The organism is Spirillospora sp. NPDC052269, assembly GCF_040679435.1.
Lineage (GTDB): Bacteria > Actinomycetota > Actinomycetes > Streptosporangiales > Streptosporangiaceae > Spirillospora.
The window spans coordinates 113,397-167,812 of sequence record NZ_JBFAUU010000001.1 but is presented as its reverse complement, the minus strand read 5'-3'; the positions used below and the strand labels follow the sequence as shown (position 1 = coordinate 167,812).

The window sequence follows — 54,416 nt, the reverse complement described above, 5'->3', positions numbered from 1 at the left end:
ACTTCCTCGCCGCCGACCACCCCGACCGCACCCGCGCCCAGGTCCGGGCCCGCATCTCCGAAATCCTCCTCAGCCCGTCTCCTGATTCCCCCGCCCAGTGACCATGGATCGTCAACGGTGGCGCCGGGGCCTGGCGCCGCCGTTGACGCACGTCAGGCGTTAGTCGAGGTCGTCCCACGTCCAGGGCTCCGCCGGACGGCCGTCCGGCTCCCGCCCGTGTCTGTAGCGGTGTTCCTGCCCCGTCTCTTCGAGGTACTCGGGGAAAAGGCCGAGCGCGGGAAGCTTCTCCACCGCCTTCGCCGCCCGGTCCTCCTCCCCGATCACGCGGAGGGCTTTCAGGATGCCGTCGGGGTCATGGACGAGGCCCTCAGCGTCGAATCGCGCCAGAAACGCCTCCACGTGTCGCGTCGCGCCGAGCTTGTGGAGGACCTCCAACAACGGTCCCGTCAACGTCGGCGCATGCCGGACGATGTCCCTTCCCAAGAGCGCTTCGAGCTGCTGTTCCACAAGGTGCCCGAGTTCGGCGTGCGAACGCAGGTCCACCAGAGCGAGCAGCAGATTCTCGACGGACGATTCGAGCACCACGTTCCGGGCCGGATCCCGGCGAAGCAGGGTCGCCGCCTCGTCGGCCTTTCCCAGCCGGACGAGTGCCTTCAGGACGTCGGCGATATCGTCCCCGATGACGAGCGGGATGTCCGCGATGCCAGCCCGGAGCAGCAGGCGATGGACGTGCTCGAGGCCCTCGGAGGTGGACCCGATGTACTGGGTCTCCAGCAGTCCCGCGATGTCGCTCAGAGACGAGTCCGGGAACCAGTCCCGGTCGTCCAGGAAGCGGATGACCTCGGGGACCAGTTCGTCGAACCGCCCCTCCAGGCTCTGAATCAGTCGAGTCGCGTCCCACAGACCGGTGACCGTTTCACCGATCGCTCGCCGGAGCAGGGCTGCCAGCTCGTCCTCGGACGTCAGCAATTTGGCCTCGACAAGCGTGTCAACGATCATCGACGCAGGAACGTCCACGAAGGAGATCTTGTCCAGAATCCGTTGGAGAAGCACGTCCGCCTGTTCCCGGGCTCCCACACGCCTCAGTGCGGCGACGAGCATCGTGATCTCATACGGGTCTACGTCTTCGACCGCCATGTCCTGAAGATGACGAGACAGCAGGACTCCCAGGTGGGCATCGTCTGCGAGCTCGTACAACATGCGTACCAACACTTCCAAGGCCCCCGGATTGGCCAAGTCCAGATGTCGCGCGGGCTCACGTTCCAAGAAAAGTGTGCTGGGAGCCGGCACAGGTGGGTTCTGCCACTTCCCCTCGTTCAGGGGGAGGAACGTCAGCGCCCACAGAACCGCGAAGGGATCGCCGAGCGGCAACTCCGTTGCCAGCTGTCGTGCGCCTTCTTCCGATACTCGGACGTCCAGGGCCTTGAGGAAGGCGAAGGTCCCGATCGGTTCACCTGTGAGAACGGCGTCCTTGAACAGCTGAACGCCATGCCGCATCAATCCACGCAGACAGGCCTCGTCGGACAGGGGCGCCCTCTGCTCTGCCGGAAGGTGCCGGCAGGCGTCCCAGAAGGACGGGGGCGGGACGTCCAAAGCTCGGCGCTTCTCGCCAGCCTGCCGAAGGTAGTCAGCGAGCTTGTACGTGAGCGGCTCGTCGGCTGAGCGGCCTCGCGCCGGACGTGTTTTCACGCGCGTGAGGATTCCCGGGATGCCGTGGCAGGGCTCGCCCACATAGGCGAGGGTCTGCTCCAGCCAGTCGTCCGGGGCCAGTTCCCATTCGGCGTCGCTGAGGTATCCGGGCGCGGCCTCGGCCAGGAAGGCGAGCGGCAGGTGAGGGCCTGCCCCGAGGCGCAGCGCGTCCATCGCGGCGTGGATGACGGCGCGCGTGGGTGGTGCCGCGTGTTCGTACCGTTCGAGGAGCACCGGGACGCCCGCGAGGTACTGGGAGACTCGTCCCTCTTCGGCATCCGTGGACGCTGCCTCCAGACGCGGGTCGTACCGGTTGAGGAGGAGCCTCTCCAGGCCGTCCATCTCGTCGCCCGTGAAGGCAGGGGGAACGGGAAAGCCGTTGCCCTCCAGCAAGTGACGCGCCTGGTCGTGGAGGTCCTTGCCGGACGCTGGGCGGGTCATGAGCGCGGCCCATTCGTTCGGCCAGAGCGTTCCGAGGACCAGCAGAGGCGCGCGGTCCGGGTCGGCGAGCAGCGATCGCAGACCGGCGGCGACGCGTTCGCCGTGGGCAGGGTCGGAGAGGTAGTGCTGCGCCTCGTTCAGCCAGATGACGGTGTGCGGGACGACCTGCTCGAGCCCGTCCAGCAACGCCTCGGGACGGGACGGATCGATCGGATGCCACAGCCGCCAGGGCTCGGGGCGTTCGCGCAGCACGTTCAGCGCTTCCCAGCAAGACCGCGTCTTACCTGTGGACGACTCGCCCACCAGGATGGCGATGCGGCTGGCTCCCTCCGAAGCCGCGGTGACTTCCGTGAGGAGCCGTTTGTCGTGCTCGCGCGGAACGTAGGGCGGCAGAACGGGAAGCCCGCCTGACTCGGACTTCGCCTCGATCGCGTGATGCACTTCGAGGCGGAGCGCGTTCTCAAGGTCGGCGAGTTCCGTGAGCGGGCGTCCCGGAACCGCCTTCCCGGGCCCGCTTCGCATGCCGATGTCGCCGTTCATGACGCCGATCTGGAAAACGTTGCCGCTGGTTCCGTCGTACCGGTTCGTCACTCGCCCATCATGGCTCGCATGGACCGTGAGCGCCTCCGCGAAACCTTCACCGAGGACGCCGAGCTCTATGACAGGGCGCGTCCGGCATATCCGGCCGTGCTGTTCGATGAACTTCCGCTGCGTCCGGGTTGCCGCGTCCTGGAGATCGGATGTGGGACGGGCCAGGCGACGCGGGCCCTCGCCGAACGCGGCTGCTCGGTCGTCGCCGTCGAACTCGGCGCCGACCTCGCCGCCGTCGCCCGCCGCAACCTGAGCACGTTTCCGCAGGTGGACGTGGTCAACGCGGCGTTCGAGGAGTGGCCCCTCCCGGACGACCCGTTCGACCTCGTCCTGGCCGCGACGTCCTTCCACTGGCTCGACCCGTCCGTCCGCGCCGCGAAGGCCGCAGCCGCGCTTCACCCCCGCGGCTCCCTGGCCGTGATCACCACGCACCACGTCGAGGGCGGCACGTCGGCCTTCTTCGCCGAAGTCCAGGAGTGCTACGAACGCTTCGACCCGAACACCACTCCCGGACTGCGCCTGACCTCCGCCGACGACATACCGCAGACCGACCATGGCCTCGATGAGTACTTCTCAACTCCTGCCGTCCATCGGCACACCGCCGACATCACGTACGGGGCGTCCGAATACCTGGATGTGCTGGTGACCTACTCCGGCCACCGCACGCTCGAGCCGTCCGCCCGCCGCGGCCTCCTCGCCTGCATCGAGCGACTCATCGAAGATCGGCACTCTGGGCGCGTCACCAAGCGTTATCTCTACGAGCTTCAGGTGGCCCGCAAACGTTAGGACGCGCGATGTATCCCCCCATCGAACCGCACACCCACGGCATGCTGGCGGTCGGCGACGGCCAGGAGCTGTACTGGGAGGAGTGCGGCAATCCGGACGGCAAGCCGGCGCTGTTCGTCCACGGCGGGCCGGGTGGCGGCGTGCTGCCGTCCATGCGCCGCTGGTTCGATCCCGACGCGTACCGGATCATCCTGTTCGACCAGCGCGGATGCGGTAAAAGCCGTCCGCACGCGAGTGACGTCCAGGTCGACCTCACCACCAACACCACCGCGCACCTGATCGCCGACATGGAGCTGCTGCGCGAGCACCTCGGGGTCGAGCGGTGGCTGCTGTTCGGCGGGTCCTGGGGCACCACGCTCTCGCTCGCTTACGCCCAGCGGCACCCGGATTCGGTCAGCGAAATGGTGCTGCGCGGCGTGTGGCTGCCGGACGTGGAGGCCGACACCGGGTGGGCGACCGGCCCGCACGGCGCGGCCCGCCTCTTCCCTGAGGACTACGCACGCCTCCGCGACTTCATCCCGCACGCCGAACGCGACGACCTCACGTCCGCGTATGGGCGTCGTCTCAACGACCCTGATCCGTCTGTGCACGTCGCGGCCGCCCGCGCGTGGGGCGCGTGGGAGATCGCCGCGAACACCCTCCTGCCCGTCCCGCCACCCGACCTGGACGACGCAACGCTCATCGCGTTCAGCCGCATCCTGCAGTCCTACTTCAGCCAGCAGTGCTTCCTGGGGAAGGACGAGCTGCTTGAGGGCGTCGACAAGATCCGCCACATCCCGGCCGTCATCGTGAACGGCCGCTACGACATGAAGACCCCGCCGGACGGCGCGTTCGCCCTGCATCGCGCCTGGCCAGAGGCCGAGTACCACGTCGTCGAGGACGCCGGTCACGGCGGATCCGAGCCCGGCACCGCGCAGCTGCTCGTCCGCGCCACCGACCGCTTCCGGAAGTGAAGACTCGGGTGTGCCGTCCGGCGCCGGACGGCACACCCGCCGCCTGCCCGATGTGACTCGATACCACCCGTCCGAGCAGCTCGTGGGAACCTTTCGGCAACGGAACTCTTCACTCGCAACATGCACCTCTGTAAGCTTTCGCGCGTACTCCGCCCCGTTGTCAGCAATGCGGCCAGGGATAGCGATGCACAGCCGGTCGGTACGTTCGTCCCCCGCGGGAACCGGTCCTGCCGTCCGTAGGCACGCCGGACGGGCAGCACTCGCGGCGCTTCTGGTTCTGACATGCGCCTCCGCATGCGGCGGATCCCACTCCAAGGGCGGCTTCGACCCGAACGGCCGCTTCGACAACGCGAACAGCGGCTCGTCGCCAGGCCTCCCGCCGTCCCCCAGCGGCCCGGGCCTGCCGAGCACGATGACGCCCAAGCAGGTGGACGAGGCCGTCGTCCAGGCGTACCGCCACTTCCAGCAGACCTACCAGCAGGTCTACACGAACAACGACCCGGCTCCGCTCACTCAGGTCGCCGCCGACCCCCTCCTCGCCAAGGTCACCAACGACGTCGAGGCCACCAAGGCCAAGGGTGAGATCTGGCGCTTCGTCAACGTCTCCAACCCCCGCGTCTACGCCCGCTCCAAGGACGGCGCGAAGGTCTTCGTCATCGACTGCATGCGCACCCTCGCCGGCTACCGCTTCTCCGCCAAAACCGGCAAGCGCCTGGGTGGACGAACCGGCAGCGCGTACGTCTACAGGACGGGCCTCAAATACGTCGATGGCGCCTGGAAGGTCTACGACAGCGTCCAGGACAAACAATGCTGACCCCCGCACGCCGCACCGCGCCGCCCCCGCCGGGCGTTGGGCAGGGAAGGAACCCCCATGTCAGGACCAACCAGACCGGCCCTCCGCACAGCAGGCCTGTGCGCCGCCGCACTGACAGCCGCACTCCTCGTGCCCGCCCAGGCACAAGCCGATCCCTGTAGCTCGGGAAGCGGCGGCGGCTTCGGCTGCAACAACAACTCCCCCGGCAGCGGTGGTGGCGGCGGAGGTGGCGGCGGCGGCACTGGTGGCGGTGGTGGTGGAGGAGGCGGGGGCACGGGTGACATCCCGGTCGCTCCAGGCACCAACGGAAACCTGGGTCCCGGAGCAGGCAACGGCGGTGGAGGCGGAACTCCGCCCCCGGCCCACATCAACACCACGACCCTCGCCCAACAGGCGGCGGCGGGAGCGCAACTCCCGGTACCTGTCGTCCACACATCCCCCTCGGGCAAGACCTACGTCCGTGTCAAGACGGCCTTCTGGGTGGACGGCTTCGTCACCGTCCAGACGGCCCCGGTGACGGTTCCGGGACAGACCGTTCAGGCGACCGCGACTCCAGCCCAGGTCACCTGGCAGCTCGGAGACCCAACCGACCCTCAGATGGTCTGCAACGATGCTGGCAGCAACACCGGTACGACGTGCAGCCACACCTACCAGCGCGCCTCAACCGGTGACGGCGGCAACGGCGCCTACCAGATCACCGCAACCATCAGTTGGAACATCCGCTGGACGTGTGTGGGTGCCGACTGCGACCAGCCCGGGGGAGTCCTCCCGGCCATGACCATGACGTCGGTTCAGAATCCGCTGGTCGTGGCCGAGATCCAGACCGGCAGCCGCCAATGACCGGAGCAAGGGGCTTCGGGCGCCGCAGCGCAGCAACGGCCGTCGGCATGACAGTGGTCACGGCGCTCGCGCTGACTGGATGCGGTGGCTCCGGCAAGAAGAAGGCGGAACCAACTCCGTCTGCGCCGAGCACGACGCCCTCGAGCCCTCCCCCGGTCTATTCCGCGGACCAGGTCAAAGCCGCCCTTCTCGCTCCAGCTGACATCAAGAAGGGCATCCACGAGATCAAGGTGGTACTGGACCCGCTCAAGTTCGACAAGGTGCCCATCTGCTCATTGACCGGCTTCAAGATGCCGGGGTCACCGCAGCTGACGACGCGCCAGTTCATCAATGACACCCTTGGGGCCGATCAGTTCCAGTACGCCCAGCTGATCGCACGCTACGACGATGCTGCCAGTGCGAACTCGGCGTACTCCGCCCTGAGCGGCGCGGCCGGCAAGTGCCCAAAGCGCCACCACGTCCCGCCGAAGAAGGTGACCGAGAACTTCACCATCTTCTCCCACAACGACACCTGGAAGGTCACCGACAGCGCCGTCCAGTCCTGGGCTCACCTGCAGGGAACCGAGCAGCAGGTGTACCCGCCGGATGCCACGAAGTTCAACGTGTACAACGTCTTCTACGACTATGCGTCGCGCGGCAATGTCGTCATAGCAACCATGTACGCACAACGCACCGCACCGAAGGCTTCCGCCGCACCCATCGCCCAGCAGGCTTCCACGGTGATCCAAAAGCAGCTCGGCAAGTTCGGATGAGCCGGAGCCCGTGGCGGCTTCCGGGTTTCACCGAGCTGAAGGAGCTGGGCTCGGGGACGCAGGGACGCGTCGTCCTCGCTCGCCATGACGGGGACGGCAAGCCGGTCGCGATCAAGTACCTCGCACCGGATCAGCAGGTCGATCCACGCTTACAGGCGATGTTCCGGCAGGAAGCGACGCTCCTACAGCGGGTGGTGAATCCGCACGTCGCCAGGATGCTCGGCTATGTCGAGGGTCCGGACGGGTCGGCGATCCTCATGGAGGCGGTGTCCGGCCGATCTCTGCGGGCGGTGCTCGACCAACACAAGGGGCCCCTCGCTCCCGAAGTCGCCTTGCTCACGCTCAAGGGTTCGTTGCTCGGGCTCGCCGCCGCACACGCCGTGGGTGTCGTCCACCGTGACTACAAGCCCGGGAACGTCCTGGTTCAGGACGATGGGGTGAGCAAGCTCATCGACTTCGGAGTGGCCGTCCTGACAGGCCAAGGCGGAACCGCCGGGACACCGGCATACATGGCCCCCGAGCAGTGGAACGGGCAGCCCACATCCTCAGCCACCGACATCTATGCCGCCACGTGCGTCTTCGTCGAGTGCGCGTCCGGCCGCAAGCCCTTCCAGGCCGAGACTCTGGACGACCTGCGAGCGCTCCATCTACTCCAGGCACCCAGGCTGGATGGGATTCCCGAGCCACTTCATCCGCTGGTCATGCACGGACTGGCCAAGGATCCAGTACAGCGCTTGTGGGACGCCAACACGTTCGTCAGTGAGCTTGAAGCGCTGGCGGTCGGCGCCTATGGCCACGACTGGGAGCGCCGCGGGCTCATCGCTCTTGGCTCAGTCGCTGGGCTCGTCACCGCAGCCGTGCCCGCAGCGCTCTTGGGCGGGGTGTTCATGGCATCCGGGAGCACCTCAGCTGCTGCCGCCACCGGCGCGTTGTCGACTGGAGTCGCCGGGGCAGGAGCGTCCGCAGCCGGAGGCTCCGCGCAGGCGGGCGCCGCTTCGCAGGCCGCAGCGAAGTTTGGTGCCACCAGCACGAAGGGCGTCCTCTCGAAGGTCGGCGGCGCGAAGGGAGCGGCGACGATCTGCGTGGCCGGGGCTGCGGCCACAGCCGCCACCGTCCTCCTCTGGCCGTCCGGCCCGAAGGTGGGCGGGAAGGCGAGCGGCTCCTTCGTCCTCTCGTTCACCAAGCCCGGAGTCCTGCTCGGCCAGCCGAACATGCCCGCATCCGACACGCCGCTCATGCGCTTCCAGATCACGGTGACTCCCGCTCGGGCTCGTCCTGGTACTCAGGTCACCGTCGTCACCAGGTTCAACGCGAGGTCCCCTTTCGGCGGCACCTATTCTGCGGGCGGGCAGCGGCGATGCTACGGCGAGAAGAACCACCCCGCCGGACTCATCAAGACCTACAACTTCGGGATCGGCCAGGACGACGGGATCAAGGTCGGGAAGAACGAGGGCACCACAGCGCTCTTCCCCATTCCGCCCAACCGGCCTGGGACGATCCCAACGGGGATCGGCCAGGTCATCAAGACGGTGCACCAGGTGAGTGACAACCACCAGCCCTATGTTCAGAGCGAGTGCGCCTACCTCAGCACGTTCGTGATGACGGACACGTTCATCCTGCCGTCCTCGAAGGTGGTGAAGCCGGGCGAGTATCTGCTGTCCCAGAGCAACAGCCCGCGCATCACCCGAACTTCGCGCGACAAGGTGGACATCCCTCCGTCCTCCGCCGGCGCGACGGCGAGCGGGACTCTCCCCATCTTCACCGTGCTCAAGGGATAGCGAGCCCTGGGACACCCTCAGACAATCTCATAACGGGGCATAGGGGACGAAATTCACGATTACGCGGTCGGCTGGGGCACGCTGACTCTGATCAACGCCGGACTCGCTCAGGCGAAGGGCCGCAGCGGACTCAACTGGTGGATCCTGTCGCTGTTCCTGGGGCCGGTCGCAACCTTCCTGATCGTCGTCTTGGACCGCCTGCCAGCGAAGGAAGCGCGCTGAGAGAAGCTTGTCCGCGGCCCCATCTACGAACATGGCGCGGGTGACTGATTGGGCTTGGCGCTGGATAGCAGCCCGCTCCGCGTTCCCAGGGCCAGGCCGAGCAGCTCCCGCCCTCCCGAGACCGACGATCTCCCCACGCGTTCACACGTCCGGACGCCCTGCCGACGAAGACCGGCATGCCGCCCCGCGAGACCCCGTCCACGCGCCACGCGTCGGCACCTCCCGCCGAGCAAGGCCGACGACCGGACGCGAGAGGCAGCCTGCCCGGTCTGACCGTGTTCAAGGGGCGCCGCATCTGAAGGTCACCCGCTGAGCGGCTGCATTCGCACAGCTCAGAGGCGCACTCCCGACCGTCCGCACGTGCCTCAGAAAATTCTGTTCGCACATCTGTCACACACCCGGCGCGGGCTCCGTCAGTGGGACGAAAGCACCGAGCGAACAGGAGCACGCCATGTCCACTACTTACACCGTCGCCACCGTCCTGACCGCCGCCTGGGTCGGGTTCTCCGCCTTCTCCCTGCTGCGCCGCGCCGACTTCGTCACCCAGCCCCTCATCGAGTACGGCGTCCCCCGCACCTACTGGACGGCCCTCGGCACCGCCAAGGCCATCGGCTCCCTCGGTCTCCTTGCCGGACTCGCCGTCCCCGCGATCGGCATCGCCGCCGCCATCGGCCTGGCCCTCTACTTCCTCGGAGCCATCGCCACCGTCCTCCGAGCCCGCTCCTACAAGACCCTCCCCTTCCCCGTCCTCTACCTCGCCCCCGTCATCGCCACCCTCACCATCAGCGCCACCGTGTGACCACGGCGTGACGACCTACCCAGACCCGTCATCCGCCCAGGCAGCGCGGCCCGGTCACATTGCCTGACCTCCGAAGACGCCATTTAGACGACCGCCAAGGGCCTCGGTGGCACCGAGCCGTCCTGACAAAACTCCCTTCGGCGGTCACGACGGCCACCCGATCACTCGCGTCCCCCGCCGAACAACTCCTGTTGCAAGCCGTTGCAGGTCAGGGGGTTGGCCCCGTGGTGAGGCGTTACAGCGAGGCTGACTAGATACCTTTCACCCGATGTGGCTGCTGTTGACTCGATTCGCAGAGTTAGGCAAGATCGCACGTCGAGTCCCCGCGCTTTCCTTGTTCGCTCCGCTCCCCCCGGAGGAGTCGATGGCCCACGACGGCCCCAACACCAACACACAAGACAGCTGGAGAGGACTCGCCAGCAGCGGCGACAACATCGTCCACCAAGACCTGCGGCCGCTGGCCCACAAGCTCGAGGGCTACCTGGAATCGATGGTGGACTCAGCGACCGCCTACCTGACCACGGCCGGATCGGTCCCGGCGTCCGCATACGGCCAATGGGACGCCGCCGCCGGACTGGCGGGCACTGTGGACACCACACACCGCGGTATCACGGCGCAGCATGTTGCGTTCGTCAACGCTCTGCGCGACATGGTTCACCGGCTGCACGTCACGATGAACGTCTACGACGAACACGAGCAGATCATCGACGCGAAGATCAAGCGGCTCAATCAGCTCCTCCACGCCGCCCCCCAGCCGAGTCACGCGCCGAGTCCGCTGTCCAAGCCGCACAAGGCCGCCGGCCCTTCCTGGTAACCCCGGAGTCTCCGTCATGAGCAACGTCAGCACCGTGACCCTCAAAGGCTCCGCGCCCGCAGGTTCGCCGGGGTCCTACACGTCGAAAGAGCAGATCACCGCACTACTGAAGGGCACCGATCCTGCTGCCGTCAGCCGCGCCGGACAGTCCTTCATCAGCTTCGCCAGCACCTACGAGCAGATGGTGGCGAACCTCAAGTCGTTCTCCAACGAACTGGCAGACGCCTGGACGGGCCCGGCCTCCAACGCAGCCCAGGCGCGGCTGTTGGAGATGCACGAATCGGCGATGCAGATCTTCCAGCAGTCCGACAGCGCTGGCCGCGCCGTCCAGGCCCACGGTGACAGCTACCTGACCTGGTACCACTCCAGCATGCCCACCCCCCAAACCACCCAAGAAGCTCAGCAGTGGATGCAGGGCGCCAACGGCCGCATCAGCCAGACCTGGCAGGCCATGCCCGACGACCTCACCACCAAGCTCCCCCGACCAGCGCGAGAGGGTTGGGGAAGCACAGGCGGCGGCCCCTCCGGTGCGGGTGGCGGAGCGGGGGGTGGAGCGGGTGGAGCTGGCGGGCCGGGCTCGGGACATGGTCCGGCCGGCGGCGGATCGGGTTCGGGGCACCAGCCCCAGCCGTCCTCCACCAGCGGTGACCACTCGCACCACAAACTCGGCAGCTGGCGGCAAGATGGCCCTGGCCACGGGCCCGGGGATACCTCTCCTAAGGTCCCGGCCGGGGGTGGGCAGAACACCTCTCCGTTCGCCGATGGCACTCATCGAACGGATCTCTCCACCTTCGATCCTTCAAGTGGCGGCCCCGGGGGCGGCTTGGGGCCGGGGGCAGGGTCTGGTGGCGGTGGCGGTGGCGGTGGCCCGTTCGGATCCCTTCCCTTCGGTGGGGGCGGTGGATCACCGTCCGCAGGTGGAATTCCCGGGTCGCCGGGGATTGGAATCGTGCCGGGTGGCGGTCCTGGGATGATCCCTGGAAGCGGGGGTGCGTCGGGAGCCGGTGCACGATCGGGGACCACTGGTGCGGGTGCTGCCGGACGCTCCGGTGCATCGGGATTGGCTGGTGTACCCGGACATGGCAGTAGCGGTGAGAAGGACCGTGAACGTAACCGGGGTGCCTGGCTGGCCGAGGAGCGCAGCCTGTGGGACGGGGACGTGGAATGGGTTCCGGGGGTCATCGGTGAGGCTCCCCGGCAAGCTGAAGAGGCCAAGGAGCCCGAGCAACAGAATGCCGCTGAGCCTGACGACCAGAGCACGGCCGATCTGCTGCGCACCGCACTGGCCCGGATCGCTGAGCTCGAGCTTCGGAACGCCGGGCAGCCGTCCGACCGCCCCTCGGATACATAGTGGAGGCCCTCAAGACGCGCTTGTGGACGCGACGGTTCGGCGCTGCGACGCTGGCCGTCGCGTTCACCTGCTCAACGGCACTTCCTGCCAGAGCCGCCACGCCGTCGCCGCGCTCTGACGAATGGTGGTTTCGGACCTGGTCGGTTCAGGACAAGGTCTGGCCACTCACGCGTGGCGCCGGGGTCACGGTCGCGCTGATCGATACTGGAGTCAACGCCAAACTTCCGGAGCTCGCGGGTGCGGTTCTGTCTGGGACCGGCACCGATAGTGAGGCCACTGATGGTCGCGTCGACACCGACGAACCCGGGCACGGCACGGCCATGGCCGCGCAGATCGTGGGCCAGGGAGGCGGCACCACCGGATACGTGGGCCTGGCTCCGGAGGCCAAGATCCTCCCCATCCAGGCCGGAACGAGCGGCGCCATCGCCGACGGCATCAAGATCGCGGTCGACCGCGGAGCGAAGATCGTCAACATCTCCCTCGGCGACACTTCCGACATGTACAAACCTGTCCACTGCGCGCCTGAGTATGCCCATGCCATCGGCTACGCACTCCAACACGATGTGATCATCGTGGCTTCTGCGGGCAATTCCGGGGACGAGGCGAACCTGCCCGAAGCCCCTGCCTCCTGCCCCGGTGTACTCGCCGTTGGGGCGCTCACCAAGCAGCTTCGTCCCTGGAAGAAGACCCAGCGGCAGAACTACGTCACCATCGCCGCCCCCGGTGCGGGCCAGGGCTTGGTGGTCAAGAACGGAACGTACTACCGAGGCAACTCCGGTACGAGTTCCGCTGCCGCGCTCACCTCGGCGGCCATCGCCCTGATCCGCTCCAAGAACCCGGCCATGCCGGCCCGCACCGTGGTCCAACGGATCTTCGCCACTGCACGCTCCATCGGCGCCTCTGGATGGAACAATCGCACCGGATTCGGTTTGATCGATATTGCTGCGGCCATGGATCCAGCGAGCCACCCCGTACCGGCAACAGCAAGCAATCCGTTGTACGACGCGTTCAGCCGGTGGCAGGGATCGATATCCCCAACCCCGAGCACCGCACCGGCAATCCCGAACGCTGCGGCATCCCCAAGACAACCTAAATCGAATAGCCATTCTTTCCCCTCCCCCACTCTCCTGGCGCTCGGAGGGGCTGGCCTTCTGATATTCGGCGCAGGCGCTGCTGTCACTTTGATGCTCGTTAGACGACGAAGCACCAAATACCAAAGCCCGATCCCGTAGGCAGCAGACAACTTGAAGATGCACTCAAGAGCATCGGGGTGGTCCGCCAGCTGAACCATCGAAAGACTCTTAGCGCAAGCAGCGACCCCAAGATGACCTGCCACGGGCACGAATTCCATCAAATTCTCATGCAGGTGTCGAGCATCGAGAGGAACCGAGTTGGCCGATCAACCCAGTCGCGTGAGTGGACTCCTTAACGCGAACACCCCCTTCGCCCCCATGGACGAAAGGGAAATAGCCGACCGGATAGCCGGGGACATTCCATCTCCTCAAAGTCCCCCACCCCCGGAGCCCGCAGACGAGGAAGCGGCCCCGGCCTACGTCTACGTCCCAACCAGCGATAAGCAGGGCTCCTCGCCTGATGAGGTCCGGGCAGAGATCAGGGAAGGGGCCGATGGGGCACCGACCCTTGCCGTTTACACAAGCGAGCTCCTACTGGACGAAGCTCTAGGGAACGCGCAGCCGCGGGCACAACTGGCGATCATTGATGTTCTGCTTCAAATCTCCGATTCCGGGATTTCAGTTGCCCTGAACCCCCAACTAAGAAGCTCTTCCCAGGCCACAACAGGCGGTACTCATTGAGTAATGGCTATGAAGTAATTGCGAACGATCTCGAGGATGCCGGCAATCGATGCCACAATGCCTCCGAGGACTACAAGGGCAGTATGCCGAACGCTGGCTTCAGCGGCCCCGACTGCGGCGAAGAGAAATTGACCAAGATGCTCGGTGTTTTCCTCAAGGCAACTGGTCAGATGCACTTGATTCTCGCACAAGCACTCGCTCAGCATGGAAGGAAACTCGACGACGCCGCGAATACCTATTCAGAGGCGGATAATAAAACAGAAGCCAGCCTCCGCATACTTCTGGGCCAGATACGCATGTCTCCTGATGCTCCCGGAGACAACGGATCCTCACCTTCCTAGCCCTGCGGGAAACTAGGCGATTCCATGACTAATAATTCCGATGGAAGTCTTCCACTCACCAGACTGGTCGATGTCCAAGTCCCGGCCCGAAAAACTGTCCCATCCTGCAAATATAGATTTATCAGCGGCGACTACCCCGGCATGGCAAACCTTGCCGGGCAACTCTTCGATTTTGCAAGCAAGAGCAACACAGAAGTGAAGAGCGTTGCGTTTGCCCTCGAAAGGCTGGTCGGAGAGGCCGGCCATTGGCGAGGACGAGCCGCAGGAAATTTCCGCTACAGCTTTGGCGCCGACGTCATTCTCATGAATGGCTTGGCGCATGTCGCAGCAGGTATCGCGCAGCTCATGGATCAGCTTGCTGCAGATCTCGCAACTTTGGAACTCCAAGTCGAAGAGCGCATCTCGGTTCTCATAGGATTGGGCTATGTTCAGTTCTCGAAGACCAGTCTAGGGGATGACGGCCTGCGAATTTTTGCACAACACCTGAAGAATGCGGATTCTACCGTGCTCACCGAGCTCGGAATCAGAGAAGGCGCCGCCGATGCACGCGCCACAGGCGCCTTCCTTGAGGGCATCCCTGACATCGCGGAAAAACTTCGCAAGACTGCGCTCGCAGAAGTTACGGGTGCCACTCAGAAATTGATGGGTTCACTGAACCTCTACACCGACTCGAGCGGCAAGCTTCTCAGCCTAGAACCACACCTACTCCGCGATCCTAAGGATCCAAAAACTGGCGTGAGGGACCCAAATGGCCAGATGGGCCTCGACCAAAAGGGAAACGATGCAATAAAGAAAGCGTTTGACGACCTGAATGAGAGTTCGGGAATCAATCAGAATGACATCAAAGAGGCGTATAAGCATCTCCAGAAATTGGGCGGGGATGCTGATACGATCGGCGACCTGATGGGAGAATACAAACAATTCCATACGGCAGGTGGAGCTGGACGCTTGAAGACACTGACCAAAACTATTAATACCGTAGGCCCCATCTTGGGCGACATCGCCACGATCGTCAGGTATCTACCGAAATGATTGTGAAATGGAGTCAACTATTTCCTCATACTGCAAGCGACGTTGCCGCAAAGTCTTCACATCTGGGAAAGTTGCAGTATTTGGCGCACTGATCGGCAGCTCTCTGATCGCCGGATGCACAGGATCGAAAGACAGCCACGCGCCTATTCCGTCGTCCGCAAGCCTTTATCCTCGACTTAACGCGGAACTTCCTCTCGCCAAAGGCGCGACTCTACAAGACCCGCATAGTCCGACGCTGATTCGTGCGGTGGCCGCCGGCCGCCTCACAAGAGATCCAACCCCTGCATCCGGTCAGACTCCGCAGCAAATGAACATCGTCTATGCAGTCCTTGAGATCTCGGCTACCCAGCCCGACTTTCACGCACGGCCGGAACCAGCTGTGTATTTTTCAGCACCTGAGTGCGGGCCTGCCGCCAATGGGTGTGCCGGCGATTTTGGTGCAGCCGAGAGGTTCGCGACAAGAGGCGAAATTCAACGAGATCCTGCGATGCTTTGGAGTGCTCCAGAGAGAGATTCATACTTTCCAAACCCTAGAGATACCTACGTCACGGTACGGATGGTTTCGATTTCGCCAGATGTGCCATTGGCGCATATCCGACTTTGCAGCCAAGAGAACGAGAAGAAGTGCATCGGCCTGGCTGGCTTGCCATCAGTGTTCACTGAATCTCATTCATGACTCTCCGGAATGTTGCAAGGACTCCCCAAGCATCCGTGCTTGACTGAGGGCTATCCAGGCCATTGGATGCTGTCAGTCGGAGCTGTACCAGAGGAGGATGCCGGGGCCGTCTGGTGTGAGGACTGGAATCCACGCCTCGTCGGCTTCGCGGATTCGGTCGACGTCCAGTTTCAGGAGGTGTGGTTCTTCGGACTGGCCGTCGCAGGCCCAGTACGTGATGTCCTCGTCGAGGTCGCGCAGTTTCGCGCGTTCCTGCTCGTCGGGCCAAATGTAGTTCCAGGTGCCGGCCCCGCGGAAGTGTCCCTCGAACAGGGCGCGGAGACCGTCACAGACCGTGACCCGGAGGGTGCAAACTGACCAGGCTTGAGAACGCGTCCACTCCGCGGAAAGCATCGCGAGGTGTTAGGCCCCTGACCGCCATGCTAGGCACTGTGGTCGGCATTGTGCTCCTTGGCGTCATCACCTTGGTGATCTTTCGATCAGTCACCTCTGATGATAAGAAAGATAGCACCGCTGCAAATCTGCCTAGCATCTGCGGCCGGATAAGCGATGCTGAACTCAATCGCCTGATCGGCCCCCACGGTCCTGCACTGCAAAATAGCACGCCAAGCACCAGTCGCTGCGAGTGGCGCCCGTCTCCCAATGACGAGATCACCTTCCTTTCCATCGAAGTACAGCACCCCGGCGACGTCAAAGCCCAAGATGGACCAAGGCGGGCAACGGAACGCTACGATTCACTTCTCGGAGGCTGGCATCCGGAAACAGCACAAGAATTGCCTGGAGTCGGTAACCGGGCTTCGCTGACGAGCAGCAATTCGAAGCGAAACCCCGGTGCGCGCATCGTTGCGACCAAGGGCGAGTATGTCGCCTTGGTCTGGTATCAGAAGAAGGGCGCTACACCCGAACCACCGACCTCCACTGTTCAACGCATCACCGAGACACTCCTCGCGGGGCTCCCGTAATCCACCCCTCCGTCACCGGGAGCGACCGATGACCCAACGTCCCATTCGTGTCGACCTGAGCCAGATGGGCCGGACCGTGGAAGCGTTCGAGGCCGTCCGCAAGGAGTTCGTCAACTGCTTGAGCACCCTGGACGACGACCTCAAGACCCACCTTGACCAGTGGGAGGGCGACGCACGCACCGCTTACAACACGGCACATCATGAGTGGACGGACGCCGCCGCCGATATGGCCGACCAGATCGCCTTCCTCCGCCACTGGCTCACCGTCGGACACCGCAACTACAGCGGTGCTCTCGACGCCACCGTCAAGACCTGGCAGATCGACTGACAGCGCCGCCCCTGCCGGCGCTCTCCTTCCCAAGGCGCGCAGAGAGGCTGACCGTCACTTGGGACCAAGAGTTAGCCGGAGTCGGGTATTTGGGTGCCGTTGCCCAGGACGCTCTGATCGAGTGGGTCTCACGTCCAGCCAAACGAGTCGGTCGGAATTACGCCAACGCACGACACTGAGGCTGTCCGGCTTGAGAATTTCACACCTCGTCGGATTCGTGGATCCGGTCGGTGTCCACTTCGGGGCGGTCGGGTTCTTTTGGCTCTCCGCCGCAGGCCCGGCACGTAATGCCTTCGATGATGTCGTGCAGCATTTAACATTCCTTTCGATGTCCGCGAAGAGCCATCCGCATCGTTCAGGAACCAAGTGATTGGACATCTCTGTGAGAAAAGGGTATTCCGCAGCTCGCTTCGCGGCGCTCTTCTGCATGCTGCCGTTCACACTTGCCGCCTGCTCTGGCGGTTCAGGAAGCCCCAATAGGCCAGACCTTAAAGCAGGTGAATCCACTTCGGCCAGCCCCTCTCCTCAGCAACTCGCGATGCCCTCAGCATGCAAACTCGCACTTTATCCTGACAAAACACTACTGAGGGGCGGTGTACTGAAGGTGCGATCCCAGACTTCCAGCGACACACATGCCGAATGCAGCGCCGCCACTGCTTTGCACAGCAGTAGGGCGTCTTTTGTGGAGGTGACAATCTATGCGGGATCCGGCCCGGGGGACTCAACAGGGGCGGAGCTTGTCCGCTCCGAAATCAACGAGGGGAAATGCCAGGTGCTCAGCGACGTTCGCGACATAGGCTGCATCTCGATTACGGACGGATCGGCGCAAATACAGGTTGTGCGGAGCAATATTCAAGTTGGCATCGGCTTTCGACTGGCCGCCCTTCTGGATCAGCGTCGGATTCTCGCCTATGCCGACATGTACGCAGCCACGGTTTCGGAAAGCATCCACGCTTGATCGTCCCTTGGCCTTGCGAAGAGCGCGGATGCCGCGAAAAGGTAGCGGACGACAAGGAAGCGTATCCCTCCCATCGACCGATGGGAGGGATATCCTCAGCACACTCGCCAGCTTTCAGGCACCCCAGCGGTCGGAGGAGTTTGTGAATCCACACTTCACGGTCGAGGAAGATTGGAAAGTCCTTCGCATGCACGATGCTCCAGTGTCTGAGATGGAACTTTCCGAGACCTTCTTCCTGCGGCTGGTCAATGGCTTGATTCTCACGTCGAGCAAGCCTCCCGGACTAAGGGCGAGCATAAACTGGCGCGCCCCCGTGACATCGTTCACCGAGATTCCGCGAGAGGAACTCGATGGACTGATCGGAGCAAGGCCGCTATCCTGGGTCGTTTTCAACGATGGAGACCATCGAATTTCGTTCTCGAATCGATGGATCGTCGTCCTCGAACCAGAAGAGGGTGACGACTGGAAGATTGATCTCCCCGACGGCTCGTCGATCCGTTTTCCCTAGTGAAATTTTACCTTACGGGCCACTTTCGACATAACTTGGATCCTCTCGTGAGGAAAGTTGCCGACGCAATTTCCGCGCGCTGCCAGACTCGCCAGATTCGCCGTCGTGTGCTCCTTCCCACCACCACAGATCAGCCCTGCCGCTGATCAGTCGGAGTTGTACCAGAGGAGGGTGCCGGGGCCGTCTGGTGTGAGGACTGGGATCCAGGCCTCGTCGGCTTCGCGGATTCGGTCGGCGTCCACTTTCAGGAGGTATGGCTCCTCAGACTGGCCGTCACAGGCCCAGTACGTGATGTCCTCGACGAGGTCGTGCAGTTTCGCGCGTTCCTGCTCGTCGGGCCAGGTGAAGTTCCAGGTGCCTGCACCGCGGAAGTGTCCCTCGGAACAGGGTGCGGAGACCGTCCAGGGCGTCAGGGGCGTGGAGAGGAACGAGGAAGCCCTTGATCTGGCCTTGACGGCAGGCGGTGCCACCGTATTGCTGCCGGTAGCAGACGCCTGTCGGGGCTTCCACTACAACGAAAAGCCATCCGCCAGGGGAACCCTCGGGGTCGAGGAAGACGTAGCGGCGTGGGGGCATGGTCGACGACTTCCTTGGGTGAGCTCGGACGATCCGGAGGTCAGACGCTCTTCGTCCGGCGGATGAGGGCTTGCCAGTCGGCAGCAGTCAGAGAGAGGCGAGGGCCGTCGGGGTCCTTGCTGTCGCGGAGGCCGACCGCTTGGTGAGGCAGGGCCGCGGCTTCGACGCAGTCCTCGCCTTGGGCGGTGCTGTGAGAACTCTTGCGCCAGAGGACGGCAGCGGGCTCTTTCGGGAGGTCGTTACGCATTGGCAGGCTCCCTGTTCCGAGGTGACGTCAGCGCTGAGATACCCGCCGCCCATCGTCTTCGACAAGGTGGGCGCGGAAGATGCGCCATGCTTCGGGGCTGAATGTCAGGCTCGGACCGTCTGGATCCGTGCTGTCGCGCACCCGCGTTCCGTGGCCGTCGGCGCCGGCCACTTCGACGCAGTTGCCGCCGTTACCGCTGTGGGAACTTCTCCGCCATGTTGCACGGTCGTCCAGCGTGGACATCAGCGCCCGCCTTTCAACTCGTTGCGCGCTCTGTCTCGCCGCGCCGGATGCGACTAACGAGTTGGGCCCAGGCGTCGGGACTCACACCGATCACCGGCCCGTTGGGGTCTTTCGAGTCGCGGACGAACCCGGCACCGTCCACGCCTGCGACTTCGATGCAGTCCCCTCCTCCAGGGCCACCGTCACCGGAGTGTCTGCTCTTGCGCCACACAGTGGTTGTGGGCTGTCTCGGGAGGTCATCACGCATGATCATGTCCTTCCTGAGTTCGGTCCGGCCGTTCAAGGGGGGTCGCGTTCAGGCTGACAGCACCTTGGCATGGAAGACTCGCCATGCGCTGGGGCTGAATGTCAGCTCCGGCCCGTCCGGGTCCTTGCTGTCGCGGACCTGCGTTCCGTGGGTGACGGATCCTCTGACCTCGACGCAGGCCTCCTGGCCTGCGCTGTGAGTCGACTTGCGCCACGACCTCGTGGAGTGATCCTTCATGGATCTACCTCGTTTCGTCTCGCGCATCCTTGGGCACGAGACGTCGCAGTTGGACGAGCCTCGCGTCAGATGCTCTTCGCCCGGCGGGCGAGGGCACGCCAGTCGGCTGCGGTCAAGGAGAGGCGGGGTCCCTTAGGGTCCTTGCTGTCGCGGAGGCCGATCGCCTGGCGAGGCAGGGCCGCGATCTCGACGCACTCCTCCCCCTGGGCGGTGCTGTGAGAGCTCTTCCGCCACTGGACATCAGCGAAGGGTTCCTGGTCAACCATCCGGTGCCTCATTTCGTCACGAGCGTCCTTGGTTCATGAAACGTCGTATCGGGACGAGCCTCGTCTCAGATGCTCTTCGTCCGGAGGATGAGGGTTCGCCAGTCGGTGATGGTCAGGGAGAGGTGGGCGCCGTCGGGGTCCTTGCTGTCGCGAAGCCCGACCGCTTGCAAAGACAAAGCCGCGACCTCTACGCAGTCCTCCCCGTGGGCGGTGCTGTGAGAGCTCTTGCGCCACGGATCCTTGGAGTGATCCGTCATGGATCTACCTCGTTTCGTCTCGCGCAATCCTTGGGCGCGAGACGTCGCAGTTGGACGAGCCTCGCGTCAGATGCTCTTCGCCCGGCGGGCGAGGGCACGCCAGTCGGCTGCGGTCAGGGACAGGCGCGGGCCCTCGGGATCCTTGCTGTCGCGGATCTGCGCTCCGTGACCGGCGAGGCCAGCCACCTCGACGCAGTTGCCTCCGTTACCACTGTGGGAACTCCTCCGCCACGTGGAACAGACGTCTAGCGTGGACATCAGCGACTCCTTTCAGTGCGCACTACGTTCTACATTGTCTGCGATGGACGCTATGAAGGCCACTGACTCAGCTGGCGGAAGCGCTTTGGCAGTCACGTGCCCGAACATCAGGGTGTAGTGACGTACCTCTTCGGGGTCCTCCAGGACCAAACCACTGCAGGACTGCTCAAGGTAAACGAGGTCCGGGTCGCTGGGCTCAGGGAACCCCAACAAGCAGAACGGTCCCTCCAGCGCCGCGTGAGCCCCTGCCGCAAACGGAATCACCCGGATGTCGACGTTCGGGAGTTCACTCACCTCGGCCAGATGCCGGAGCTGGGCCAGCATCGTCACGACACCGCCTGCCAGACGGCGCAGTACAGCCTCGTCGAGTACCGCGAGGAGCTGGATGGGGCTGTCGGGTCTCGTGAGCAATTCCTGCCTGGACATCCGGACCTGAACCTTCTCGTCCACCTCGGCTGGGAGGGTGCTCATCGCGGTCTCCTCGGTGACCGCCTTGGCGTACTCCGTAGTTTGCAGCAAGCCAGGCACCAGCTGTGACTCATAGGTGCGGATAACCGAGGCGGCAGCCTCCAGTCCGATGTAGGAGTCGAATCCGGGCTTGAGCGATCTACGGTGGCGGTGCCACCAGCCGCGCTTGCGCGCATCCTTGGCCATCTCCACCAGCTCTCGCCGGGTGGCCTCGTCCCTGACACCGTAGGCGTCCAGAAGCATCAGCACGTCACCAGGCCTGGGGGTGCTCAGTCCCTTCTCCCAGCGAAAGATCGACGTGTCGGAGGCTCCGATTAGCTCGGCCGCCTGGTCACGACTCATCCCGCGCTCGTCACGCATCCGTCGGAGTTCTGACATGAGGCGTCGCTGGCGTGCGGTGGGGCTGACGTGCTGACGCATCCCTGTTCCCCTCGCCGAAGATCCAGAAAGTGGGCCCACAAGAATCTTGGAAGAATTTCATTGTGAACTATTGCAGGTTGACGAGACTCGGTCCATGCTGACAGTACAACCACGACCACGCTCGCGGATGCAGAGCACTCAAGTTCACTGACACTGAGTCACAAAGAAGTCACACATTGTCGCTCAATGGTGATCATTCGGTCGACCTCGGAAGGCGATCAGCCGGGGCGCCTCAGGGCACCTCATGTCTGTCGCCATCTTCACGACCGACATAGCGGCGAAAAGCGCACACGGCGCCTGCCAGTCGGGCGGCGTGAGGCAGAGATTCAAATAAAAGAAGAGCCGCCGCGCGGCCAGGTCCATGGCCTGGAAACCGTCCCTGGCCGCGCGGCTCCAACCTCGCAAAGGAGGTGTGCCGTCATGGTAGACGCACCGATGACGGCGGTGAACCGAAGGTCCGAAGGCAAGCAGGTGCGCGCCCGATGGCGGGCGCGGCCACGTGCGATGCGGCGGCTCGACGCCGCGTAGCGACTCACCACGCCTGAACCGATGGCGGCATGCCCGCCAGAGGTGTCGTCCTGCATGCCCAAATGCGGTCCCGGACGTGGTGAGACACGTGCCCGACTGGGGCCTTTCGGACATCGGAGATCCGTCATGGGAGACATTCCCGCGTTCTCGACAACTGCACAGATGTACGACGCCGCGACCGCTCGTCCGCCGGTTCGCGTGCGGTTCACTGCGACACCGGACAGGGGTCACGTCCCGTGGGAGGTGCGGGGCGTGGATCCGGATGCTGTGCTCGCGCTCGTGCGGCACCGGCACCCGGAGGCGGTCTGCTGGTACGGCGACTTCACGGGTCGCTACTGGTTCCTGTCCCCGCACCAGACCCTGGTCGAGGCCGACGACGCGAATGCGCTGGTCCGGCAGTTGGGCGTCTGCTATCCGCCCAGCGCACGGGCTCCGCGGAGCGGCGATGGTCCTCGGCAGCGGCGGACCGTCCGCATGCAGAGGGCAAGTCGGTCGGTGGAGGGGGTGGCTGCGGCCGTCCGGATGGCCGAACCGGTTCTGCCTGAGCGGAAGGGGCTGCTGCGGCGGGTGGTCGGGTGGGTGACCGGGCGGCGTGCTGCGTCGGCAGCGCAGTGCGGGGACGTCTGCTGCGCCCCTGAGCGCGGGGAGCGGGTGAACCTGTGGGAGGCCTCGTGCTGAACGACGACAGTCCCGTCCTTCGGCCTGGGCAGGCGCATGTGCTCCTGCTGCCGCCCGATCGGACCTGCGCTTCGAGCGCGCGGTCGACCGTGTCGGTCGTGGGGAGCGCGCTTGGGCTCCCGGACGGGCTGATCGACGACGCCACGGTCGCGGTCTCTGAGCTGGCCACCAACTCGCTGCTCTACGGGGACGGCACGGATGCCGAGCTTTGGATCTGGCTGCGGTCCCGTCCCGAGCCCGCTCTGGTCCTCACCGTGTTCGACACGGGGCCTGGGCCGCTCCCCCATCCCGTCCACGGTGACCTGCTGGACGTCCACGGGAAGGGGCTGGCGATCGTCGCCGCGCTGGCCGAGACGTGCGGGGCTCGGCTCAGCCGGTCGCGGTTGCGGCTGGTGCCCGTCCGCGGGAAGGCCGTCTGGTGTGCTTTCCCGCTGCCGGAAGGGTTCGCGATTCCCGTGTCCGTTCTTACCCCGGCGCGGGTCGGGCGTCAGGTGGTGCTCGAGCTGTGCAGGCGCGGTCTGTTCGCCTCGTGTGCCGGTGAGATCGGCGGACGGTCCGTCCTGCTCGTGGACGGGCTGCGCGTCGAGATCACACGTACCGAGGTGAGCTGGCGCAACGTCGTTGGGGGCAGGAGCTGCTACCCGCTGGCCGATCTGCAGGACGCGATCGAAGCGATCACCAAGGACCTCAGCGCTCCCGGCCCGCCCTGACAGGAGCTGAGACGCGTCGGGGTGCGCGTCGCGTCGATGGGCGCGCACCCGTAGGGGCCAGGGGTTGGTCAGTAGGTTTCGGTGAAGGGCTCCAGGGCTCGGCGGATCCGGGTGGCGACGTGGGATGTCTCTGACCGGTTCGCGCAGGGGACCTTGAAGATCTCGTAGCCGTCGCGGTGTGGGCGGACGTTGTTGTCCTGGAACCAGGCTTCTCGGCGGGGAGCGGCGAAGTACACGAGGACCCGGACGTTCTTCTTGTCCACGGCGATACGGATGGTCTGCAGGTCGTCCCAGTCGATGCGGAACGACGCGAGCCTGCGGCGGTCCGGGCTCTTCTCGCGTTGGCGAATATGGAGCCCCTGCGCGCTCACGGTCAGGACGTCTCGTTTCGAGACCAGCGCGCCACCGATCAGCAGACCGAGGACGACGAACACGGGATAGGCCAGGACCAATGTTCTTAGCGATGTGCTGAGGCACACGACGAGACCGAGCAGCATGCCCAGTAGCGCGTAGAGCCGCTGTTTGCCGCGGTTGGTGTTGGTGATGGCCACCGGGCGCAGGCGGGGGCGGCGTGGGGAGGGGATGCCGCGGTATTCGAGGGGGTCCGTCGACGCGCTGCTCCGTTGGTGGGGGCTTTGGCTGCGCTGGTGGCGGGCGACGGCCGGGGCGGCGGCCTTGGGTTCGGGCTTGGGCGCAGTTTGAACGGCTTGGCGGTCGCGGAGTGCGGCGAACGCCGTGGCGCTGTTCGTCAGGACGGACTGCATCGAGCCTGCCAATTGGGAGAGCAGGGCTTCGCGTGGGTCCGCGGCGAACGTTGGCCACGGCGGTTCCGGGTCGTCTGCGAGCGGGGTGACGTTCGGGATCGTGTCGGTCAGGCGTGCGGCGTCTGGACGAGTGGTGTCCAGGCGCACGATGGTCGGGGATTCGGGGGCGCTGGGTACTCCGACGGCAAGGTCGGTGGCTGTGGGACGGGCGGACGGGTCCTTGGCGAGGCAGGACGCGACGAGTTCGCGCAGGTCGTCCGGGAGGCCGTTCAGGTCGGGGGCGTGGTAGGCGATGCGGTAGGCGATCAGCTCGGCGGAGCCCTCGCCGAAGGGGCTGCGGCCGGTCGTGGCGTAGGCGAGGACCGCGCCCAGGGCGAAGATGTCCGTTGGCGGGATGAGGTCGTGCTCGCGCGTCTGCTCAGGGGGCATGCAGGCCGGGTCGGGCTCGGTGCCGTCCGCGAAGCGTGGGCCGTCCGGGGTCAGGAGGACCGTGTCCGGGCTCAGGTTGCCGTGCGCGGTGGCGGAGGCCGCGAGCGTTCGGGCCAGGTCCGTTGCGAGGGTCCGCACGGACGCGGCGGACAGCGGGCCGTCATCGCGGACGATCTCGCGCAGGGACAGGGCGACGGGGCGGGCGAACTCCGGTTCGGGGGCGGGCATCAGCGGTTCTCGATCTGTTCGCGGAGGATGTCGGCGTGGCCGGCGTGCCGGGCGAGTTCCTCGATCATGTGGACGTAGATCCAGCGGAGGGTGACGCGGCGGTCGTCGACGGCGAACTCGTGGTCGAGGTCGAAGCGGGCGATGATCTCGCGGGACTCGGCGCACGTCGCGCGGTAGGCGGCCACGACGTCGGACACGGTCGTGTCGTCCGGGACGATCCAGCTGGCGTCCAGGCTGCTGCGCGGGCCGGACAGCTCGGACTCCGGACGGCCGTCCACGACGAACTGGACCCAGCTGCGTTCGACGGCCGTGCAGTGGCTGACCAGGCCGATCGGCGTGGTCGACGAAGGGACGAGCCGGGCGCGTGCCTGCTGCTCGTCGAGGCCGTCCAGACCTGCGGCGATGATGTCGCGGTAGTGGTCCAGGAAGGCGTCGAGGACGTCGCGTTCGGAGTGCGAGGTGGTGACGGCCGCGACGCGTTCGAACGGTGTGTTCGCCATGCCCGCGACCGTAGCGCGGCAGCTGGGCGTCAGGCTCGGCTGGCCCGGATGTGGTCGCGGTACCAGGCGAAGGACGCCTTCGGGGTGCGCTTCAACGTCTCGTAGTCGACGTGGACGAGCCCGAACCGCTGCCGGAAGCCCTCGGCCCATTCCCAGTTGTCGAGCAGGGACCAGACGAAGTAGCCGCGGACGTCCACGCCCTCGTCCATCGCGGCACGGAGGGCGCGGATGTGGCCGTCCAGGTACTCGATGCGGCGCGTGTCGTCCACCGGGTCGTCGTAGGAGCAGCCGTTCTCGGTGATGACGACGGGCGGGAGGCGGTCGCCGTACCGGACGTGCAAGGAGACCAGGAGTTCGCGCAGGCCGTCCGGGACGACGGGCCAGTCGAACGCGGTGTGCGGGTAGCCGGGGATGTCGTGCAGCTCGAACGGCAGGTCAGGCGGCAGTTCGATACCCGCGTAGCTCGATTCGCCCGGCTTCGGCGCGCCGACCAGGGACGGGTTGTAGTAGTTGATCCCGTACCAGTCGATCGGGGACGAGATGACCGCGAGATCGTCCTCGACCGGGCCGGGCATGGCCTCGGCGAAGCCCTCCGGATAGCGGCCGGTCAGCACGGGGTCGGCGAACAGCCAGTTCATGATGCCGTCGTAGAGGTCGGCGGCGAAGCGGTCCTCGTCGGTCTCGCCGGACGTCCAGACCGGCGTGTGGGACATCGCGACGCCGATCTGCTGCGCGCCCGCCGCGCGCAGGGCCCGCACCGCCTTGCCGTGGCCGAGCAGCAGGTGGTGGGCGACGGGCAGGGCGTCGAAGACGAGTTTCAGGCCGGGCGCGTGCTCGCCGATGGCGTGGCCGAGCAGGGTGACCTCGGCGGGTTCGTTGATCGTGATCCAGCGCGGGACGCGGTCGCCGAGGCGGTCCGCGACGAGGGCGGCGTACTCGGCGAAGCGGTCGGCGGTGTCGCGGTCCTGCCAGGTCAGGGCGCTCGGGGTGTCCCAGTGGAACAGGGTCGGGACGGGGGTGATGCCTCGTCCGATCAACTCGTCCACGAGGCGGTCGTAGAAGTCGAGGCCGCGCTGGTTGACCTCGCCCGCCGCCCCGGACGGCTGGACGCGCGGCCAGGAGATCGAGAAGCGGTAGGCGTCCACGCCGAGGTCGGCGAGGAGCGCGACGTCCTCGCGGTAGCGGTCGTGGTGGCCGGTCGCGACGCGCGCGTCCGAGCCGTCCTTGGCGGTGTGCCCGTCCCACACGGACGGGCCGCGCCCGTCGGCGTCGAACGCGCCCTCGATCTGGAGCGCCGAGGTGGACACTCCCCACAGAAAGTCCGCAGAAAAGCCGCTCACGCGCGCACTCTATCCCCGAACGCTAGAAATATTCACGTTTCACGCAGGCGGACGGCCAGGCCGTCCAGGACGCAGGCGAGCCCGAGCTCGAAGGAGCGCTCGGCGGGCAGGTCGCCCGCCTCGACGACCCGCCGCGCGAAGTGCGGATACTCGCCGCCGTCGACCACCTCGCGGATGTACGGACCGACGCTCGCGCGCCACTCGTCCTTGGTCATGCCGGTGCGCCGGGACGCCTGGAGTTCGGCGTTCTCGGCGCCCACCGCGCCGAGGACGTAGGCGGTCACCGTGTCCACGGCGAGCGCGGCGAGCGTGGCGTCGGGCGTCAGCGTCCCGGCCGCCGCGAGGATGGCGTCGTACCAGCGCAGCGAGTTCGGGCCGAGGGCCGGACGGCCCGTCAGCTCCGTACCGAGCCACGGGTGCCGCAGCAGGCCGGCCCGCATCCGCCGCGCGTGGACGCCCAGGTCGGCACGCCAGTCGCCGGAGGGCTCGGGCGGCACGTCCTCGCCCTGGACGGCGTCGATCATCAGGTCGAGCAGCTCGTCCCGTCCGGCGATGTACCGGTACAGCGACGCCGTGCCGGAGCCGAGGTCCTTGGCGACCCGGCGCATCGACACCGCGTCCACGCCCTCGGCGTCCGCGATCGCGACGGCCCGCGTCACGAACCGCTCCACGCTCGGGGCCCGACGACGCGGTTCGCGCCGTTCCTTCGTCCACACCAGTCCGTCCATTGCGGACATCGTACCGTTGTGGCTACGGTGTAGCCACAACGGAAACGCCGTGACCACAAGGAGCCTGCCATGATCCTCGTCGCCGGAGCCGGAACCGTCGGGCTGTCGACCGCGCTGTTCCTCGCCCACCACGGAGCGGACGTCACGGTCGTCGAACGCCGCGAGGGACCGGACGTCCACCCGCGCGCCACCGGCGTCGGCCCCCGCACGGTCGAGCTCTTCCGCGAACTCGGCCTCGAGGACGCGCTGAACGCCGCCGCGATCCCCATGAACACCGGCCTCGGCAAGGTCACCGCCCCGACGCTCGCCGCCGCCGACCTGGACGCCCTGGCCGCCGCGGCCCCGCCCCGTCCCGTCCAGATGACGGAGCGTTTCGGTGCTTTCTCCCCCACCGCTCTTCGCGGGACCTGCCCTCAGGACCGCCTGGACAAGGTCCTGCTCACGGCCGCCCGGGAGCGTGGCGTCACCGTCGCCTACTCCACGGCCCTGACCTCCTTCACGCAGGACGCGACGGGCGTGACCGCCGTCCTCTCCGATGGCCGAACGGTCCAGGCCGACTACCTGGTCGCGGCGGACGGCGCGCGCAGCGGGATCCGGGACGCGCTCGGGATCGGGGTGTCCGGGCCCGGCGGGCTCGGCGACGCGCTGACGAACATCCTGTTCGAGGCCGATCTGACTCCGTACACGCACGGCCACTCTTTCGTCACCTGCAACACCGACACCGGGATGCTGATGACGATCGACGGCACGCGGAGGTGGGTGCTGCACGTCCCGCACGAGGACGGCATGACCGATTCCCACTGCCGTGACCTGGTGCGATCCGCCGTCGGTGCCGCCGACCTCGACGTCACCATCGTCGGCGCGGCGCCTTGGCGGCCGCGCGGGCAGCTCGCCGACCGCTTCCGGGACGGCCGGGTGTTCCTGGCCGGGGACGCGGCCCACACCGTCCCGCCGGTGGGCGCGTTCGGCATGAACACCGGTGTTGCCGACGGGCACAACCTGGCGTGGAAGCTGGCCGCCGTCCTGGACGACACCGCCACGCCCGCCCTGCTGGACACCTACGAGGCGGAACGCCGTCCCGTCGCCGCGCTCGCGCTGGAGCAGTCACTTCTCCGCCTGGCCGACCCTCGCCTGCACTGGGGCGCGGGGCCGGAGGCCGCCGCGGCGCGGGCCGCCGCCGGAGCCGTCAACGCCCCGATCATGCACCTGGGCTACCGGTACGACTCGTCCGCGATCATCGACGCGCGGCCGGACCTGCCGTCCACCGAGGACCTCGTCCTGGACGGCTCCCCCGGCTCCCGCGTCCCGCACATTTGGGTCGCGGACGGTGTCTCCACTCTCGACCTGGTCGCGTCCCGCTTCACGGTCTTCACCAACGCGCCGTCCTGGATGGAGGCAGCCGAGGCCGCCGACCTGCCCGCGCACCTCGTCGACGCCGACTGGATCCCCGAGGACGGCCTGCTCCTCGTCCGCCCGGACGGCTTCGTCGCCCTCCGCACCTCCGACCCGTCCACCGACCTCCCCAAGGCGATGCGCCGACTCCTGGCGGAATGAGCCGCATTCCCCCTGTCCGTCCTGCGACCATCCCTTGATGGACGAGCTCGAACGCGCCTGCGACATGCTCCGCTACTGCTGGCGCGCCGTGGTGAACGACGAGCGGGACGCCGAGGAGCTCGGCGACGCGTTCACCGAGACCCGGCGGCTGTATGAAACCGCGGGTCGCCCCGACGATCCGGCCGTCACGACCGGACTGGCCGCCCTCGCCTTCACCAGGTTCCAGGCCCACATGCAGGGCGAGGCGCTCCTGCCTCTCGCCTGGGGCCACGCGTCCTACGACGAAGGCAAGCCGTTGGACGTCCTGGAGGAGGACGACGAACTGGGCCGCCGGCTGGCCAATGACGCCGTACGGACGGCCCGGCGCGCGCTCGACGTCGACCCGGACGACAACCTCTCCGCGCTCACCCTCGGACTCACCCTGGAAACGCTCGACGACACCGGCGCCGCCATCGACGCCTACCGTCGCGCGCTCCGGATCGACCCCGACGACCTCGACGCCGAACTCCGCCTCCAGGCGCTCGGCGTCGAGGCGCCACCGGCGGACATGGACGCCTGCCGCCACTCTCAGGGCTTCTTCCTCCTGAGGGTGAGGGCCCGCGTCTCCAACAGCGACTGGGGCGATTGGGTCTGGCTCTTCGCCGACCACACCCGCATCAGGCCGACGGCGGACAAGATCGTGGGCGACAACCACTGGGGAGACTCGTTCGAAGATGGCGACGACGACCTGTGGGATCCACGCTCACACACCTTCGCCCCCTCGCCGGACCACAGCCTCCACCTGGACGTTCACCGTCCCGGAGAGCCCGTGACCAGCATCGATGTGTACCGCGCGCTCCGCAGGGCACCGGACGGGACGGTCTCCCTCGACTGGTCGACCATTCCTCTCCCCGGGCCCCTCACCACCCGCCTGTCACCGCACAGGCCGGCCCGCGACGAGGCCGTCGCCTACTTCCCCGGCCTCAACGGCCCGGACTGGGAAGAGGCCCAACGCCCCTAGTCGGAGGGGATCAGGGACTTCCAGTACTCGACGTAGGACGTCTCGTGCGCGATGCCCAGGTCGAGGAGCCGCTGGCGGGCGGTGTCGTCCGGAGCCAGTGAGGCTCGCATGGCCTGGTACTCGGCGAGCCATTTCTCGTGTTCGGCGAGCTGCGTCCGTGCGAGGGCCGTCAGGTGTTCCGGGGCGGAGAGGTCGGCGAAGAACAGCTTGACCTGGGACGGATCGCGGGTCTCGGCCGGGCCCGCTTCGGGGTCGGCCAGCCATTCCTGGAGGGCGGCGCGGCCTCGCGGGGTCAGGTGGAAGACGCGGCGGCGGCGTCCGGCCGCTTCCTGCTCCTCATGGAGGAGTCCCTGCTCGGCCAGGCGGGCCGGGATCCGGTAGAGCTGCGCGTGCTGGATGGGCCAGAAGTAGTCGACGCTCTCCTCGACCCTGGCCTTGAGCTCGTACGGCGTCATCGGGCCATGGCGCTCGATGAGGCCCAGCACCACGTACTCCTGCGGACTGTTCTCGGCCACCCGATTCCTCTCATTGACATGGTCTCACTGAGAGCATACCTTGATGCCATAGAGACCGTATCAATGAGAGGGTTGCGCATGTACATCCATCCCGAGCTGGTCGACGTCCTCGCCGGGCTGCCCGACCGGGTCGACGCGTCCAGGGACGTCGAGGGCGCGCGCGAGAGCTTCAGGAAGCTGATGGCGCCGCGCATGGGAGCGGACGAGCGGGTGACGGTCGAGCACCGAACCGCCGCGGGCGTCGACGTCCAGGTCATCCGCCCGGCCACCGCGAGCGGCATGCAGTCGGCCGTCGCAAGCGACATGCGGGCGGCGGCCGGGAGTGGCATGCGGTCGCCGGCCTCGAACGACGCGCGGGCGGCGGCGGTGCTGTACGTGCACGGCGGCGGGTTCACCTTCGGGGAGCTGGACGGGCCCAGCCCGATGGCGCGTGACGTGTGCGCGGCGACGGGTGCGGTGGTCGTCAACGTCCACTACCGGCTCGCGCCGGAACACCCCTTCCCGGCGGGCTTCGACGACTGCTACGCCGTGCTGTGCTGGCTGGCCGAGAACGCGGACGAGCTGGGCGTCGACCCCGAGAAGATCGCGGTGGCGGGAGCGTCCGCGGGCGGATGCCTGAGCGCCGCGCTCTGCCTGGCCGCCCGCGACCGCAACGGCCCGCGCGTCGCGTTCCAGACCCTCCTGATCCCCTGCCTGGACGACCGGGCCGACACGCCCTCGGCGCGCGCGATCACCGACCCGCGCTTCACCAACGACCGCCTCGTCCGCGCCATGTGGGACGTCTACCTCGGCGCGGGCCGGACGGACGTGTCGCCCTACGCGGCCCCGGCCCGGGCGGACGACCTGTCCGGCCTGCCGCCCACGTACGTCCTCACCTGCGGAGCCGACCCCCTGCGTGACGAGGGCCTGGACTACGCGCGCCGGCTCATGGAGGCCGACGTCCCGGTGACGGTGAGGAACGTCGCGGGCGCGTGGCACCTGTTCGAGGCGTACGTCCCGGAGTCCGATCTCGCCCGCGGGACGACCGCGCACTGGCTCGCCGCTCTCCGCGACGCCCTCCGGTAGGAGGTCAGAGGCCGAGGTGCCCCTTGGCCACTCGCTTGGGGACGACCATGCGCCAGGCGTCGATGACGAGTTCGCGCATCTCGGGCTCGTCCAGGGCGGCGGTGTGGGCCTCGACCCAGTTGAAGCGCTGGTCGGAGACGCTCGGCATCAGGAACTTGGACGGGTCGGACGCGATCAGCCCGTCGCGCTCCTCCTTCGGGAAGGCGAAGCCCATGACGCTCTCGTCCCGGGAGAAGCCCACGTAGACGATCGCGCCGACGCGGAACTTCACGCGGTCCCTGATCAGGTGCTCCGAGGTTCGCGGGAGGGGCAGCGCCACGCGCCGGACGTCGTCAACCGTCACCATCCGCCCATTATGGCTTTATGGAACCTGGGTTCCAAAACGTGCTAGCGTCGTCCGCATGGCACGACCGAGGACGTTCGACGAGACCCGCGCGATCGAGGCGGCGGTGGACGCGTTCCGGCGCAAGGGGTACGAGGGCACGTCGACCGACGACCTGTGCGCGGCGACCGGACTGGGGCGCAGCAGCATCTACAACGCCTTCACCAGCAAGCACGACCTGTTCGTCCGGGCGCTGACGCACTTCATCGAGGCGAGGACGGGACGGAGCACCGAGCTGATGGAGAGCGCGGCGCCGCTCCGGGAGAAGGTCGCGGCGCTGCTCGACAGCGTCATCGCCGACGAGTTCGACGACGGACTCGGCTGCCTGGTGGTGAACACCAGCGTGGAGCTCGCGCCGCGCGATCCGGAGATCGCTCAGCTGCTGGAGCGCGACTACCGGCGGCGTTTCGAGGCCGCCAAGGCGGCCTGCGAACGCGCCGTCCGGGACGGCGAACTCGCCGCGGACCGCGATGCGGACGCCCTGGCCCACTACATCCTCGCCCAGGTCAGCGGCCTCAGGATCGCCGCCCGCTACGGCGCCGGACGCGCCGCGCTGGAAGGCGTCGCCGCCACGTCGCTCGCCGCTCTCTGATCACGGCGAAGGCCCTCGCACGGGCTTCGGCGTGCGTTCATTTTGGAACCTCAAATACAAAACTGGAGGTGATCGACGATGCCGCTGGCCGTCTGGGTGCTCGGCTTCGCGATCTTCGCGCAGGGGACGTCGGAGTTCCTGCTGGCGGGGCTGCTCGAGCCGATGGCGCGGGACCTGCACGTCACCGTTCCGGCGGCGGGGCTGCTGATCTCGGCGTACGCGGTCGGGATGGTGGTCGGCGCGCCCGTCCTGGCGATGGCGACGCTGCGCTGGCCGCGCCGCCGCGCGGCGCTGCTGTTCCTCGCCGTGTTCGCGGCGACGCACGTCGTCGGAGCGCTGACGCCCGGGTACGGCGTGCTGTTCGCGTCGCGGGTCGTCGGGGCCGTCGCGTACGCGGGGTTCTTCGGGGTCGCCCTGGTCGCGTCGATGGACCTCGTCCCGGCGGACCGGCGGGCGCGGGCGATCGCGATCGTCGTCGGCGGGATCACGGTCGCGACGGTCTTCGGCGTCCCGGCGGGGACGCTCATCGGGCAGTACCTCGGCTGGCGGGCGGCGTTCTGGGCGGTCGCGGCGCTGACCGTCCCGGCGTTCGCGGGCGTCGCGCTCACCCTCCCCAACGCGCGGCCCGGCGAGAAGCCGACACCGCGGGTGCGCGAGGAGCTGCGGTCGATGGCGCGTCCCGCGCTGTGGGTCGCCTACGGGACGACGGCGCTGTCGTTCAGCTCGATGATGGCGACGTTCGGGTACCTCGGGCCGCTGCTCACCGGCCCCAGCGGGCTCGCCGAACGGTGGGTGCCGATCGTCCTGGCACTGTTCGGGGTCGGCTGCCTGATCGGCATCACGATCGGCGGACGCCTCGCCGACGCCCACACGTTCGCGACGCTGTACATCGGGCTCGCCGGGGTCGCGCTGGCGTCGGCGGGGATCGCGCTGAGCGTGTCGCACCCGGTCGCGGTGATCGTGCTGGTGTTCCTGATGGGCGTCGCGGGGATGGCGACCAACCCGGCCGTGAACGTCCGCATCCAGGCCACGGCCGGACCGGCCCGGTCGCTGGCGGGGGCCTCGGTGACCTCGGCGTTCAACGTCGGGAACACCGCCGCGCCGTGGCTCGGCGGGCTCGTCCTCAACGCGGGGCTCGGGTACGGGGCCGTCCCGTGGGTGGGCGTCGCGATGGCGGCCGGCGCCCTCGGGACGGTCCTGTGGGCGTCCGCGCTCGACCGCCGCCAGAACGCGACGTCGCCGCCGGTCGCAGGGGTTGCCCTGGAACCGGCGGCGACGATGGCCGTCGACTAGGAGACGTGGCAGGTGGCGGTGCTGGACTTGGACGGGTCGGACTCGGACGCGGCGGAGAACGAGACCTTCGCGTTCTTGTCCGCGCCCGCGCCCGGCTTGGCCCAGACCTCGACCTTCGCCGTGTGCCCGTTGGACGCGGCGGCGATCGAGTTCGGCAGCCAGGTCGTCCAGCCCTTGGCGGACGTCGCGGCCTTCAGCCGGAACACGTCGGACGCGCTGTACCCGGAGCCGCCCGTGCCGGTGTTGTGCAGCACGGCCGTGCACTTGCGCCAACCGTCGGCCGCCGCGCTGCCGCTGCCCGGGGTGAGGGCGACGCCGCGCGCCTGCGGGCCCGAGCCGTCCAGCGAACGGATCGCGACCGTGTACGACAGGACGCCCGTCTTGTCGCGCTTGAGGTTCAGCACGTAAAAGTGGAGCCGGTTGGCCTGGTCGGTGTACTCGTACTGGCTGCCGGAGTCGTTGCCCGCGTGGAACAGGGCGTCCGACAGCTGCCGGTAGTCACCGATGGTCATCTTCTGCGGCGTGCCGTCCGGCAGGACGAAGTCGGTCTTGTTGATGTCCTCGGGATGCGCGTCCTTCACCCAGATGAACGGCGCGGCGTCCTGGTCCTTGGTCTTGGACAGCAGGACACCCGAGTCCGGGGTGAACGAGTCGAAGCCCATCCGGTCGACGACCTCGACCGTGTAGTTGTCGTAGCCGCCGCCGTCGCACAGCGGATCCTTGGACGTGTCGCACTTGGGGCTCTTGTCCCCGGCCGCGCCCAGCTTGACGTTCACGCCGGTCAGCCCGCCGGCGCCCGGCTGCGCCTCGCGCGCGGTCACGTTCGCGACGACGAGCCCGCCGGACGCGAGGGTGTCCCGGTCCACCTGGAGGACGTTCTTCGGGTCCACCATGTTCAGCTTCATCTTGTTGCGGAGCATGTGCTGCGCGCCCATGGACGCGCCCGCCGTCGCCGGGATCAGCCACCGGCTGTGCGGGCCGCCCGGCCCGTTGAAGCTGCCGCGGCTCAGCATCTCCCACGGCCCCGAGTAGTCGCGGCGCGACGGGTTCGAGTACGGGTTGTTGTAGTTGTCGCCGATGCCGAGGATGTGGCTGAACTCGTGCGCGAACACGGCCATCCCCGAGCTCTCCGCCTGGATGGAGTTGCCGGGGATCGCGTTCGGCCACAGGGTCGACCCGGCCTTCCAGGACGTCCAGGGGACGTACCGGGTCTTCACCCAGTTCGGCAGGTTCGGATCGGGCGAACCCCACTCGCGGGGCACGTCCTCCTTGTTCTGGAACTTCATCTGGCCGAACTCCTGCCAGGTGGAGCTCTCGTCCTGCCCGGCGGAAAGAAAGAAGACCATGTCGTACTGCTTGGCCTTCTCCTCGCCGACGTCGGCGACCCACGCGGCCGTCGCGTCCGCGCGCAGGTCGCGGTCGCAGGTGTCGCCGGACGGACAGCCGGTGCCGCCCTGCATGCCGTCCACGCCGTACTCGTGGCTCTTGTGCTGGAGCCGGTACGCGCCGAAGCCGGTGAGGTCGACGCCGAAGCGTCCGCCGGAGTCCTCCATCCAGTACTCGTGGAGGGTGTGGCCGTGGTTGAGCGGCTGCGGCTTGTTCAGGAAGTCCCGGTAGAACTGCGCCACCTGGGACCGCGGGACGTCGCCGACCGAGGTCGGGTTACCGAAGATCGTCGAATTCTTCGGCTTGGTGATGGCGAAGTCCTCGTCGGGGTAGTCGACGAGGACGACCGCGCCCTTGAACGTCTTCACCGAGCCCTTGCGGCCCGGGTCGGCCCAGTTCGTGCCCGGGACGGCCTTGTACTCGTCCCAGGTCATGGTGTCGGGCAGCTCGTAGTTCTGCGGGTCGATCGGCGTCGGCGCACCGGCCTTCGCCGCGCGGACCTGCGGACTCTGCTGCCACGGCTGCGTCCGCGGCCACTGCCGCATCTGCCAGGGGTTCGGGGTCGGCTTCGGAACGGACGACGACGCCTGGGCGGCGGCGGGCACGGCGGACAGCCCGAGGGCGGCCAGCGCGAGCGCCGCGGGCACCAGGAGGATCCTGTGCGCGCGCATGCTTCCTCACGTCTCTGGGGTCGCCACGACGCTAGGAACGAACACGCACCGGATCAATGTCCGCATCGGACGAACCGAGCGGCCCATCCCTGGCAAGCCCCGCCCGTTTGGGCCGCGGGCGCACCGGAAAAAGATCATGCCGTGCCCGGCGCGCGGGTCAGGCGAGGAGGTCGCGGGTGGCGAGGACGATGCCGTCCTCGTCGCTGTAGAGCCGGTCGCCGGGCTCGATGCGGACGCCGCCGAACTCGACCGGGACGTCCACCTCGCCCACGCCGTCCTGGGCGGGCTTGCGCGGGTTGGACCCGAGCGCCTTGACTCCGAGGTCGAGCCCGCGCAGCGCCACCACGTCCCGGACGGCCCCGTTGATCACGACGCCGGACCAGCCGTTCGCCACGGCGGAGGCCGCGACCATGTCGCCCATCAGCGCGGACGCCAGCGAGCCCGCGCCGTCCACGACCAGCACGCGGCCGTCGCCCGGGGTGTTCAGCAGCTTCTTGAGCAGGCCGTTGTCGCGGTGACAGCGGACGGTCACGACCGGTCCCGAGAACACCGTGCGCGCGCCGAACGTCCGGAACTGGGTCTCACAGGAACGCAGCTCGTCCCCGAAGTCGTCGATGAGGTCAGCCGTGGCGAAGTCCATGCGCGGCAGCTTACTGATCGGTAGCCCGGGTGGCCGGACCCGCCCGTGCCGGTAACCGGATCCGCCGGTGCCGACGGCCGGAACGGCCCGTGCCGGTGGCCGGATCCGCCCGTCCCGGTGGCGGTGCGCGACGCCTTCGGCTAGAAACCGATCATGCACCCCCCTCAGGCCTTCGAGCCCCTCCAGGCGGGCGACCCGCCGCTGGTCGGCGGATACCGCGTCCTGGCCCGCCTCGGCGCGGGCGGCATGGGCCGCGTCCTCCTCGCCACCACGCAGAGCGGACGGCGGCTCGCCGTCAAGGTCGTCCGGCCCGAGTTCGCGGGCGACCCCGGGTTCCGCCGCCGGTTCCAGCAGGAGATCGCCGCCGCGCAGCGGGTGCGGAGCCCGTACACCGCGGAGGTCGTCGACGCGCATCCGGACGCCCCGGCGCCGTGGATGGCGACCGCGTTCGTCGCCGGGCCGTCGCTCGCGCGGGCCGTCGCCGAGCACGGGCCGATGCCCGGCCCGACGCTCCGGGTGCTGTTCGCCGGGATCGCCGAGGCGCTCGCCGCCGTCCACACGGCCGGGATGATCCACCGCGACCTCAAGCCGTCCAACGTGCTGCTCGCCGCGGACGGCCCGCGCGTGGTCGACTTCGGCATCTCCCGCGCCACCGACTCCACCCCGCTCACCCGCACCGACGTGCGCGTCGGATCGCCGCAGTTCATGGCCCCCGAGCAGGCCCTCGACCACGACCCGACACCCGCGCTGGACGTGTTCGCGCTCGGCTCGGTCATGTACTTCGCCGCGACCGGGCGGACCCCCTTCGGTGAGGGCCCCGACACCGCCGTCCTGTCCCGCGTCGCACACGAGGAGCCGAACCTCGACGACTGCCCGGACGACCTGCGCGCGCTCGTCGAGCAGTGCTTGGCCAAGGACCCGTCCGAACGTCCCACGCCCCGCCAGGTCCTCACCGCGCTGGAAGCCGACGAGGGCGTCCCCGACCCCGACTGGCTCCCGGAGGACGTCAGGCGCGTCCTGCCGTCCTACGCCGGTGAGCCGCCCCGGCCCGTCCCGCCGGAAGGCCAGGCCCCGACGACCCCGTACACGAGCTACATGCCCGCCGGCACCACTCCCCCGGGCGCCCAGCCGCCCCGCACCCCGGGAACTCCCCCAGCCGGGCCGGGCACTCCCCCACCCGCCCCGGGCGGGCCGCCTGCCGGTCCGGGCGCTCCCTCTTCCGGCCCGGGAACGCTCCCGCCACCGGGCCCACGCGCGCTCGCCACGCCGTCTCTCGGAGGGCCGGTGACACTGCCGCCGGGAGCCATCCCGGCGGCGCGGCCCCCGGCCTCCGGGATGGCGCACCCGCCGGGCGTCCCACCGCGTCCCGTGCACGGAGGCGGCCGCAACACCATGCCGCTCCTCATCGGCGCGGTCGCCCTCGGCGCGATCATGGTGCTCGTCCTGGTGGTCCTGGCCTTCACCTCCGCTGGAACCCCCGGCAACCACCTCAACGGCGGCACCGGGGTCCAGGCCCCCATGACGGAGCCGTCGGCGAGCGACCTCCCCTCCAGCGCGCCGGGCTCCCCGCCGGACGTGTCGTCCAGCCCGGGCGACTAGTTCACGCGGTGGCCGGGACGTCCTTGGCGGCGTCCCGGCGCCGTCCCCGCACGGCCCCGGTGACACCCCACGCGGTCAGCGCCGCGAGGAGGACGAGCCCGCTCCCGGCCACGTACGTCTCCCAGGTGACCGGAAGGTCCGCCTTCCTGCCGACCTTGCTCCTCACCGGCCCCGGAGACAGGACGAACGAGACGGGAACGTGCTCGCCGAACCTGGGCATCGACATCGCGAAGAAGCGCTCCGGGCATCCGTCGGCCTCGACCTCGCGCCGCGTCCCCGCGTCGTCGTAGGCGAGGAGGCAGTGCCGCTGTTCCCCCTTCTTGCCCTTCGAGGTCGTCCATGTCCGGACGAACTCGCCCTGGACGTCCCGTCCCTTCTCCCTGAGGTAGAGCGGTGAGGTGGCGCTCACGACGCCGACCAGCACCAGGAGGATCGGAAGGAGGGCCAGCCACGCCTGGACCTGCCCGCGGGTGACGATGAGCCCGCAGGTGAGGACGGTGGAGGCGAGCGTCCCGATGACGACGATCGTGGTGACCCACTCCGCCGTGAGGGTCGTCGTGTACATCCCGGCCGGGATGACCACCACCGCGACGCCCCACAGCACCGCCCACTTCACGAGCACCGGGCGCAGCCCCGGGCGCGGACCGTCGACGAAGGACACCTTCCCGGTGCGCAGGTCGTCCCTGAACCCGCGCAGGCGGCGCCTGGCCTCGGCGGCGTTGGCCTCGTCGTCCGGCCGCTTCGGACGATGGCCCGTCCGCGTGTGCAGGGCGAGGACGCTGTCGACCAGGACCGCGCCGTCGTCCTCGGACGCGATGTGCTGAAGGCCGAGCATCGGCCCGAACCCGTACTCGACCAGCTTGGCCCGCTCCTTGCCGGTGAGCGCTTTCAGCTTCCGGCGCACCGAGCGCGGAGTGGGGGTGGAGCTGGACATGCGGCGTCCTTCGTTCGGAAGTGGTCTCTGCGGGGCGCGGTCTCAGGCCGCGCGGACCCGGCGGCGCAGCGCGGCCCCGGTGACGGCCCACGCGGTCAGCCCCGCGAGAAGGACGAGACCGGTCCCGGCCGTGTACGGCTGCCAGGTGAGCGACCGGCCGTCCCGGCTGCCGTAGTGACTGCTCACCCCACCCCCCGGCGACAGGACGAACCGGACGGGGACGTGCTCGCCGATCCCGGGGGCGACCTTCGTGTAGAGGCGGCCCGGGCAGCCACCGATCTCGAGCCTGCGCCGCGTCCCCGCGTCGTCATAGGCGACGAGGCAGTGCCGCGCCTGGCCCCTCTTGCCCTCGTTGACCGTCCACGCCCGAACGAGCTCGCCCTGGACGTCCCTGCCCTTGTGCCTGAGATACAGCGGATCAGTGGCGCCGCCGACGGCGATCAGCACCAGCAGGAGCGGCAGGAAGGCCGTCCACGCCAGGAAGTGACCGTGAGCGGCGATGTATCCGCAGGCGGCCACGATGATGAGGAACGCACCGATCGCGGTGACCGCGCCCACCCAGCCCCCGGTGATGGTCATCAGGTACATCCCACCTGGGATGAACACCACCGCGATGCCCCAGAGGGCCGCCCAGGACGCGATCACCCCCTTCAACCCCATCCTGGGCCTGGCGGGCAGCTTCCCCTTGGCCATGTCGTCCTTGAACGTGCGCGCGCGCCTCTTGGCCTTGGCGACGTTGGCCTCGTCCTCTGGACGCTCCGGGCGGTAGCCCGTCTGCGTGTACAGGGCGAGGACGCTCTCGACCAAGGGCGCGCCGTCCCCCTCGGATGCCACGTACTCCAGCGCGTACATGGATCCGAACCCGTGCTTGGCCAGCTTGGCCTTCTCGCTGTCAGTGAGCCTGTACAGCGTCCTGCGCACGGAGTGGCGGGTGGTTCTGGACATACGCGTCCTTCGTCCTGGGAGCTTCGTGACGATGATCAGGCGGTCGCGCTCAGGCGCCGGCTGCGTCGGGACGTGAGGCGTCCCAGCGCCGCTGCCTCCGCACCGCGCCGATCACGGCCCACGCGGTCATCCCGGCGAGGAGGGCGACCCCGCCTCCGATGAGCCACTCGTCCCTGGTCAGCGAGATGTCCTTCCGGGTGCCGAGCTGCCCCTTCACCCCGTCCGCCGGCGACACGACGAACCGGACGGGCACGTTGTTGGGGGCGCCGAGCTCGTAGAAACGCTTCGGGCAGCCGTCGATCTCGGCCTCATGCCGGGTCCCCGAGTCGACCCATCGGACGCGGCAGTGGTCTTCCCGGGTCTTGCCCACGCCCGTCGTCCAGGCCAGGACGAACTCACCCTGGACGTCCTTGCCCTCGTACCTGAGGAGCAGCGACGGGATGAGGGCGCCGACACCGAGCATCACGGCGAGGAGAGGCACGATGGCCTGCCACACCACCACGCCGCGTCTCTTGGTGATGAACCCGCACGAGAAGAAGATGAGCGCGAACAAGCCCGTGAAGACGAACCCGATCATCAGCTGGCCCGTCGTGTACGCGGCGTAGAACGCCGGGACGGTCAGGACGGCGACCCCCCAGACCAGCGACCACGCCCGGACCACCTCGCCCACTACCAGCTGGGGCTCGGCGGGCCTGCCTTCGGCCCGGCGGCGACGCGACCGGCGCGACGGACGGGAGGTGGGGTCGGACATGCGGCGTTCGTCCTTCGTCCGGGGGAGGGGCGGAAAGGAAGATACGCCCCTCCCCTTTCGTGCCGCTACGCGCGTCCGATATCGGCCGTGGTCACCGGGGTGGTGGCTCCGGTGTCGGTGGGACGGCCGATCAGCCGGGACAGGACGATCGCGGTCTTGGTCGCGGTGATGTTGGGCTCGCGGCGCAGCCGTTCGAGGGCCTGCTCGAGGTGCTGGATGTCGCGGGACCGGACGTGGACCAGGGCGCTGGCGTCGCCGCTGACGGTGTAGGCGGCGACGACCTCGGGGTGTTTGTGGACGCTGTCGTATATCTCCTCCGGAGCGGTCGCCCCGGTGCAGAAGACCTCTATGAACGCCTCGGTCGTCCAGCCGAGGGCGGCCGGATCGACCACGGCGGCGAAGCCGGTGATGACGCGTTCGGCGCGGAGCCGGTCGACGCGGCGCTTCACGGCGGGGGCCGAAAGTCCGATCCGGTCACCGATCTGCGCGTAGGAGGCGCGCCCGTTCTCCAGGAGCTGCGCAACGATTCGACGGTCCAAGTCGTCAAGACGCAACAAATATCTCCCCCCGAGACCTCATTCGGCACTGTGTGCAGGTAGATCCCGAACATACGCTGGTAGACGGGCCCGCGCACAACACTTCGCGCGAGGTCCCGACCCCCCATCCGGCACCGGCCGCCGCCGGTGTGGCACATGATCCCGGCGACGAGGCCGGGCCGACACGGGTGAAGGAGCGTTCGTGACCCGATCCGAGCAGCTGCGGGCCTTGTCCGAAGAGCACAGCGCGCACAACTACCACCCTCTCCCGATCGTGATCTCCGAGGCCGAAGGGGCGTGGGTCACCGATGTCGACGGGAACCGCTACCTCGACATGCTGTCGGCCTACTCCGCGGTCAACTTCGGGCACCGCAACCCGCGGCTGACCGCCGCGGCCAAGCGCCAGCTGGACAGGGTGACCCTGGTCAGCCGGGCGTTCGACCACGACCAGTTCGGCCCCTACGTGCGCGAGCTCGCCGAGCTGTGCGGCAAGGACATGGTCCTGCCGATGAACAGCGGCGCCGAGGCCGTCGAGACCGCGCTGAAGACGGCCCGCAAGTGGGGCTACGAGGTCAAGGGCGTCCCGGCCGGGAAGGCCGAGATCGTCACGTTCGAGGGCAACTTCCACGGCCGGACGACCACGATCGTCAGCTTCTCCACCGACTCGGTCGCGCGGGACTCCTACGGCCCGTACACGCCCGGGTTCAAGGTCGTCCCCTACGGCGACGTGGACGCGCTGAAGAACGCGATGAACGCCAACACGGTCGGCGTGCTGGTCGAGCCGATCCAGGGCGAGGCGGGCGTCGTCGTGCCGCCGAGCGGGTTCCTGAAGGCCGTCCGCGAGCTGTGCACCGAGCACAACGCGCTGATGATGGCGGACGAGATCCAGTCGGGCCTCGGCCGGGCGGGCACCACGTTCGCGTGCGAGGCCGAGGACGTCGTCCCGGACGTGTACCTCCTCGGCAAGGCCCTCGGCGGCGGCATCATGCCGGTGTCGGCGGTCGTCGCGAACAGCGACGTGCTGGGCGTGTTCAAGCCCGGACAGCACGGCTCCACCTTCGGCGGCAACCCGCTGGCCTGCGCGATCGGCCGGGAGGTGATCGCCATGTTGAAGACCGGGGAGTTCCAGGAGCGCTCGCGCGAGCTGGGTGGGCACATGCACACGCGGCTGCGCGCGCTGCCGTCCGACCGGGTCCGCGAGGTCCGCGGCCGCGGCCTGTGGGCCGGGATCGAGCTGAACGGCCCGGCGCGTCCGGTGAGCGAGCGGCTCAAGGAGCTGGGCGTCCTCGCCAAGGAGACGCACGAGACCACGATCCGCCTCGCGCCCCCGCTGATGATCTCCCGTGAGGACCTCGACTGGGCGCTCGACCAGTTCGAGGTGGCCCTGAAGGGCTGACCGCACCGAGCTCGAGGCCCCCGCCGGACAGCGTCGTCCGGCGGGGGCCTCTTGGTTCGGCCAGGCTAGGACGCCATGTCGCGGAAGAGGGCGAGGTGGGCGCGGGCGGCGCCCTCCCAGGTGAAGGACGCGGCGCGGGCGAGGCCGAGCGTGCGGAGCCCGGCGGCGCGGGACGGGTCGTCCAGCACCTCGCCGAGCGCGTGGGCGAGGCCGTCGGCGGACAGTTCCGGCAGCACCCGCGCGGCTCCCCCGGCGACCTCGGGCAGCGCACCCCGGTCGGAGATCACGACCGGGGTCCCGCAGGCCATCGCCTCGACGACCGGCAGGCCGAACCCCTCGTGCTCGGACGGCAGCGCCAGCACGGACGCGGCGCGCAGCAGCGGCGCGACCAGCGCGCCAGGGACCGTGCCCAGGGGCCGGACGTGCGGATACCGCTCGATCTCGCGCAGGACGCCCTCGTCCCCCGCGCACGGCACGCCCGCGAGCACCAGCGGCACCCGCAGCCGCGCGGTCGCCTCGGCGAGCATCGGGACGTTCCGGCGCGGCGCGAGCGCCCCCAGGCACAGGACGAACCGCTCCGGCAGCCGCAGCGCGCCCAGCACCTCGCCGTCGCCGATGGAGCCGGTGTGGAAGCGTCCGCTGTCCACACCGTGGGGAATGACGAAGATGCGCCGGGCCGGGACGTCGAAGCGCTCCCGGATCTCCCGCGCGGAGAACTCCGAGACCGTCACGATCGCGTCGGCGAGCGCGGCCGTGGCGGCCACACGCCGGCACCGGAGGCGTTCCCAGGCGGAGTGCCTCGTCCCCGCCGGACGGCGCGGCGGAAGCCCGTGGATCGTCGCGACCATCGGCACCCGCGCGCGCACGAGGGCGCCGATGTCGTCGGGATAGTGGAGCAGGTCGAACTTCTTGCGCTTCGGCCAGACCAGCCCGTCCGCCAATGCGTACGCGACCGGACGCACCGGACCGCGCGCGCCCCTCGGAACCAGCATCCCCGCGTGGACCCCCATGCGGCGAAGCCGTTCGTACAGTGCGCGGGCATAGGTGCTGTTGCCGCCGACGTGGCGCTCCAGCGCCCTCCCCGAAACCCCGACCCGCATAACCCCGGGACGCTATAGACGCGCCCTCGCGCGCGGCGGGCGGCTCGCGCGCCGTGGGCCTGTCTTGGACCACCGTTGGCGACCGCCTGATGACGCCCTGACGACCGCCGGATCCGGGCCCGGCCCACTCCCGGCCGAGTGAGACGACCATCACGTTGGCGGGACGGGGAAATCGCGCTGACAGATCAATCTCTCCGGATTAGTCTAAGTGGACTAATCCAAGTCAACCAAAGACGGCTGATGTCCAGAAACCTGACGCCCCTGGCGCTGACCGTGCTGCGCATGCTGTGCGATGGCCCGATGCATCCGTACGAGATGCAGCAGCGCATCCGCTGGCACGCCTACGACCACGCGGTCAAGGTCACGCACGGGTCGCTCTACCACACGGTCGACCGGCTGGCCTCGTCCGGCCTGATCGAGCCCGTGGAGACCAACCGCGAGGGCCGCCGGCCCGAGCGGACCGTGTACGCGGTGACGCCCTCCGGCCGGGACGCGGCCTGCGACCGGCTCGCCGAGCTGCTCGCCGCGCCGGCCGAGGAGTTCCCGCTCTTCGGCGCGGCGCTCGCGTTCGTCAACCTGCTGCCCGCGGACGAGGTCGCACGGCACCTGCGTCACCGCGCGCTGACGCTGGAGGCGCTGATCGCCGGACACCAGGCGTCCTACGAGTCGCTGCGCAAGCGCGGCATGGCCCGGTACAAGCTGCTGGACCTCGAGCTCAGCAACGCGCGGCTCCGGGCCGAACTCGGCTTCACCCAGTCCCTGGTGGACGACCTCGAAGCGGGCCGCCTCACCTTCGAGGACGACGAGGAGTCCGGGTCGGTCTGCCCCCAACGCCCCACCTATGAGAACGCGTCCGGCCACAGGGCGCGCGCAGAGGAGACTTCATGAGCAAGTGGCGCGGAAACCCCTGGGCGGTGCTGCTGACGCTCTCCCTCGGGTTCTTCATGACGCTGCTCGACCTCACGATCGTCAACGTGGCGATCCCGAGCATGATCGACAAGCTGCACGCCTCGCTGGACGAGGTGCTGTGGATCACCAACGCCTACATCCTGGTGCTCGCCGTCCTGCTCATCACCGCCGGCCGGCTCGGTGACCTGTGGGGCAAGAAGAACCTGTTCATCGCCGGGGTCGTGGTGTTCACCCTGGCCAGCCTCGCGTGCGGGATCGCGCAGGACCCGACCCAGCTGATCGCCGCCCGGGCGATCCAGGGTCTCGGCGCCGCGCTGCTGATGCCGCAGACCATGTCCATCATCATCGCGACGTTCCCGCCGGAGAAGCGCGGCGCGGCGCTCGGCGTGTGGGGCGCGGTGGCGGGCGTCTCCACGATCGCGGGCCCGACCATCGGCGGCATGCTGGTGACCAGCTTCGACTGGCGGTGGATCTTCTTCGTCAACCTGCCGATCGGGATCATCGTGCTGTGCATGGCGGTGCCGATCCTGCCCGGCCACACCCCGGGCGTCCGGCACAGGTTCGACGTCCTCGGCGTCCTGCTCGTCACGGTCGCGCTGTTCGCCCTGGTCTTCGCGCTGACCGAGGGCCAGAAGTACGACTGGAACATCTGGATCTGGACGCTGATCGGCGGAGCGGTCGTCCTGTTCGTGGCCTTCCTCTTCCAGCAGCAGAGCCGGCAGGGCCGTGAGCCGCTGGTGCCGTTCGGGTTGTTCCGCGACCGCAACTTCACGATCCTGGCCTTCGTCGGCGCGGCCGTCTCGGTCGGCATGGTCGGCATGTTCCTGCCGATGAACATCTACCTGCAGTCGGTGCTCGGCTTCAGCGCGCTGAAGGCGGGCCTGGTCATGGCGCCGTCCTCGGTCGTGTCGATGTTTCTCGCGCCGATCGCGGGCAAGCTCACCGACAGGATCGGCGGCCGGTTCATCCTCATGGGCGGCCTGGTGCTGTACGGCCTCGGCATGCTGTGGATGATCCTCATCGAGGGCACCGCCACCGACTGGACGGCCTTCCTCGGCCCGCTGGCCGTCTGCGGGATCGGCGTCGGCGGCGTGTTCGCGCCGATGGCGACCGAGGCCACCCGCAACGTCCCGCCGCGCCTGGCCGGCGCCGCGTCCGGCGTGAGCAACACGATCCGGCAGATCGGCTCGGTGGTCGGCTCGGCGGCGGTCGGCGCGATCCTGCAGAACCAGCTCGCGTCGTCCCTCAAGAACGAGGCCGTCACGCGGGCGCAGGGCCTGCCGCAGCCGTACCACGACAAGTTCGTCGCGGGCTTCTCGCAGGCGTCCAAGGGCGGCATGGACGTCGGCGCGTCCCAGCACAGCGGAGGCCAGAGCTTCCCGCCCGGCACCCCGCAGAACGTCGTGCACCAGATCCAGGCCCTCTCGGGCCAGGTGTTCAGCCACGGCTTCGTGCACGCGATGCGGCCCACGATGATCATGCCGATCGTCGTCATCATGATCGGCGCCCTCGCGTGCCTGGGTGTGAAGCGCTACAAGGCGCCCGCGCCGTCCGACACCGTCCAGCCGGAGGCGGAGCCCGCGGCCACCTGATCCGCTGAACCGATCCGCTGAATTGAGAAGCCCGGCACGACGTCCCCGTCGTGCCGGGCTTCTCGCGTGTCAGGGCGCCGTCTACCCCGCGATGCGGCGGTAGCGGCCGTCGTGGAAGACCAGGGGTTCGGCGTCAGGGGCGGGCAGGTCGAGCGACAGGACCTCGCCGACCACGATGCTGTGGTCGCCGCCCTCGTGGACGGCGTGGGTGCGGCACTCCACGGCGGCGAGCGCCTCGGACAGGACCGGCGCGCCGGTCGCGGCGCCGCGGTGCACGCGGTAGCCGTCGAGCTGCCCCTCGATCGGACGTCCCCGGGTGGCCAGGTGCTCCGACGCCGCGCGCAGGCCGTCCGGCAGGACGGAGACCGCCCAGGTCCCGCTGGCGAGGACGGTGTCGTGGAACCGGGCCGTCCGGTCGGCGCAGAACATCACCAGCAGGGGATCGAGCGACACGGAGGTGAAGGCGTTGACCGTCATCGCGTGGTCGACGCCGTCGGCGACGGTGGTCACGACCGCAACGCCCGTGGCGAACCGTCCGACGACCTGGCGGAACAGCCGGGGGTCGGGCGCGGTGCCGAGGGCGTGGGCTTCGGGGCAGGGGGGCTCGATGCTCACAACGCCCTCACACTACCCGCGGGTATCGCCACCGCTTCCGGTGAGCCACTGTCCGGTCAGCCACTGTCCGGAGGCGCCGCGGGACGGGATCAGGGCGATCGCGACCAGCGCGGCGACCATGCCACCGATGATGTAGACGTAGCCCGGGGTGGTTCCGGGCACCACCAGATCGCCCTCGGACTGCTTGGACGACATGACGAACGTCACGATCATCCAGGTGGCCGCCGGGATCACGCCGCCCAGCTTCGTCCCCATGCCGAACCCGGCGCCGTAGACGAGGGCGAACAGCACCACGCACAGGCCGAGCGCCGGGAGCGGCCACGAGCCGACCGTCCAGTTCTGGTGGAACGCGCCGAAGAGCCCGTAGGCGAACCCGAGCAGGGCCAGCACCACATAGGCCGCCACGGAGACCACGACGGACGGCCCGGACGCGGTGGGAGCGGGCGCGGGGGCGTGCTCGGCCGCTGCCGGGTGGGTCTCGGTCTCGTCCTTGCGCGGCGGGGTGGCGTGATCCTCGTTCACGGCGACAGCCTAGCCAGCGCGGCGGTCAGGAGAGGCCCGCGAACAGATCGGTCTCGCGCCCGCCCGCGCCGGCCGGGCCGCGCTCGCCGTCCAGCAGGACGAAGTACTCGGTGCCGAACGCCTGCTGGCCGAGGTTGTTCGACAGCGCGAAGAACGGCCCGGTCTCGGCGGGCGCGACGGTGATCTGGGTGCGGTGCGCGCGCAGCGCGGCCAGCTTGGACGGCAGGTACGGACGGGCGTCCACGACCGTGGTGATCAGGTCGTCCGGGACGCCGGAGCCCAACTCGTCCACGGTGGCGACGCGCGGGAACGGCAGCCGCGCCTCCCGCATCACCGCGATCGCCCGGACGAGCACGGTGCGCGGCGTCGCGTACGCGTACAGCTTCGCGACCTTCCACGGCTCCCGGCCCTCGCCCGTGAAGGACGCGTCCGCGGCCAGCTCGAACGCGCGGCGGGTGACGCGGTGCGCCTGGATGTGGTCGGGATGCCCGTAGTTGCCGCGGTCGTCGTAGCTGACGACCACCTGCGGCCGGACCTCCCGGACGATCTCGGCGAGCGCCCCGGCGGCCTCGTCCAGGTCGGCGCGCCAGAAGCAGCGCGGATCGTCGTTGGTGGCGCCGCCCATCATGCCCGAGTCGCGCCAGCGGCCCGGACCGCCGAGGAACCGGTGGTCGGCGACGCCGAGCGCCTCGCAGGCCGCGTCGAGCTCGCCGATCCGGAAGGCGCCGAGCCGGTCCTCCTTGTCGGCGGCCAGGTGGCGCAGCTCGTCCGGGATGACCTCGCCCTCCTCGCCGAGCGTGCAGGTGACGAGCGTGACGTGGGCGCCCTCGGCCGCGTACTTGGCCATGGTCGCGCCGGTCCCGATGGACTCGTCATCGGGATGGGCGTGCACGAACAGGATCCGCGGCTCCTTCATGACCAGTGAGCCTACTAACGCGCGGGACCGCTCTCGGCGGTCACCCGTGCCGCCGGGGTGCGCGAAACGTCACGCTCCGGACGTGACCGTGGTCACGTCCGGAGCGTGGTCGCCCGGAGCCCGTCCGAGGGGCGCCGGTCCGCCGGCGGTCACATGCCGCCGGCGCCCGATCGTCGGCGCAGGTCAGTTGCCGCCGGTGAGGCCGCCCGCGGCGTCGGCGCCGTTCGTGCCGCCGCCGCCACTGCCGCCGCCACCGGTACCGCCACCGCCGGTGCCACCGCCACCGGTGCCGCCGCCACCGCCGGTGCCACCGCCCGGAGGCGGGTTGGTCGTGTGGCCACCACCACCGCCGGGTGCGGTGTGGGTCGGGTTCCCGGTCGGCCCGCCGGTCGAGGTGTCCGGCGGAGTGTTGGTCTGGGTCGGCTGGGTCGTGGGCGACGACGTCTGCGTCGGACGGTGCTTGCGGGTGCGCGTCGGCTGCGGCTCGCTCGAGTCGGTGTTGTCGGGCGACTGCGTGTCGCTCGGGCTCTCGGACTGCGAGGTCTTCTGGTCGCCGCCGCTGGGCGTGTCGCCCTTGGTGCCTCCGCCGCCGCCCATGTTCGCCACCGCGATGCCGACCACGCCAGCGAGCACCAGGATGGCGATGACCGCCGCGATCACCGGGGCCTTGGACTTCTTCTCCGGCTCCCAGTCACGCCGGCTGGGACGGCCGCCGCCGCCCCGGTAGGCGTCCTCGTAGCCGGCGACCGGCGGCAGGGTCGCCCCGCCGCCGCCCATGCCCTGGGTGACGCCGCCCTGCCCGTGGCCGTAGCCCTGGTCGTAGGCGCCCGCCGGAGCCATCCGGGTCGCGGCCGCGCCGCCCGCGGCGGCCGCCGCTCCCCCGGCCAGCAGCGCGGTCGCCTGCGCCGGGTCGTCCAGCGCGGTCGCGCCCGGCACGGGCCCGGCGGGCACGCCGCCCGCCCCGCCGGGGCCGCTGCCGATCAGCGCCATCATCAGCTGCTGCGCGTTCGGCCGCCGCGCCGGGTCCTTGACCAGGCAGGCGGCGATCAGGTCGTACAGCTCGGGCGGCAGGCCGTCCAGCGAGGGCGGCTCGTTCATCACCCGGTTGATCACCGCGACCACGGTGTCGTCGCCGAACGGCGGACGGCCGGTCGCGGCGAACACCATCGTCGCGCCCCAGGCCCAGACGTCCACGGCCTCGGTGAGGCGCTGCCCGGCGACCTGCTCGGGGGCCATGTAGGACGGGGTGCCGATCGCCTTGGTGGCGTTGGTCTGGCCCGCGTCCAGGGCCCGCGCGATGCCGAAGTCGATCACGCGCGGGCCGTCCGGGGCCATGATCACGTTGTGCGGCTTGAAGTCGCGGTGCACGATGCCCGCCTGGTGGATCGCCACCAGCGCGGTCGCGGTGCCGATCGCGAGGCGCTCCAGCGCCGCGCCGGTGATCGGCCCCTGCTCGGTGACCTGCTTGTACAGCGCCGGGCCGGGCACGTACTCGCTGGCGATCCACGGCTGGTCGCCCGCGACGTCGGCCTCCAGCACCTGCGCGGTGCAGAACCGGGCGACCTGCATGGCCGCCTGCGACTCGCGGACGAAGCGGTGGCGGGCCATGTCGTCGGCGGCCGCGTCGGCGCGCAGAAGCTTGATCGCCGCCTTCGCCCCGGTCGGGTCCACGCCCAGGTAGACGACGCCCTGACCGCCCTCTCCAAGACGTTCGGTCAGGTCGTAGGACCCAAGCCGCCGGGGGTCTCCCGGCTGCAAGTCCGACATGGAACAACTCCTTCGGCGGGCGGGTTCTGGCGACGCTGCGGGACTGGGCGGGCTACGAGCTTACGCGAGCAGCCGCGCGCCCACCGCGCGTTCACCCAGCGGGACCATACCCATTGAATCCCCACAAAGCAGCGTGGCGACGGGCTGCCGCCCGGATCGGTCACAGGCGGCTGGCAGACTCACATCATGAGCATCAGCTATCCGCGGCAGACGGCCCGCACCCGCCGGTTCACCCTGGGCGTCCCCCGTGCCTTCCAGATCGCGCCTGACGGGTCCCGGGTGGCTTTCCTGCGCACCAAGGCGGGCGACGACCCGGTCACCTGCCTGTGGACGCTGGACCCTGCGACCGGTGCTGAGACGCTCGTCGCAGACCCGGCCGCGCTGGCCGTCGCGGGTGAGCAGAACCTCCCCGCCGAGGAGCGCGCCCGTCGCGAGCGGGCCCGCGAGGGCGCGGGCGGCATCGTCGGCTACGCGACCGACTCCGCCGTCCGGCAGGCGGTGTTCAGCCTCGGCGGACAGCTGTTCCTCACCGACCTGGCGTCCGGGGAGACCCGGGAGCTGCCCGCGCAGACGCCGGTGTTCGACCCGCGCCTCGACCCGGCGGGCCGCCACGTCGCCTACATCTCGGGCCGCACCGTCCGCGTGATGGGCACCGACGGCTCGGACGACCGCGCCCTGGTCACCCCGGAGAGCGACCAGATCTCCTACGGCATGGCCGAGTTCCTCGCCGCCGAGGAGATGCAGCGCATGCGCGGCCACTGGTGGTCGCCGGACGGCTCGACCGTGCTCGCCGCGCGCGTGGACGAGACGCCCGTCCAGCGCTGGACGATCGCCGACCCGGCCAACCCGGAGAACCCGGCCACCGAGATCGCCTACCCGTCCGCCGGGACGCCCAACGCGATCGTCTCGCTCGTCCTGCTGAAGGTGGACGGCGGCCGCACCTCGGTGTCCTGGGACCGCGGCCAGTACCCCTACCTGACCACCGCGGGCTGGGACGCGCGCGGCCCGCTGATCGTCGTCCAGACCCGCGACCAGCGCGCCCAGCGGGTCCTCACCGTCGACCCGCTGAACGGCGAGACCGCCCTGCTGCACACCGGCCACGACCCGGTCTGGACCGAGATCGTCCCCGGCGTCCCGGCCCGCACCGACGCCGGCGACCTGGTCTGGACGCTCGAGGACCACCAGGCCACCGCGCCCGGCGTCTCCTCCCCCGACCTCGTCGGCACCCGCCGCCTCACCATCGGCGGCGAGCCGGTCACCCCGGCCGGCCTGCAGGTCCGCGCCGTCCTCGGCGTCGAGGGCGGGACGGTGCTGTTCACCGCGTCCACCGAGCCGACCGAGGTGCACGTCCACCGGTACGCCGACGGGGCGGTGACCCGGCTCACGTCCGGGCAGGGCGTGTACTCGGCGGTCGCGTCCGGCGACATCACCGTGATCACCGGGTCGCGGATGGACGTCCTCGGCAACGTCACCGAGGTGCGCGGCCCGGACGGCACGTTCCCGGTCGAGTCCCGCGCCGAGACCCCGGTGATCACGCCGCGGGTCGAGCTGCTGCGCGCCGGGCCCCGCGAGGTCCGCACGGCCGTGCTGCTGCCCACCGGCTGGACGCCCGACCAGGGCCGCCTGCCCGTCCTCATGGACCCCTACGGCGGCCCGCACGCCCAGCGCGTCATGGCCGTCCAGCGCGCCTACTGCGAGCCGCAGTGGCTCGCCGACCAGGGCTTCGCCGTCGTCATCGCCGACGGCCGCGGCACCCCCGGCCGCGGCGTCGCCTGGGAGCGCGCCGTCCGCGGCGACTTCGTCACCCCCGTCCTGGACGACCAGATCGCCGCCCTGGAGGAGGCCGCCCGCCGCCACCCGGCCGCGCTCGACCTCGACCAGGTCGCCGTCCGCGGCTGGTCCTTCGGCGGCTGGCTCGCCGCCCTCTGCGTCCTGGCCCGCCCGGACGTCTTCCACGCCGCCGTCGCGGGCGCCCCGGTCACCGACTGGGCCCTCTACGACACCCACTACACCGAGCGCTACCTCGGCCTCCCCGAGGAGGAGCCGGAGACCTACGCCGCCAACTCCCTCATCGAGCTGGCCGACAAGCTCACCCGCCCGCTCCTGCTCATCCACGGCCTGGCGGACGACAACGTGGTGGCCGCGCACACCCTGCGCCTCTCCTCGGCCCTCCTGGCCGCGGGCCGCCCCCACACCGTCCTCCCCCTGTCGGGCGTCACCCACATGACCCCACAGGAGGTCGTCGCCGAGAACCTCCTCCACCTCCAGGTCGACTGGCTGAAGAACTCCCTTTCCTGACCCACGGACGAGAAGAAGGGGGCGTGCTTCGTGCACGCCCCCTTCTGCCTTGTCAGGGGTTGCGGTCCGCGGGCTGGCGGTCGCCATGCCAAGACGACCACAGGGCCGCATAAGACCCCTTGGCGGCGAGGAGTTCCTCGTGGGTGCCGAGTTCGGTGATGCGGCCGTCCTCGACGACGGCGACGCGGTCGGCGTCGTGGGCGGTGTGGAGGCGGTGGGCGATGGCCACGACCGTGCGGCCGTCGAGGACGGCGGCGAGCGAGCGTTCCAGGCGGCGGGCGGCTCGCGGGTCGAGGAGGGACGTGGCCTCGTCCAGGACGAGGGTGTGCGGGTCGGCGAGGACGAGCCGGGCCAGGGCCAGTTGCTGCGCCTGGGCCGGGGAGAGGTCCTCGCCCGCGGCGCCGACCTGCGCGGACAGGTCGGGGCCGTCCCAGTCGACGGCCTCGAGAGCGGCGCGGATCTGGTCGTCGGACGCGTCCGGGTTCGCCATCACCAGGTTGTCGCGGAGGGTGCCGCGGAAGACGTGGTGCTCCTGGGTGACGAGGGCGACGTGGCCGCGCAGGTCGTCCAGCGGGAGCTCGACCAGCGGGACGGGCGCGTCGTCGCCGACCTCGACGGCGCCGGAGCCGGGGGCGTCGATCCCGGCGACCAGGCGGCCGAGGGTGGACTTGCCCGCGCCGGACGGCCCGACCATCGCCAGGCGTTCGCCCGGACGCAGCGCCAGGTCCACGCCGTGCAGGACGTCATGGCCGGGCCGGTAGGCGTACCGGACGTCGCGGACGGCGATCCGCTCGCCGTCCGGGCGCTCGGACGTCGTGACGCGGTCCGGCGGGACATTGCCGACGCCGAGCAGCCGGGCCAGGGACGCGCCGCCGATCTGCACCTCGTCCAGGCGGGTGAGCAGCATGTCCACCGGGCCGACGAGCTGCTGCACGTACAGCGTCGCGGCCGTCACCTGGCCGAGCGACGCGAGACCGTGCTGGTGCAGGAGCCCTCCCGCGACCAGCGTCCCGACGACCGGGAGCAGGTAGCCGCTCTCGACCACGGGGAACAGGACGGTCCGCAGGCCGAGGGTGTAGCGCTCGCGGGAGAAGGAGCGGGCGATGTCGGCGTCGCCGCGGTCGCGTCGCCGCCGCTCGAGGCCGAACGCCTCGACCGTGCGGGCGCCCTGGACGGTCTCGGCGAGGCCGTCGGTCAGCTCCGCCCAGGCCGCCTCCTCGCGCAGGTAGCCGTCCCGGGCGCGCCTCAGGTACCAGCGCATGCCGAAGAGGATCGACGGCAGGCCGAGCAGGACGGGCAGCGTGACGAGCGGGCCGGTCAGCAGCAGCGCGACCAGGGTGAGGACGATCGTGACGCCGCCGATGAGCATCTCCGGGACGGCCTCGCGGACCACCCCCGACAGCTCCCCCACGTCCCGCGAGGTGCGGCTGACCAGGTCGCCCGTCCCGGCCCGCTCGACGCGGGACAGCGGCAGGCCGAGGACGCGTCCGACGAACTCCTCGCGCAGCTCGGCCATGACCCGCTCGCCCAGCCGCGCGGACGCGAAGTAGGCGTACCGCGTCAGGACGCCCTGGACGATGACGAATCCGGCGATCACCGCGCCGACGGTGTCGATGTGCGCCGTCCCGGCGCGGACGCCGTCGACCAGTCCGCCCAGCAGCCGGGGTGTGACCAGCCCGGACACCGCCGCGAGGGCGTGCAGGGCGAGCGCGCCGGCCAGGGCGCGCGGATGCCGCCGGACGAGCTCGACGGCGTACGCCCGCACCTGGGCGGGCGTCGCGACGGGCAGGATGGCGGTGCTCATGTCCCTCCACGGGTGACGACGGCGGCGTAGCGGGGTTCGGCGTCCAGCAGTTCGCGGTGCG

The 54,416-nt window shown here is 69.0% G+C and carries 60 protein-coding genes and 1 pseudogene (2 of these 61 cut by a window edge); 30 read left to right on the top strand and 31 right to left on the bottom strand.

The window, feature by feature from the left end:
• On the top strand, positions 1 to 101 hold the 3' end of the coding sequence (locus AB0L06_RS00805; protein WP_500228800.1) for a TetR/AcrR family transcriptional regulator. Its footprint begins 469 nt before the window's first position; only the last 101 of its 570 coding nucleotides appear in the window; its start codon lies beyond the left edge, outside the window; it ends in the stop codon at positions 99 to 101.
• A gap of 58 nt (positions 102 to 159) precedes the next feature.
• Here the strand turns inward: AB0L06_RS00805 and AB0L06_RS00800 are convergent, their stop codons facing one another.
• The gene (locus AB0L06_RS00800) at positions 160 to 2,721 is read right to left on the bottom strand and encodes a hypothetical protein (protein WP_500228799.1); all 2,562 of its coding nucleotides are present in this window, start codon (positions 2,719 to 2,721) and stop codon (positions 160 to 162) included.
• Positions 2,722 to 2,739: 18 nt separating this feature from the next.
• On the opposite strand from AB0L06_RS00800, the gene AB0L06_RS00795 reads away from it, so the two are divergent.
• The 13 genes from AB0L06_RS00795 to AB0L06_RS00735 all read left to right on the top strand — a co-directional run bounded on the left by AB0L06_RS00795 (position 2,740) and on the right by AB0L06_RS00735 (position 15,017).
• On the top strand, positions 2,740 to 3,507 hold the full coding sequence (locus AB0L06_RS00795; protein ID WP_500228798.1) for a class I SAM-dependent methyltransferase: 768 nt from the start codon (positions 2,740 to 2,742) through the stop codon (positions 3,505 to 3,507).
• A gap of 8 nt (positions 3,508 to 3,515) precedes the next feature.
• Complete coding sequence (gene pip / locus AB0L06_RS00790; protein ID WP_500228797.1) at positions 3,516 to 4,460, top strand: prolyl aminopeptidase; 945 nt, start codon at positions 3,516 to 3,518, stop codon at positions 4,458 to 4,460.
• A gap of 412 nt (positions 4,461 to 4,872) precedes the next feature.
• Entirely contained in the window at positions 4,873 to 5,274 is a 402-nt protein-coding gene (locus tag AB0L06_RS00785) for a hypothetical protein (protein ID WP_500228796.1), read from the top strand.
• Between the two features lie 480 nt (positions 5,275 to 5,754).
• Complete coding sequence (locus tag AB0L06_RS00780; protein ID WP_500228795.1) at positions 5,755 to 6,114, top strand: hypothetical protein; 360 nt, start codon at positions 5,755 to 5,757, stop codon at positions 6,112 to 6,114.
• A gap of 47 nt (positions 6,115 to 6,161) precedes the next feature.
• The gene (locus AB0L06_RS00775) at positions 6,162 to 6,866 is read left to right on the top strand and encodes a hypothetical protein (RefSeq protein ID WP_500228794.1); all 705 of its coding nucleotides are present in this window, start codon (positions 6,162 to 6,164) and stop codon (positions 6,864 to 6,866) included.
• On the top strand, positions 6,863 to 8,644 hold the full coding sequence (locus AB0L06_RS00770; RefSeq protein ID WP_500228793.1) for a serine/threonine-protein kinase: 1,782 nt from the start codon (positions 6,863 to 6,865) through the stop codon (positions 8,642 to 8,644). The genes AB0L06_RS00775 and AB0L06_RS00770 overlap by 4 nt, the downstream gene beginning before the upstream one ends.
• Before the next feature lie 673 nt (positions 8,645 to 9,317).
• The gene (locus AB0L06_RS00765) at positions 9,318 to 9,665 is read left to right on the top strand and encodes a DoxX family protein (RefSeq protein WP_500228792.1); all 348 of its coding nucleotides are present in this window, start codon (positions 9,318 to 9,320) and stop codon (positions 9,663 to 9,665) included.
• 268 nt (positions 9,666 to 9,933) lie between these two features.
• On the top strand, positions 9,934 to 10,479 hold the full coding sequence (locus AB0L06_RS00760) for a hypothetical protein (protein WP_500228791.1): 546 nt from the start codon (positions 9,934 to 9,936) through the stop codon (positions 10,477 to 10,479).
• Positions 10,480 to 10,495: 16 nt separating this feature from the next.
• On the top strand, positions 10,496 to 11,830 hold the full coding sequence (locus tag AB0L06_RS00755; protein ID WP_500228790.1) for a WXG100 family type VII secretion target: 1,335 nt from the start codon (positions 10,496 to 10,498) through the stop codon (positions 11,828 to 11,830).
• A complete protein-coding gene (locus AB0L06_RS00750) occupies positions 11,830 to 13,062 on the top strand; it encodes a S8 family serine peptidase (RefSeq protein ID WP_500228789.1) in 1,233 nt (410 codons plus the stop codon). The genes AB0L06_RS00755 and AB0L06_RS00750 overlap by 1 nt, the downstream gene beginning before the upstream one ends.
• Positions 13,063 to 13,281: 219 nt before the next feature.
• Positions 13,282 to 13,644 carry an SseB family protein gene (locus AB0L06_RS00745; RefSeq protein WP_500228788.1) on the top strand — a complete coding sequence of 121 codons (363 nt, stop codon included), beginning with the start codon at positions 13,282 to 13,284 and terminating at the stop codon, positions 13,642 to 13,644.
• Positions 13,641 to 13,985: a DUF6317 family protein gene (locus tag AB0L06_RS00740; protein ID WP_500228787.1), complete on the top strand. Its 345-nt coding sequence runs from the start codon at positions 13,641 to 13,643 to the stop codon at positions 13,983 to 13,985. The genes AB0L06_RS00745 and AB0L06_RS00740 overlap by 4 nt, the downstream gene beginning before the upstream one ends.
• Before the next feature lie 141 nt (positions 13,986 to 14,126).
• Complete coding sequence (locus tag AB0L06_RS00735) at positions 14,127 to 15,017, top strand: hypothetical protein (protein WP_500228786.1); 891 nt, start codon at positions 14,127 to 14,129, stop codon at positions 15,015 to 15,017.
• Positions 15,018 to 15,765: 748 nt separating this feature from the next.
• Here AB0L06_RS00735 and AB0L06_RS00730 read toward each other — a convergent pair.
• Entirely contained in the window at positions 15,766 to 16,086 is a 321-nt protein-coding gene (locus tag AB0L06_RS00730) for a DUF6210 family protein (RefSeq protein WP_500228785.1), read from the bottom strand.
• Between the two features lie 38 nt (positions 16,087 to 16,124).
• On the opposite strand from AB0L06_RS00730, the gene AB0L06_RS00725 reads away from it, so the two are divergent.
• From AB0L06_RS00725 to AB0L06_RS00710, 4 genes are all read left to right on the top strand, one after another.
• A complete protein-coding gene (locus AB0L06_RS00725; RefSeq protein WP_500228784.1) occupies positions 16,125 to 16,655 on the top strand; it encodes a hypothetical protein in 531 nt (176 codons plus the stop codon).
• 28 nt (positions 16,656 to 16,683) lie between these two features.
• A complete protein-coding gene (locus AB0L06_RS00720; protein ID WP_500228783.1) occupies positions 16,684 to 16,983 on the top strand; it encodes a WXG100 family type VII secretion target in 300 nt (99 codons plus the stop codon).
• Between the two features lie 370 nt (positions 16,984 to 17,353).
• Positions 17,354 to 17,941: a hypothetical protein gene (locus AB0L06_RS00715; RefSeq protein ID WP_500228782.1), complete on the top strand. Its 588-nt coding sequence runs from the start codon at positions 17,354 to 17,356 to the stop codon at positions 17,939 to 17,941.
• Positions 17,942 to 18,143: 202 nt separating this feature from the next.
• Positions 18,144 to 18,449, top strand: coding sequence for a hypothetical protein (locus AB0L06_RS00710; RefSeq protein WP_500228781.1), 306 nt, complete (start codon positions 18,144 to 18,146; stop codon positions 18,447 to 18,449).
• 146 nt (positions 18,450 to 18,595) lie between these two features.
• Here AB0L06_RS00710 and AB0L06_RS00705 read toward each other — a convergent pair whose 3' ends face one another.
• From AB0L06_RS00705 to AB0L06_RS00660, 10 genes and pseudogenes are all read right to left on the bottom strand, one after another.
• Positions 18,596 to 18,919, bottom strand: coding sequence for a DUF6210 family protein (locus tag AB0L06_RS00705; RefSeq protein ID WP_500228780.1), 324 nt, complete (start codon positions 18,917 to 18,919; stop codon positions 18,596 to 18,598).
• Positions 18,885 to 19,025, bottom strand: a pseudogene (locus tag AB0L06_RS00700) (hypothetical protein); the annotation flags it as partial. The pseudogene AB0L06_RS00700 and the gene AB0L06_RS00705, both read right to left, overlap by 35 nt.
• Before the next feature lie 40 nt (positions 19,026 to 19,065).
• Positions 19,066 to 19,272, bottom strand: coding sequence for a DUF397 domain-containing protein (locus tag AB0L06_RS00695; RefSeq protein ID WP_500228779.1), 207 nt, complete (start codon positions 19,270 to 19,272; stop codon positions 19,066 to 19,068).
• 27 nt (positions 19,273 to 19,299) lie between these two features.
• Positions 19,300 to 19,515, bottom strand: a complete 216-nt coding sequence (locus tag AB0L06_RS00690; protein WP_500228778.1) for a DUF397 domain-containing protein — start codon at positions 19,513 to 19,515, stop codon at positions 19,300 to 19,302.
• Positions 19,516 to 19,528: 13 nt separating this feature from the next.
• Positions 19,529 to 19,762, bottom strand: a complete 234-nt coding sequence (locus AB0L06_RS00685; RefSeq protein ID WP_500228777.1) for a DUF397 domain-containing protein — start codon at positions 19,760 to 19,762, stop codon at positions 19,529 to 19,531.
• 48 nt (positions 19,763 to 19,810) lie between these two features.
• On the bottom strand, positions 19,811 to 19,999 hold the full coding sequence (locus AB0L06_RS00680; RefSeq protein ID WP_500228776.1) for a DUF397 domain-containing protein: 189 nt from the start codon (positions 19,997 to 19,999) through the stop codon (positions 19,811 to 19,813).
• A gap of 65 nt (positions 20,000 to 20,064) precedes the next feature.
• Positions 20,065 to 20,265, bottom strand: coding sequence for a DUF397 domain-containing protein (locus tag AB0L06_RS00675; RefSeq protein ID WP_500228775.1), 201 nt, complete (start codon positions 20,263 to 20,265; stop codon positions 20,065 to 20,067).
• A gap of 65 nt (positions 20,266 to 20,330) precedes the next feature.
• A complete protein-coding gene (locus AB0L06_RS00670; protein WP_500228774.1) occupies positions 20,331 to 20,522 on the bottom strand; it encodes a DUF397 domain-containing protein in 192 nt (63 codons plus the stop codon).
• A gap of 66 nt (positions 20,523 to 20,588) precedes the next feature.
• Entirely contained in the window at positions 20,589 to 20,780 is a 192-nt protein-coding gene (locus tag AB0L06_RS00665) for a DUF397 domain-containing protein (protein WP_500228773.1), read from the bottom strand.
• 12 nt (positions 20,781 to 20,792) lie between these two features.
• Positions 20,793 to 21,608, bottom strand: coding sequence for a helix-turn-helix domain-containing protein (locus tag AB0L06_RS00660; RefSeq protein ID WP_500228772.1), 816 nt, complete (start codon positions 21,606 to 21,608; stop codon positions 20,793 to 20,795).
• Between the two features lie 840 nt (positions 21,609 to 22,448).
• On the opposite strand from AB0L06_RS00660, the gene AB0L06_RS00655 reads away from it, so the two are divergent.
• Both AB0L06_RS00655 and AB0L06_RS00650 read left to right on the top strand, forming a co-directional pair.
• Positions 22,449 to 22,874: a hypothetical protein gene (locus AB0L06_RS00655; RefSeq protein ID WP_500228771.1), complete on the top strand. Its 426-nt coding sequence runs from the start codon at positions 22,449 to 22,451 to the stop codon at positions 22,872 to 22,874.
• The gene (locus AB0L06_RS00650) at positions 22,856 to 23,584 is read left to right on the top strand and encodes an ATP-binding protein (protein ID WP_500228770.1); all 729 of its coding nucleotides are present in this window, start codon (positions 22,856 to 22,858) and stop codon (positions 23,582 to 23,584) included. The genes AB0L06_RS00655 and AB0L06_RS00650 overlap by 19 nt, the downstream gene beginning before the upstream one ends.
• Before the next feature lie 68 nt (positions 23,585 to 23,652).
• On the opposite strand, the gene AB0L06_RS00645 is transcribed toward AB0L06_RS00650, so the two are convergent.
• The 4 genes from AB0L06_RS00645 to AB0L06_RS00630 are packed head-to-tail and all read right to left on the bottom strand — an operon-like array spanning position 23,653 to position 27,573.
• Positions 23,653 to 25,005 carry a protein kinase domain-containing protein gene (locus tag AB0L06_RS00645; protein ID WP_500228769.1) on the bottom strand — a complete coding sequence of 451 codons (1,353 nt, stop codon included), beginning with the start codon at positions 25,003 to 25,005 and terminating at the stop codon, positions 23,653 to 23,655.
• Complete coding sequence (locus AB0L06_RS00640) at positions 25,005 to 25,505, bottom strand: DinB family protein (protein ID WP_500228768.1); 501 nt, start codon at positions 25,503 to 25,505, stop codon at positions 25,005 to 25,007. The genes AB0L06_RS00645 and AB0L06_RS00640 overlap by 1 nt, the downstream gene beginning before the upstream one ends.
• A 29-nt stretch (positions 25,506 to 25,534) precedes the next feature.
• A complete protein-coding gene (locus AB0L06_RS00635) occupies positions 25,535 to 26,845 on the bottom strand; it encodes a GH1 family beta-glucosidase (RefSeq protein ID WP_500228767.1) in 1,311 nt (436 codons plus the stop codon).
• A gap of 32 nt (positions 26,846 to 26,877) precedes the next feature.
• Positions 26,878 to 27,573, bottom strand: a complete 696-nt coding sequence (locus AB0L06_RS00630) for a TetR/AcrR family transcriptional regulator C-terminal domain-containing protein (protein ID WP_500228766.1) — start codon at positions 27,571 to 27,573, stop codon at positions 26,878 to 26,880.
• A 69-nt stretch (positions 27,574 to 27,642) separates the two neighbouring features.
• On the opposite strand from AB0L06_RS00630, the gene AB0L06_RS00625 reads away from it, so the two are divergent.
• Both AB0L06_RS00625 and AB0L06_RS00620 read left to right on the top strand, forming a co-directional pair.
• Positions 27,643 to 29,127: an FAD-dependent oxidoreductase gene (locus AB0L06_RS00625; protein WP_500228765.1), complete on the top strand. Its 1,485-nt coding sequence runs from the start codon at positions 27,643 to 27,645 to the stop codon at positions 29,125 to 29,127.
• Between the two features lie 37 nt (positions 29,128 to 29,164).
• Entirely contained in the window at positions 29,165 to 30,127 is a 963-nt protein-coding gene (locus tag AB0L06_RS00620; RefSeq protein WP_500228764.1) for a hypothetical protein, read from the top strand.
• Here AB0L06_RS00620 and AB0L06_RS00615 read toward each other — a convergent pair.
• Positions 30,124 to 30,642 (bottom strand): PadR family transcriptional regulator, encoded by a 519-nt coding sequence (locus AB0L06_RS00615; RefSeq protein ID WP_500228763.1) that lies wholly within the window; start codon positions 30,640 to 30,642, stop codon positions 30,124 to 30,126. The genes AB0L06_RS00620 and AB0L06_RS00615 overlap by 4 nt on opposite strands.
• Positions 30,643 to 30,720: 78 nt before the next feature.
• Here AB0L06_RS00615 and AB0L06_RS00610 point away from each other — a divergent pair, with 78 nt between their 5' ends.
• The gene (locus AB0L06_RS00610) at positions 30,721 to 31,707 is read left to right on the top strand and encodes an alpha/beta hydrolase (RefSeq protein WP_500228762.1); all 987 of its coding nucleotides are present in this window, start codon (positions 30,721 to 30,723) and stop codon (positions 31,705 to 31,707) included.
• A gap of 4 nt (positions 31,708 to 31,711) precedes the next feature.
• Here AB0L06_RS00610 and AB0L06_RS00605 read toward each other — a convergent pair whose 3' ends face one another.
• Entirely contained in the window at positions 31,712 to 32,053 is a 342-nt protein-coding gene (locus AB0L06_RS00605; RefSeq protein ID WP_500228761.1) for an MmcQ/YjbR family DNA-binding protein, read from the bottom strand.
• Between the two features lie 55 nt (positions 32,054 to 32,108).
• Here AB0L06_RS00605 and AB0L06_RS00600 point away from each other — a divergent pair, with 55 nt between their 5' ends.
• Both AB0L06_RS00600 and AB0L06_RS00595 read left to right on the top strand, forming a co-directional pair.
• Positions 32,109 to 32,681: a TetR/AcrR family transcriptional regulator gene (locus tag AB0L06_RS00600; RefSeq protein ID WP_500228760.1), complete on the top strand. Its 573-nt coding sequence runs from the start codon at positions 32,109 to 32,111 to the stop codon at positions 32,679 to 32,681.
• A gap of 78 nt (positions 32,682 to 32,759) precedes the next feature.
• Positions 32,760 to 33,974 (top strand): Cmx/CmrA family chloramphenicol efflux MFS transporter, encoded by a 1,215-nt coding sequence (locus AB0L06_RS00595; protein WP_500228759.1) that lies wholly within the window; start codon positions 32,760 to 32,762, stop codon positions 33,972 to 33,974.
• Here AB0L06_RS00595 and AB0L06_RS00590 read toward each other — a convergent pair.
• Together AB0L06_RS00590 and rraA are read right to left on the bottom strand one after the other, a co-directional pair.
• The gene (locus AB0L06_RS00590; protein ID WP_500228758.1) at positions 33,971 to 36,031 is read right to left on the bottom strand and encodes a M6 family metalloprotease domain-containing protein; all 2,061 of its coding nucleotides are present in this window, start codon (positions 36,029 to 36,031) and stop codon (positions 33,971 to 33,973) included. The two genes, AB0L06_RS00595 and AB0L06_RS00590, sit on opposite strands and share 4 nt — an antisense overlap.
• 157 nt (positions 36,032 to 36,188) lie before the next feature.
• A complete protein-coding gene (gene rraA, locus AB0L06_RS00585; protein WP_500228757.1) occupies positions 36,189 to 36,671 on the bottom strand; it encodes a ribonuclease E activity regulator RraA in 483 nt (160 codons plus the stop codon).
• Positions 36,672 to 36,824: 153 nt separating this feature from the next.
• Between rraA and AB0L06_RS00580 the strand changes: the two genes are divergently transcribed.
• Positions 36,825 to 38,270: a serine/threonine-protein kinase gene (locus tag AB0L06_RS00580; RefSeq protein ID WP_500228756.1), complete on the top strand. Its 1,446-nt coding sequence runs from the start codon at positions 36,825 to 36,827 to the stop codon at positions 38,268 to 38,270.
• A gap of 1 nt (position 38,271) precedes the next feature.
• Here the strand turns inward: AB0L06_RS00580 and AB0L06_RS00575 are convergent, their stop codons facing one another.
• The 4 genes from AB0L06_RS00575 to AB0L06_RS00560 form a co-directional block, all read right to left on the bottom strand.
• Positions 38,272 to 39,204 carry a hypothetical protein gene (locus tag AB0L06_RS00575; protein WP_500228755.1) on the bottom strand — a complete coding sequence of 311 codons (933 nt, stop codon included), beginning with the start codon at positions 39,202 to 39,204 and terminating at the stop codon, positions 38,272 to 38,274.
• 42 nt (positions 39,205 to 39,246) lie between these two features.
• On the bottom strand, positions 39,247 to 40,149 hold the full coding sequence (locus AB0L06_RS00570) for a hypothetical protein (RefSeq protein WP_500228754.1): 903 nt from the start codon (positions 40,147 to 40,149) through the stop codon (positions 39,247 to 39,249).
• Positions 40,150 to 40,198: 49 nt separating this feature from the next.
• Positions 40,199 to 40,900 carry a hypothetical protein gene (locus AB0L06_RS00565; protein ID WP_500228753.1) on the bottom strand — a complete coding sequence of 234 codons (702 nt, stop codon included), beginning with the start codon at positions 40,898 to 40,900 and terminating at the stop codon, positions 40,199 to 40,201.
• A 65-nt stretch (positions 40,901 to 40,965) separates the two neighbouring features.
• On the bottom strand, positions 40,966 to 41,454 hold the full coding sequence (locus AB0L06_RS00560) for an Lrp/AsnC family transcriptional regulator (protein ID WP_500228752.1): 489 nt from the start codon (positions 41,452 to 41,454) through the stop codon (positions 40,966 to 40,968).
• A gap of 184 nt (positions 41,455 to 41,638) precedes the next feature.
• Between AB0L06_RS00560 and rocD the strand changes: the two genes are divergently transcribed.
• The gene (gene rocD / locus AB0L06_RS00555) at positions 41,639 to 42,832 is read left to right on the top strand and encodes an ornithine--oxo-acid transaminase (protein WP_500228751.1); all 1,194 of its coding nucleotides are present in this window, start codon (positions 41,639 to 41,641) and stop codon (positions 42,830 to 42,832) included.
• A gap of 65 nt (positions 42,833 to 42,897) precedes the next feature.
• On the opposite strand, the gene AB0L06_RS00550 is transcribed toward rocD, so the two are convergent.
• Complete coding sequence (locus tag AB0L06_RS00550; protein WP_500228750.1) at positions 42,898 to 43,932, bottom strand: glycosyltransferase family 4 protein; 1,035 nt, start codon at positions 43,930 to 43,932, stop codon at positions 42,898 to 42,900.
• A 240-nt stretch (positions 43,933 to 44,172) separates the two neighbouring features.
• On the opposite strand from AB0L06_RS00550, the gene AB0L06_RS00545 reads away from it, so the two are divergent.
• A complete protein-coding gene (locus tag AB0L06_RS00545; protein WP_500228749.1) occupies positions 44,173 to 44,820 on the top strand; it encodes a PadR family transcriptional regulator in 648 nt (215 codons plus the stop codon).
• Positions 44,817 to 46,433, top strand: a complete 1,617-nt coding sequence (locus AB0L06_RS00540; RefSeq protein ID WP_500228748.1) for an MFS transporter — start codon at positions 44,817 to 44,819, stop codon at positions 46,431 to 46,433. The genes AB0L06_RS00545 and AB0L06_RS00540 overlap by 4 nt, the downstream gene beginning before the upstream one ends.
• Before the next feature lie 81 nt (positions 46,434 to 46,514).
• Here the strand turns inward: AB0L06_RS00540 and AB0L06_RS00535 are convergent, their stop codons facing one another.
• The 4 genes from AB0L06_RS00535 to AB0L06_RS00520 form a co-directional block, all read right to left on the bottom strand.
• Complete coding sequence (locus AB0L06_RS00535) at positions 46,515 to 47,048, bottom strand: flavin reductase family protein (protein WP_500228747.1); 534 nt, start codon at positions 47,046 to 47,048, stop codon at positions 46,515 to 46,517.
• 12 nt (positions 47,049 to 47,060) lie between these two features.
• The gene (locus AB0L06_RS00530; protein WP_500228746.1) at positions 47,061 to 47,570 is read right to left on the bottom strand and encodes a DUF6113 family protein; all 510 of its coding nucleotides are present in this window, start codon (positions 47,568 to 47,570) and stop codon (positions 47,061 to 47,063) included.
• 25 nt (positions 47,571 to 47,595) lie between these two features.
• Positions 47,596 to 48,486, bottom strand: a complete 891-nt coding sequence (gene mshB / locus AB0L06_RS00525; RefSeq protein WP_500228745.1) for an N-acetyl-1-D-myo-inositol-2-amino-2-deoxy-alpha-D-glucopyranoside deacetylase — start codon at positions 48,484 to 48,486, stop codon at positions 47,596 to 47,598.
• Positions 48,487 to 48,669: 183 nt separating this feature from the next.
• Positions 48,670 to 50,253, bottom strand: a complete 1,584-nt coding sequence (locus AB0L06_RS00520; RefSeq protein ID WP_500228744.1) for a serine/threonine-protein kinase — start codon at positions 50,251 to 50,253, stop codon at positions 48,670 to 48,672.
• 186 nt (positions 50,254 to 50,439) lie between these two features.
• Here AB0L06_RS00520 and AB0L06_RS00515 point away from each other — a divergent pair, with 186 nt between their 5' ends.
• Positions 50,440 to 52,551, top strand: coding sequence for a S9 family peptidase (locus tag AB0L06_RS00515; protein WP_500228743.1), 2,112 nt, complete (start codon positions 50,440 to 50,442; stop codon positions 52,549 to 52,551).
• Positions 52,552 to 52,603: 52 nt separating this feature from the next.
• On the opposite strand, the gene AB0L06_RS00510 is transcribed toward AB0L06_RS00515, so the two are convergent.
• Positions 52,604 to 54,355, bottom strand: a complete 1,752-nt coding sequence (locus AB0L06_RS00510) for an ABC transporter ATP-binding protein (RefSeq protein WP_500228742.1) — start codon at positions 54,353 to 54,355, stop codon at positions 52,604 to 52,606.
• On the bottom strand, positions 54,352 to 54,416 hold the 3' portion of the coding sequence (locus tag AB0L06_RS00505) for an ABC transporter transmembrane domain-containing protein (RefSeq protein WP_500228741.1). Its footprint extends 1,615 nt past the window's final position; 65 of the gene's 1,680 nt are visible here — the last part of the coding sequence; its start codon lies off the right edge, out of view; its stop codon occupies positions 54,352 to 54,354. The genes AB0L06_RS00510 and AB0L06_RS00505 overlap by 4 nt, the downstream gene beginning before the upstream one ends.

Excerpts from the sequence above, each read along its gene's own strand:
- AB0L06_RS00735 (WP_500228786.1), top strand. The coding sequence starts at position 14,127 with ATGGCAAACCTTGCCGGGCAACTCTTCGATTTTGCAAGCAAGAGCAAC.
- AB0L06_RS00690 (WP_500228778.1), bottom strand. The coding sequence starts at position 19,515 with ATGTCCACGCTGGACGACCGTGCAACATGGCGGAGAAGTTCCCACAGC.
- AB0L06_RS00625 (WP_500228765.1), top strand. The coding sequence starts at position 27,643 with ATGATCCTCGTCGCCGGAGCCGGAACCGTCGGGCTGTCGACCGCGCTG.
- AB0L06_RS00660 (WP_500228772.1), bottom strand. The coding sequence starts at position 21,608 with ATGCGTGACGAGCGCGGGATGAGTCGTGACCAGGCGGCCGAGCTAATC.
- AB0L06_RS00645 (WP_500228769.1), bottom strand. The coding sequence starts at position 25,005 with ATGCCCGCCCCCGAACCGGAGTTCGCCCGCCCCGTCGCCCTGTCCCTG.
- AB0L06_RS00640 (WP_500228768.1), bottom strand. The coding sequence starts at position 25,505 with ATGGCGAACACACCGTTCGAACGCGTCGCGGCCGTCACCACCTCGCAC.
- AB0L06_RS00590 (WP_500228758.1), bottom strand. The coding sequence starts at position 36,031 with ATGCGCGCGCACAGGATCCTCCTGGTGCCCGCGGCGCTCGCGCTGGCC.
- AB0L06_RS00580 (WP_500228756.1), top strand. The coding sequence starts at position 36,825 with ATGCACCCCCCTCAGGCCTTCGAGCCCCTCCAGGCGGGCGACCCGCCG.
- pip (WP_500228797.1), top strand. The coding sequence starts at position 3,516 with ATGTATCCCCCCATCGAACCGCACACCCACGGCATGCTGGCGGTCGGC.
- AB0L06_RS00545 (WP_500228749.1), top strand. The coding sequence starts at position 44,173 with ATGTCCAGAAACCTGACGCCCCTGGCGCTGACCGTGCTGCGCATGCTG.
- AB0L06_RS00720 (WP_500228783.1), top strand. The coding sequence starts at position 16,684 with ATGACCCAACGTCCCATTCGTGTCGACCTGAGCCAGATGGGCCGGACC.
- AB0L06_RS00785 (WP_500228796.1), top strand. The coding sequence starts at position 4,873 with ATGACGCCCAAGCAGGTGGACGAGGCCGTCGTCCAGGCGTACCGCCAC.
- AB0L06_RS00680 (WP_500228776.1), bottom strand. The coding sequence starts at position 19,999 with ATGAAGGATCACTCCACGAGGTCGTGGCGCAAGTCGACTCACAGCGCA.
- AB0L06_RS00540 (WP_500228748.1), top strand. The coding sequence starts at position 44,817 with ATGAGCAAGTGGCGCGGAAACCCCTGGGCGGTGCTGCTGACGCTCTCC.
- rraA (WP_500228757.1), bottom strand. The coding sequence starts at position 36,671 with ATGGACTTCGCCACGGCTGACCTCATCGACGACTTCGGGGACGAGCTG.
- AB0L06_RS00765 (WP_500228792.1), top strand. The coding sequence starts at position 9,318 with ATGTCCACTACTTACACCGTCGCCACCGTCCTGACCGCCGCCTGGGTC.
- AB0L06_RS00670 (WP_500228774.1), bottom strand. The coding sequence starts at position 20,522 with ATGACGGATCACTCCAAGGATCCGTGGCGCAAGAGCTCTCACAGCACC.
- AB0L06_RS00675 (WP_500228775.1), bottom strand. The coding sequence starts at position 20,265 with ATGGTTGACCAGGAACCCTTCGCTGATGTCCAGTGGCGGAAGAGCTCT.
- AB0L06_RS00760 (WP_500228791.1), top strand. The coding sequence starts at position 9,934 with ATGTGGCTGCTGTTGACTCGATTCGCAGAGTTAGGCAAGATCGCACGT.
- AB0L06_RS00775 (WP_500228794.1), top strand. The coding sequence starts at position 6,162 with ATGACAGTGGTCACGGCGCTCGCGCTGACTGGATGCGGTGGCTCCGGC.
- AB0L06_RS00665 (WP_500228773.1), bottom strand. The coding sequence starts at position 20,780 with ATGTCCACGCTAGACGTCTGTTCCACGTGGCGGAGGAGTTCCCACAGT.
- AB0L06_RS00795 (WP_500228798.1), top strand. The coding sequence starts at position 2,740 with ATGGACCGTGAGCGCCTCCGCGAAACCTTCACCGAGGACGCCGAGCTC.
- AB0L06_RS00620 (WP_500228764.1), top strand. The coding sequence starts at position 29,165 with ATGGACGAGCTCGAACGCGCCTGCGACATGCTCCGCTACTGCTGGCGC.
- AB0L06_RS00770 (WP_500228793.1), top strand. The coding sequence starts at position 6,863 with ATGAGCCGGAGCCCGTGGCGGCTTCCGGGTTTCACCGAGCTGAAGGAG.
- AB0L06_RS00595 (WP_500228759.1), top strand. The coding sequence starts at position 32,760 with ATGCCGCTGGCCGTCTGGGTGCTCGGCTTCGCGATCTTCGCGCAGGGG.
- AB0L06_RS00630 (WP_500228766.1), bottom strand. The coding sequence starts at position 27,573 with ATGGACGGACTGGTGTGGACGAAGGAACGGCGCGAACCGCGTCGTCGG.
- AB0L06_RS00695 (WP_500228779.1), bottom strand. The coding sequence starts at position 19,272 with ATGCGTAACGACCTCCCGAAAGAGCCCGCTGCCGTCCTCTGGCGCAAG.
- AB0L06_RS00510 (WP_500228742.1), bottom strand. The coding sequence starts at position 54,355 with ATGAGCACCGCCATCCTGCCCGTCGCGACGCCCGCCCAGGTGCGGGCG.
- AB0L06_RS00570 (WP_500228754.1), bottom strand. The coding sequence starts at position 40,149 with ATGTCCAGAACCACCCGCCACTCCGTGCGCAGGACGCTGTACAGGCTC.
- AB0L06_RS00520 (WP_500228744.1), bottom strand. The coding sequence starts at position 50,253 with ATGTCGGACTTGCAGCCGGGAGACCCCCGGCGGCTTGGGTCCTACGAC.
- mshB (WP_500228745.1), bottom strand. The coding sequence starts at position 48,486 with ATGAAGGAGCCGCGGATCCTGTTCGTGCACGCCCATCCCGATGACGAG.
- AB0L06_RS00515 (WP_500228743.1), top strand. The coding sequence starts at position 50,440 with ATGAGCATCAGCTATCCGCGGCAGACGGCCCGCACCCGCCGGTTCACC.
- AB0L06_RS00730 (WP_500228785.1), bottom strand. The coding sequence starts at position 16,086 with ATGCTTTCCGCGGAGTGGACGCGTTCTCAAGCCTGGTCAGTTTGCACC.
- AB0L06_RS00550 (WP_500228750.1), bottom strand. The coding sequence starts at position 43,932 with ATGCGGGTCGGGGTTTCGGGGAGGGCGCTGGAGCGCCACGTCGGCGGC.
- AB0L06_RS00745 (WP_500228788.1), top strand. The coding sequence starts at position 13,282 with ATGGACGAAAGGGAAATAGCCGACCGGATAGCCGGGGACATTCCATCT.
- AB0L06_RS00600 (WP_500228760.1), top strand. The coding sequence starts at position 32,109 with ATGGCACGACCGAGGACGTTCGACGAGACCCGCGCGATCGAGGCGGCG.
- AB0L06_RS00565 (WP_500228753.1), bottom strand. The coding sequence starts at position 40,900 with ATGTCCGACCCCACCTCCCGTCCGTCGCGCCGGTCGCGTCGCCGCCGG.
- AB0L06_RS00575 (WP_500228755.1), bottom strand. The coding sequence starts at position 39,204 with ATGTCCAGCTCCACCCCCACTCCGCGCTCGGTGCGCCGGAAGCTGAAA.
- AB0L06_RS00605 (WP_500228761.1), bottom strand. The coding sequence starts at position 32,053 with ATGGTGACGGTTGACGACGTCCGGCGCGTGGCGCTGCCCCTCCCGCGA.
- AB0L06_RS00755 (WP_500228790.1), top strand. The coding sequence starts at position 10,496 with ATGAGCAACGTCAGCACCGTGACCCTCAAAGGCTCCGCGCCCGCAGGT.
- AB0L06_RS00610 (WP_500228762.1), top strand. The coding sequence starts at position 30,721 with ATGTACATCCATCCCGAGCTGGTCGACGTCCTCGCCGGGCTGCCCGAC.
- AB0L06_RS00685 (WP_500228777.1), bottom strand. The coding sequence starts at position 19,762 with ATGCGTGATGACCTCCCGAGACAGCCCACAACCACTGTGTGGCGCAAG.